This window comes from Seohaeicola zhoushanensis (genome assembly GCF_014656415.1).
In the GTDB taxonomy this organism is placed as follows: Bacteria; Pseudomonadota; Alphaproteobacteria; order Rhodobacterales; family Rhodobacteraceae; genus Seohaeicola_A; species Seohaeicola_A zhoushanensis.
The window spans coordinates 56149-113278 of record NZ_BNCJ01000006.1 but is presented as its reverse complement, the minus strand read 5'-3'; the positions used below and the strand labels follow the sequence as shown (position 1 = coordinate 113278).

The following is a 57130-nucleotide window of genomic DNA, read 5'->3' as shown; positions in this document are numbered from 1 at the left end:
AGGCGCGAAGCCGTTTCCAAACGGCTTCGCAGGCAGCCGCCTGCGCAAGGGCTTTCGAAAGCCCTTGCCAGCCCGCGTACCCAGGACCCCTTGCGCGATGTCGCAGCGGGCCTATTGTGCAACGGTCTTTCCGAGGTGCCGCAGTGCAGAATAACCCGCATGTCACGCTGATCACGCCCAAGGCGCAGATGGATACCGCGACCCACGGCGGCCGCGCCAAATGCCTGCAGCGCCTGGTGCGCCTCGACCTGCCGGTGCCGCTGACCGTGGCGCTTTCCTTCGACGCGGTGCGCAAGATCGCCGAGGGCGAGATGCCCGACGTGGCCGAGATCGTGGGCCAGTTCCCGCCCGACACCCTGCTCTGCGTGCGCCCGTCCTCCGAGGACCCCGACTGGGGCGGCCCCGGCGCGGTGCTCAACATCGGTATGAACGCCGCCCGCCAGCGCGAGCTGAGCCAGAGCCTCGGCAAGGAAGCCGCCGCCGCGATCTATGCCCGCTTCGTGCAGTCCTACGCGGTGCACGTCGCCCGCCTCGACCCGGACGAGTTCGACGATGCCACCCAGGACGGGGCCGGGCTCGAAGCCATGCTGCGCGCCTACGAGGACGAGACCGACGAACCCTTCCCGCAGGACCCGCGCGAACAGCTTTCGGCGGTGCTGCGCTCGATGGCGCGCGCCTGGGACGGCACCTCGGCCCGGCTGCTGCGCCAGGCCAAGGGCGCACCGGCGGATGCCGGGCTGGGCCTCGTCGTGCAGCAGATGATCCCGAGCTTCGGCCAGGGCGAATGCGGCTCGGGCGTGCTGCAGCTGGTCAACGTGGTGACCGGCCTGCCGCAGATCACCGGGCGCTACCTCAGCCAGAGCCAGCACCGCGAGGCGCTGGGGGCAGGGGCGGCGGCGCTCTACCTCGAACGCGACGCCCGCGGCCCCTCGCTCGAAGACGTGGCCCCCGAGGCCTTCGCCCAGCTCAAGGCCCATGCCGCGCTGATGCGCGAGAAGCTGCGCGAGGAGATGCAGGTCGAATTCGTGATCCGCAGCGGCGAGGTGCATATCCTCGACGGCGTCCGCGTGGCGCGCTCCTCCCGCGCGGCGGTGCGCATCGCCGTGCGCCTGGCCGAAGACCAGATCATCACCCCGCAGGAAGCCCTGATGCGGGTCGAGCCGAACCAGCTCACTGAACTCCTGCACCGCCAGGTCGACCCCACCGCGCCGCGCGACGTGCTGGCCACCGGCATCGCCGCCAGCCCCGGCGCCGCCACGGGCCGGATCGTCTTCACCGCCAGCGAGGCCCAGGCCAGCGCCGCCCGGCGCGAGCCCTGCGTGCTGGTGCGCCGCGAGACCTCGCCCGAGGACATCCGCGGGATGCATGCCTCGGTCGCGGTGCTTACCGAGCGCGGCGGCATCACCAGCCACGCCGCGGTGATCGGGCGCGGCATGGGCCTCCCCTGCATCGTCGGCGCCTCGGCGCTGCAATTCGACATTCCCAACCAGCAGATCAAGGCGCCCGACGGGCGCATCCTGCGCGCGGGCGACACCATCACCATCGACGGCACCAAGGGCCAGGTGCTGGCGGGCGCCCCGGCGATGCTCGAAGCGGCGCTCGACGACGCCTTCCAGACGCTGATGGGCTGGGCCGACGCCGAGCGCGACATCGGCATCCGCGCCAATGCCGACACCCCCGAGGACGCCCAGACCGCGCGCAACTTCAACGCCGGCGGCATCGGCCTCTGCCGCACCGAGCACATGTTCTTCGAACCCGCCCGCCTGATCGTCATGCGCGAGATGATCTTCGCAGACAGCCCGGCCGGCCGCGCCGCGGTGCTGGAGCGGCTGCTGCCGATGCAGCGCGACGACTTCGTCCAGCTCTTCCGCATCATGGAGGGCCAGCCGGTCTGCATCCGCCTCTTCGACCCGCCGCTGCACGAGTTCCTGCCGACCTCGCGCTCGGGCCAGCGCGAGCTGGCCGAGGCGCTGGGGATCCCGATCAGCGACGTCACCCGCCGGGTGGCCGAGATGGCCGAATACAACCCCATGCTCGGCCTGCGCGGCGTCCGCCTCGGCGTGACGGTGCCCGAGATCTACGACATGCAGGCCCGCGCCATCTTCGAGGCCACGCTCGAAGCCAGCAAGAACGGCGCCCCGGTGGTGCCCGAGATCATGATCCCGCTGGTCTCGGCCAAGCGCGAGGTCGAACTGGTCAAGGCCCGGGTCGATGCCGTCGCGGCGGCGGTGCGCGGCGAGAAGCGGCGCGACTTCGACTACCGCCTCGGCGTGATGATGGAGACCCCGCGCGCCGCCCTGCGCGCCAATGACATCGCCGCCCATGCCGACTTCATGTCCTTCGGCACCAACGACCTCACGCAGATGACCTACGGCCTCTCGCGCGACGACGCCGGGCGCTTCATGTCGACCTACGTGCAGAAGGGCGTCTTCCGCGAGGATCCCTTCCACGTGCTCGACCAAGAGGGCGTCGGCGAATTGCTCAAGCTCGGGGCCGAGCGCGGACGGGCAGGGCGGCCGGGAATCACCCTGTCGATCTGCGGCGAACATGGCGGCAATCCCGAATCGATCGCCTTCTGCCGAGAGGTCGGATTCGACTACGTTTCCTGCTCTCCCTTCCGGGTTCCGGTGGCCCGGCTGGCCGCAGCACAATTGGCGATTCACCACAAGATGGGCGACCAGAAATCGTCGATTGCGCAGATGTTGTGGAAATGGCGCGGCCGCGCCAGAAAGTGATTCTGCCGAAAAAAAGCGCATTTTCGCCGACGAATCGCCAAAATCTGGACGATTTCGACGAAGTCGGCTATCTGCCTTCGAGCGCGTAGCGCCGATGGGTCCGTCACAGGGCCGTTGCCTGGGGGTTAGTCATGAACCGTTTTCTGATCGCGGCCGCGATGGCTGTGAGCTTTTGTCTGCCGGGAAATGCCTTCGCGGACGCCAAGCTCAAGGACCTGTTTCAGCGCGAACAGACGACCCTGAACAGCCTGCCCGACCGCCATCTGAAGTCGATGCTCTCCGTTTCCAAGCCCCGCGCGCGGGTCCGCCCCGAGGCGATGGCCTATACCCAGAGCTGGCTCGACAGCCAGCCCGAGGCCCAGGGTGACGAGCAATGGCGCTGCCTGGCCGAGGCGCTCTACTTCGAGGCGCGCGGCGAGACGGTGAAGGGCCAGTTCGCGGTGGCCGAGGTGATCATGAACCGCGTCAAGAGCGCCCGCTTCCCGACCACCCCCTGCGCGGTGATCAAGCAGGGTACCGGGCGCCGCTTCCAGTGCCAGTTCACTTATACCTGCGATGGCTACAAGGACGTCATCGCCGAGCCCGATGCCTTCCGCCAGGTCGCCAAGGTGGCGCGCGCCGTTATCGACGGCCTTTCGGGCGGCATCACCAATGGTGCCACTTACTATCACAACACCTCGGTCCGCCCCAGCTGGTCGCGCCGCTTCACCCAGACCGCGCGCATCGGGGTGCATGTCTTCTACAGGAACGGCAATTACGTCACCGCCAGCAACGAGTGACACCCGGGCCGCGCCGCGTCACCCGGATCTGCGCCGCAGCCGCATTCTGATGCCCGCTGCTCCGGATTGACCCGCGGCATCGGCAGCGATCCCGCCCCGAGCGCGCAAAAATCTCAGAACGCATCTCCTCCCGCGCCGCCCCTACCGTTCCAGCGCCGCACCCCCATCTTCTCTTCTTCAAAAATATCTCCAGGGGAGTCGCGCCGCAGGCGCGGCGGGGGCAGCGCCCCCAATCTCCACACCTGCCATCCCGCTCGCCCGTCGGGCAGAGGCACGACCGACATTTCCGTGAACAGCCCGCGCAGGCAGGTGACGCGCCACCGGGCACAGGGTAATTTGCCTCCGCAAAGAGAGGAGCCTCGCCATGCCGCTGACCCGCCGCGCCCTGCTCGGATCGCTTGCCGCAACGACGCTTGTGCCGGCCCTGGCCGGGGCCACCTCGCTGCCGCGCCTGCAGGCGCGGCCCGGTCGCCGCCAGCTCGCCCCGGAGGGTTACCCTGATACCGAGATCTGGGGTTATGACGGCATCGCGCCTGGCCCGGTGATCCGGGTGGCGCAGGGCGCGCGGGTGCAACGCCAGCTGGTCAACGCCCTGCCGCAGGCGACCGCGGTGCATTGGCACGGCATCCGCATCGACAACGCGATGGACGGCGTGCCGCACCTGACCCAGGCGGCGGTCGAGCCGGGCGCCAGCTTCGACTACGATTTCACCGTGCCGGATGCCGGCAGCTACTGGTACCACGCCCACAACCATTCCTCTGAACAGGTCGCGCGCGGGCTGCATGGCCTGCTGATCGTCGACGAGGCCGACGCCCCCGATGTCGACCACGACCTGCCGCTGGCGATCGACGACTGGCGGCTGGAACGCGCCGACGCCTCGATCAGCGGCGGTTTCGACAATATGCACGACCTCTCGCACGAGGGCCGGCTCGGCAACCTTGTGACCGTCAACGGCAGCTTCGACCCTTCGGTGAAGGTCGCGCGCGGCGACCGGCTGCGCCTGCGCCTCGCCAATGTCGCCAATGCGCGGATCTTCGAGATCGGGCTGAACGGGCTGGAAGGCTGGCTGGTGGCGCTCGACGGGATGCCGCTGGAACCGGTGGTGCCGGTCAGCGGCAGCTTCACCCTGGCCCCGGCGCAGCGGGCCGACCTGATCGTCGACGTGACCGGCGAGGCGGCCGACCTGCTCAGCATCGAACCCGGCGGCGGCTATGGCCTCATGCGCTTCGAGGTCGCGCCCGGCACCCGCGCCCGGCGCGGCACGCCCGCGGCCCTGCCGCCGAACCCGCTGCCGGTGATCGCCAATGCCGCCGCCGCGCCGCTGCACACCATGCGCCTGATGGGCGGCATGATGAGCGGCATGGCCGGCGGCCGCCTCGGCAGCACCGAGATGAACGCCCGCGAACTCGCCCAACTCGGCAAGTTCTGGGCGCTGAACGGCCAGGTCGACATGGGCCACGATCCCTTCCTCGACCTCAGCCGGGGCGAGACGCTGCGCATCGCCTTCGTCAACGAAACTGTCTTCCCCCACGGGATGCACACCCACGGCCACCATTTCCGCACCATCGCCGCCGATGGCAGCCTCGGCCCCTGGAGGGATACCGTGCTGGTCCAGCCGCGTGAGACGGTGCAGATCGCCATGGTGGCCGACAACCCCGGCAAGTGGATGCTGCATTGCCACATGCTCGAACATGCGGCTGCCGGCATGATGAGCTGGTTCCGCGTCACCTGACGCATCCGGCTGGCAGGGCGACGCCTCCGGCACATCCGCCTGATGCGATAAAACCTAGACTTCTCGCGTGGAAACTGAGAAGGCCCCGACATGAGTTCTGAAATCCGCCTTGCCTTCGCGCATCCCTCCGAGCGGTCGCTGGCCAGCGCGCCCTCCGGTCCGCTCGACCGCATCTCGCTGCGCGACCATGTGGTCGAGGTCGACATCGGCGCCTTCCAGTCCGAACGCGGCCGCCGCCAGCGCATCTGCTTCAACGTGGTGGTCGAGGTCCAACCGCTCACCGGCCCGATCGACGACGACGTCGACCGCATCCTCTCCTACGACCGCGTGACCGAGGCCATCGCCCACGAACTGTCCGAAGAGCGGCTGAACCTGCTCGAGACTCTGGCCGAACGGGTGGCCGAGCGCATCCTGCTCGAACCCCAGGCCGTCCGCGCCTTTGTCCGCATCGAGAAGCTCGACCGCGGCCCCGGCGCGCTGGGGGTCGAGATCGTCCGCGCCCGCCGCGCCGATGTCGCACCGCATGACGACGACCGCCCGCATCCCCGGCTGGTCTACCTCTCGAACGCCGCCATCGCCGCGCCGCATCTCGCAGGCTGGCTCGACCAGATGGAGGCCGAGGGCCGCCCGCTGATCCTCTGCGTCGGCGCCCATGATCTGCCGGTGCCGCGCACCGGCCACCGCATGACCCAGCGCCGCATCGACCTGCTGGCGATCGAGCAGAACGCCTGGGTGCTCGCCGCGCGCGACCCGCGCTGCGTGGTGGTCGAAACCCGGACCGAGCTCGACTGGGCGATGAAACACGGCCAGATCAGCGTCTGGGCGCCCTCCAAGATCGTGCTCGACGCGGTCGACGGCCCCTCGGCCCAGGCCGCCGACGCGGTGGCGCTGGCAGCCTGGTTCGCCGCGACCTTCGCGGCCGAGGAGATGCTCGTGGTCGGTGCCGAACTCCCCGCCAACCCCGGCGTCCGCTTGCGCGCGGTGCCGGTGGACCAGGAAAGGCTCTGACGGGCCTGCAACGGAGATGACCCAATGACCGACTATTTCCGCCCGCTGCTGCAACATGGCACGGCGCGGCCCGAAGGCGCGCTGACCCTGGCCGGCGGCGCGCTCTGGTTCACCCATGTCGAAGCGATCCGCCGCGACGCGGCCCCCCGCGTGCTGCCCGCCGACCAGGCCGATGCCGCCACGCTTGCCCGCCTCTGCGCCGCCCGCGCGCCGGTGCTGGGGCTCGACATGGCCCAGCCGCAGGTCATGGGCATCGTCAACGTCACCCCCGACAGCTTCTCCGACGGCGGCCGCCACTTCGCCACCGAGGCGGCGGTAGAGGGCGCGCTGGCGATGATGGAGGCCGGCGCTGGCCTGCTCGACATCGGCGGGGAATCGACGCGCCCCGGCTCGGAAACCGTCCCGCCCGAGGAAGAGATCGCCCGCATCCGCCCGGTGATCGAGGGCATCCGCAAGGCCGGCACCGCACCGATCTCGGTCGATACCCGCAAGGCCGAGGTCGCCGAGGCCGCCATCGGGGCAGGGGCCGATCTCATCAACGATGTCAGCGGCTTTGAATATGACTCCGCCCTCGCACCCTATTGCGCCAATGCGGGGCTGCCCGTCTGCCTGATGCACGCCCAAGGCGACCCGGCGACGATGCAGGCGAACCCGCGCTACGACAACGTGCTGCTCGACGTCTACGACTACCTCGCCGCCCGCCTCGACTGGCTCGAGGGGCTGGGGCTGCCGCGCGCGCAGGTCCTGCTCGACCCCGGCATCGGCTTCGGCAAGACTTTGGATCACAACCTGACCCTGCTCAGGAACATCGCCCTGTTCCACGCCCTCGGCGCGCCGATCCTGCTGGGCGTCTCGCGCAAGAAGTTCATCGGCACCATCGGCCAGGAATCGCAGGCCGACCGCCGCGCACCCGGTTCCGTCGCGGTGGGGCTTGCGGCCCTGGCGCAGGGCGTGCAAATCCTGCGGGTGCACGATGTGCCCGAGACGGTCCAGGCCGTCCGGCTCTGGCAAGCGGTGAGGTAGGTCATGACGCGCAAGCTTTTCGGAACCGACGGGGTGCGCGGCACCGCGAATACCTATCCGATGACCGCCGAGATGGCGCTGCGCATCGGTGCTGCGGTAGGCCGCTACTTCCGCCGTGACGCCGGCGGCGTGCACCGCGTGGTGATCGGCAAGGACACAAGGCTCTCGGGCTACATGCTCGAAAGCGCGCTGACCGCCGGGCTGACCTCGACCGGCATGAACGTGCTGCTGCTCGGCCCGGTGCCGACGCCGGCGGTGGGCCTGCTGACCCGCTCCATGCGCGCCGACCTCGGGGTGATGATCTCGGCCAGCCACAACCCGGCGCAGGACAACGGCATCAAGTTCTTCGGCCCCGACGGCTTCAAGCTCTCCGACCAGGCCGAGGCCGAGATCGAGGCGCTGATCGACGCCGGGGTGGAACCGGCCCAGGCCGCCAATATCGGACGCGCCAAGCGGGTCGACGATGCCCGTTTCCGCTATGGCGAGCGGGTGAAATCCTCGCTCCCTCGCGACCTGCGGCTCGACGGGATCAAGGTGGTGGTCGACTGCGCCAACGGCGCCGCCCACCGCGCCGCGCCCGAGGTGCTCTGGGAACTCGGGGCCGAGGTGATCCCGATGGGCGTGGCCCCCGACGGGCACAACATCAACCGCGGCTGCGGCTCGACCGCGCCGCAGGCGGCGGCGGCGATGGTGGTGGCCCATGGCGCCGATGTCGGCATCTGCCTCGATGGCGACGCCGACCGCGTCATCATGATCGACGAGACCGGCGCCGTGGCCGATGGCGACCAGCTCATGGCGCTGCTCGCCAGCCGCTGGGCCGTGGATGACCGCCTCACCGGCGGCGCGCTGGTGGCGACGGTGATGTCGAACCTCGGGCTGGAGCGCCACCTCGCCGGCCTCGGCCTCCGGCTCGAACGCACCGCCGTCGGCGACCGATACGTGGTCGAACGGATGCGCGAGGGCGGCTTCAACCTTGGCGGCGAACAGTCCGGCCATATCGTGATGACCGATTACGCCACCACCGGCGACGGTCTGATGGCGGCGCTGCATTTCCTTGCGGCGATGGTGCAGTCGGGCCAGCCCGCCAGCGCGCTCGCCCGCCAGTTCGAGCCGGTGCCTCAGCTGCTCAAGAACGTGCGCTTTGCCGCCGGCAAGACCCCGCTCGACAGTGGCGCGGTAAAGGCCGCCATCGCCGGGGCCGAGGCCGAGCTGGCCGGCAAGGGCCGCCTGCTGATCCGCAAGTCCGGCACCGAGCCGCTGATCCGCGTCATGGCGGAATGCGAGGATGAAGGCCTGCTGAACCGCACCGTCGACGACATCGTCGCGGCGGTCGAGGCCGCGGCGATCTGAACCTGCCGCGCACCGTGATCCCGCCGCGGCACAGGGGCATTTTCAGGCGTCCCGGGAAGTCACTCCGCCAAAGTGTAGCCTTATCAATGGTTTGGTTGGTGTCCTAGCTGGGACGCCTAGGGACGGGGCACCAGATGGGTGATCCCGACCGCCGCCGCCCGCGCCAGATTCACGTCCAGCGACATCGGAATATACTCCCCCCGCCGCCACAACTGGGCCATGTCGTCATAGTGCCGCGACAGGAAATGCCCTGACTGCCCGGTCGAGATGATGAAGACCGAACTGTCGGGATCGGTGAAGTCATAGACCCCGCGATAGCCCGCGCCATGAACGTTGAAGAACGGGTCCGGATCCTCGCCCGAGGTCCGCCCCCGCAGCAGCGTATTGTCGCCCCCGCTGGTCGACTGGCGGATGTTCACGAAGGTCTTCAGCAGCGGCACGTCGCCCAGCACCGGGTGATCATGCGTCGCCTGATGCGCATCGCCCCAGCGCAGCGATTCCAGCGCGGTGCCATAGCGCTCGCCGATCCAGACCAGCGCATCGTCCAGTGCCAGCCGCGCCATCTCGGTGCAGCTCTCCACCGGCGCGCTCTGGATCACGTCGCACCAGACCCCGGCGCCGTCGACATTCTTGAAGACCCGCTCGATGAAGATCGGCTCCAGATGCTTGAACTCTCCCGCCAGCGGCCCCAGCTCGTCACGGATCAGCCGGTCCTGCAGGGCGCGCATCCAGGCCGCGTAGATCAGCGGCTCGGGCAGGTGCTCGTTCATCTCGCCGTTCCAGTCCGCCAGCAGCGCCAGCGCGATCTGGCGCTGCCGCTCGGGCGTCCCATCCGGCGCGGCCTGGCCGGTGAACCAGAGGTCAGCCCCCACCAGCGGCAGCAGCGTGCGCGCGGTGGGCGAGACCGGGTCGAGCTGTGCCTCGATCAGGCTGTCGCGCGTATGCACCTGCCGCGACTGCATCAGCCGCTGCCAGCGGTTGATCCGCTGGGTATCGCCCCAGGTGAAGGAGATGTGGTTCGGGAAGGGCCGCTCCAGGATCTTGTTGTTGGTATTGCCCAGGATCCCGCCGCGTGGGTTCACGAACTCGGGGTTCGAGGCATAGGGCATCCGCCCCATCCAGCGGTTCTCCGCCCGCCAGCCCTGGCTCGGCATCCGGCCCTGGCTCTGGTGACGCGGGTCGCGCCGGGGCACCGCGCCGATGGTCTTCATCGCGATCCCGGTCGCATCGGCCAGCATCAGGTTCTGCGAGGGCGCGATATAGCCCTCCGCCGCCGCGATCGCCTCTTGCACGGTGGTGGCGCGCATCACCTTCATCGCCGCCGCCAGCGATGTGTCGTTGGGGCTGAGCGCGGTCCAGGCCAGCGCCATCACGTGGCCCGGCGGGGTGACGGCCTCAAGGTCGAACTGGCTGCCCGGCAGCACCGGGCCGTTCTCGGTCCAGCGCAGGGTCAGCGTGACCGGGGTGGCGTCCTTGATCTCGATGATCGAGGGGCGCGAGATGAAGTCCTTGTAGCCCTGCGGAGTCAGGTATTGCTCGGGGTTGTTGGGGTTCAGCTTCTCGACGAAGAGATCCTGGTCGTCGAGGTAGGACGAGGTGATCCCCCAGCCAAGCCGCGCGCTGCGCCCCGAGAGCACCACCGGAATGCCCGGAATGGTGCCGCCGATCACCCCGCCGGTCGCCAGTTCGAGGCGCGCCAGATACCAGACCGACGGCGCGGTAAAGCCCATGTGCGGATCGCTGGCCAGCAGCGTGCCGCCCGAAGCCGACCGGTTCGGCGCGGCGGCCCAGGCATTGGAGGCACCGGCGAGGCCGCGCGGCGGCACCGGCCAGAGCATACCAGGAGGCGCCGAATTCTCGGCATAGCGCGGCAGGCCGGGGAACAGTTGGGCGTATTCGGGCAGGGCGGCGATGCCGGTGCCGGGCGCGTCGGGCAGGATGTCGGCGATGCGCTTGGGATCGGGCAGCATCAGCGAGACGCGCGCGCGCAGCACCTCGTTCTGCAGGTGGCCCGAAAGCTGCAGCGCCATCAGCTTGACCAGCGCGACCGAGTCGCCGGGCTGCCAGGGCGCGACCGGCGCGTTGAACAGGAACATCTCGGGCGCGCCGCGCCCCAGGGCGTTCTCGTTGATCTCGTTCAGCCGCGCGTTCACCCCGGCGGAATAGGCCTCGAGCGCCGCCCGCGTCTCGGGGTCCAGCGCCTCGACCGAGCGCATGGCCAGCCGGTAGATGTCGAGCCGCCGCATCAACGAGTCGACATTCAGCGTGCGGGCGCCGAAGACCTCGGACAGCCGGCCCTGCGCGGTGCGGCGCAGCATGGTCATCTGCCAGAGCCGGTCCTCGGCATGGGCATAGCCCAGCCCGAAATAGACGTCGGCATCGCCCGCGCCGAAGATATGCGGCACGTTGGCATTGTCGCGGACGATCTCGACCGGGGCCGACAGGCCGCGCACCTCGACGGTGGCGTCGTAATCGGGCAGCGACTGGCTGGCGAAATAGTAGACGCCCAGCACCGCGAGAACGACGAGTCCAATCAGACCCGCTGCAATCCTAATCAACCACCGAAACACCAGTGCCATGAACTGTCCTTGCCGCCGTGCGCCGGGCCGTGGAAAATCGGCGAGAGATGATTGGACCCGGGTGGATTGCCTGTTATTTAAATTCCGACATTAAGTGAAGTCGGACATGGGGGAAAGCCGATGGCAAAGCTGGCGTTTCTGGGACTGGGCGTGATGGGGTATCCGATGGCGGGTCACCTCAAGAAGGCCGGTCACGAGGTGACGGTCTACAATCGCTCGGGCGCCAAGGCGCAGAAATGGGCGGCGGAATTCGGCGGAGCCTCGGCGCCGACGCCTCGCGAGGCGGCCAAGGGGGCCGAATTCGTGATGGCCTGCGTCGGCAATGATGACGACCTGCGCTCGGTCTGCCTCGGGGCGGACGGCGCCTTTGCCGGCATGGAGTCCGGCGCGGTCTTCGTCGACCACACCACGGTTTCGGCCAAGGTCACGCGCGAGCTGTACGCCGCGGCGGACGAAAAGCAGATCAGCTTCGTCGATGCGCCGATCTCGGGCGGGCAGGCGGGCGCCGAGAACGGCAAGCTCTCGATCATGTGCGGCGGCGACCAGGGCGCCTATGACCGGGCCGAGCCGGTGATGGCCGCCTATGCCCGCATCTGCCGCCGGATCGGCGAGAGCGGCGCCGGCCAGATGACCAAGATGTGCAACCAGATCGCCATTGCCGGACTGGTCCAGGGCCTCTCCGAAGCACTGCATTTCGCCGAGAAGTCGGGGCTGGACGGGCGCGCGGTGGTGGAGGTGATCAGCCAGGGCGCCGCGGGCAGCTGGCAGATGTCGAACCGCTACGAGACGATGATCGACGATCACTTCGAGCACGGCTTTGCGGTTGACTGGATGCGCAAGGACCTGGGCATCTGCCTCGACACCGCCGACGAGAACGGCGCCAGCCTGCCGGTGACGGCGCTGGTCGACCAGTTCTACAAGGATGTCCAGAAGATGGGCGGCGGGCGCTGGGACACATCCAGCCTGTTCAAGCGGCTGCGCGCGCTGGGGTGACGCGCGCCCGTTGCAAGGTGCCAAGAGTTTTCAAAAACTCTTGGCAAAATTCTTCGAAGAATTTTGCGCCCCGGCGGGGCGCTTACGGGATGATCCGGGTATACTTGATGCCTTCGAGCGTCGCCCCGATCCGCAGGCCGGCACGTCCGAAGACCGCTGCCAGAACCGGCGAGCGCAGCGTGGTGGTATCCGTGGCGATCGAGTCGCCCTTGTCGGAGAAGACATATTCGACGTCGCCACCGGCAACCCAGCCCGAGGAGCGGCGGAAATCGGCCAGCGCCGCCTCGGTCATGAAGAACAGCACGTGGGCATATTGCTGCACGCCGATCTGCAGGCCCGCCGAGGCCTTGGCGGTCGAGTAATAGTCGACCGAGACTCCGTTCACCCGCAGCGCACCACGGCCATAGCCGCCGCCGACCCAGAAGCCCGCTTCGGTCACAAGCGGCATCACCAGCATACCGTTGGCCTTCTGTGCGAGGCCGACCGTGTTGGGATAGGTCGCATACATCTGGTTCAGCGTGGCATCGACACGGGCGTCGATCTTGGCGCCGTTGTTGCTGCCGACGCCGTTGCTGCAGGCCGCGGTTACGGACAGGCCGGCAAGTGCGCTCAGGGCGAATCCGCGGCGCGTCAGCCGCAAGTCGGGATTTTTGCTCATGGGTTTTTCTGCCTGATTGACTGCACGATATGGTCGGTTTGGCCCGACCTTAACACCAGATATACGCAGGACCACCCTTGATGTCACCCATTTTGGCTTATTGTTCGGCGTAAACGCGCCTTTCCGCCGGAAATGGCGGGCTTGGGTATCTTCGCGGGAATATCTGAAGGATGCGAGATACGCCTGCCGGAAGCAGCTGCAATGGCTGTCCGGAAGATGCCCCCGGCGGGCCGGGGGCAGGCGAACGTGGGCTCAGCCGTTCAGCAGCCGGGCGGCGGCGGGGGCGAAATAGGTCAGCACACCGTCGCAGCCCGCGCGCTTGAAGCCGGCCAGGCTTTCCATCATCACCTTCTCGCCGTCGATCCAGCCGTTCTGCGCCGCCGCCTGGATCATCGCGTATTCGCCCGAGACCTGGTAGGCGAAGGTCGGCACGCCGAAGCTGTCCTTCACCCGGCGGACGATGTCGAGATAGGGCATCCCCGGCTTGATCATCACCATGTCGGCGCCCTCGTTCAGGTCGCGCTCGATCAGGCGCAGCGCCTCGTTCGAATTGGCCGGGTCCATCTGGTAGGTCTTCTTGTCGCCCTTCAGCGCGCCGGTCGCGCCAACCGCATCACGGAACGGGCCGTAGAAGGCCGAGGCGTATTTGGCGGCATAGCTCAGGATCATCACGTTGTGGTGCCCGGCAGCCTCAAGTGCCGAGCGGATCGCGCCGATGCGCCCGTCCATCATGTCCGAGGGGCCGATGATGTCGGCCCCGGCCTCGGCCTGGGCTACGGCCATCTTCACCAGCGCTTCGACGGTGCGGTCGTTGACGATCTCGCCATCGACCACGAAACCGTCATGGCCGTTGATGTTGTAGGGGTCGAGCGCCACGTCGGTCATCACCGCCATCTCGGGCACCGCCGCCTTGATCGCGCGGATCGCCCGGTTTGCGACGTTGTCGGGACTCCAGGCCATCGCGCAATCCTCGGTGCGCTGTTCGAGCGGCGTGTAGGGAAAGATGCAGATCGCGGGCACACCCAGCTCATAGGCCTCGCGCGCTGCGACGGCCACCCGGTCGACCGTGCGACGCAGCACGCCGGGCATCGAGGGCACCGGTTCCTCGATGTTCTCGCCCTCGCGCACGAAGACCGGCCAGATCAGGTCGTCGGAGGACAGCAACGTCTCGCGCACCAGTCCGCGGATCGCCGCGGATTGCCGCGCACGGCGCAGGCGGGTCATCGGATAGGGCGCGACGGTCGGTTTCATGGCACGGTCTCCTTGCACATTTCGGAATTGGGTGGCATGGAATGCGAACCCTAACAAGAGCGACATTTGCCGCAAGGGCACCACCGGCGGGACGACGGACAGAGACAAGGGTATCGCATTTGAACTGGTACGCCTCGATTTTCGAGCTGATCGACATGCGGTCCTTTTCCAATCTGTGGTTCTGGATTGCGCTGGCCGTGTTCTGGTCGACGGCGAGCCATTGGGCTTTGGGCGTGCCCTTCGACATGGTCCAGCGCGCGCGCCGTCACAATGGCCAGGCCGAGATCGACCTGCTGGACATCACGCGGGTGAACGTCAACCGGATCCTGTTCATCGCGCGGGTCTCGGGTCCGTGGATCCTGGGCTTTGCCTGCTTCCTGCTGACCACGCTGGCGCTGCTCGGCTTCTGGTATGGCGTCGAGTTCGCCCAGGCCGTGTTCCTGCTGGCCTTCCCGATGTCGCTGGTCGCCTTGCTGAGCCTGTCGACGGCGCAGCAGATCGAAACCGAGGGATCGCAGGGCGAGGTCCTGTGCCGCCGTCTCAGCCGGCACCGGCTCAAGACCCAGCTGATCGGCACTGCGTCGATCTTCGTGACTGCCCTGTGGGGCATGTATCAGAATATCAACATCGGGGTGCTCTGACACCTTCGCGCTAAACCTGGACGGCACGACATGAAGGCAGCCGAACATATCACCGTTGGCGGCGCGCCCGAAGGCTTTGACGCGCGCCTCGTGCTGGACGAGATCGCGCGGACGAACCGCCCGGTCATACATGTTGCGCGCGACGACAAGCGGATGGCGGCGATGCAGGCGGCGCTGGCCTTCTTCGCGCCCGAGATGCCGGTTCTGACCTTCCCCGGCTGGGACTGCCTGCCCTATGACCGTGTCTCGCCACATGCCGATATCTCTGCGGCGCGGATGGCGACGCTGGCGGCGCTGGTCCACCAGGTGCCGCCGCAATTCGTGCTGCTGACCACGCTCAACGCGGCGACCCAGCGCGTGCCCGCGCGCGAGGTGCTGCGCGAGGCCGCCTTCACCGCCCGCGTCGGCCACCGCATCGACGAGGCGGGCCTGCGCAACTTCCTCGTCCGCATGGGCTTCTCGCAAAGCCCGACGGTGATGGAGCCGGGCGACTATGCGGTGCGCGGCGGCATCATCGACATCTATCCGCCGGGCGAGGGCGGGCCGGTGCGGCTCGACCTGTTCGGCGATACGCTGGACGGCGCGCGGCGCTTCGATCCGGTCAGCCAGCGCACCACCGAGAAGCTGAGCGTGGTCGAACTGGCCCCGGTCAGCGAGGTGATCCTCGACGAGGCGGCGATCACCCGGTTCCGCCAGAATTACCGCATCGAATTCGGCGCGGCGGGCACCGACGATCCGCTCTACGAGGCGGTTAGCGCGGGCCGCAAGCACGCCGGCATCGAACACTGGCTGCCCTTCTTCCACGAACGGCTCGAAACGCTTTTCGACTACCTGCCCGGCGCCACTCTGACGATGGACGACCAGTCCACGCCGACGCGGCTGGCGCGTTGGGACAGCATCGCCGACCAATACGAGACGCGGCGCATCGCGCTCACGCAGAAGTCGCGGATGGACTCGGTCTACAAGCCCGCGCCGCCGGGTCTGCTCTATCTCGACGATGCCGCCTGGGAGAAGACGGTTGCCGACCGGCGGGTGATGCAGTTCCACCCGCTGCCGCAGGCCTCGGGGCCGAAGGTGATCGATGCGGGCGGCCGGATCGGGCGCAACTTCGCCCCCGAGCGGCAACAGGAGAGCATCAGCCTTTTCGGCGCGCTGGCCGCGCATATCCGCAAGCGGATGGAGGCCGGGCCGGTGGTCGTCGCCTCCTATTCCGAAGGCGCGCGCGAACGCCTCGCCGGGTTGATCGAGGACGAGGGGCTGGCCGAGACCATCCTCATCGCCAATGGCACCCGCATCGGCAAGCGTGGGCTGCACCTGGCGGTCTGGGGGCTTGAACACGGCTTCGAGACGCCGGGCCTCACCGTCATCGCCGAACAGGACGTGTTGGGCGACAGGCTCATCCGCGCGCCCAAGAAGAAGCGCCAGGCCGAGAACTTCCTGACCGAGGCGCAGTCGCTATCGCCCGGCGACCTGGTGGTCCACGTCGATCACGGCATCGGGCGCTATCATGGGCTCGAGGTCATCACGGCGGCGGGCGCGGCGCATGAATGCCTGCTGCTCGAATATGCCGAGAACGCCCGGCTCTACCTGCCGGTCGAGAACATCGAACTGCTCAGCAAGTATGGCCACGAAGAGGGCCTGCTCGACAAGCTGGGCGGCGGCGCATGGCAGGCCAAGAAGGCCCGCCTCAAGGAACGCATCCGCGAGATGGCCGACCGGCTGATCCGCGTGGCCGCCGAACGTGCCCTGCGCACGGCCCCGGTGCTGGAGCCCGAACATCACGCCTGGGAGGCCTTCAGCGCCCGCTTCCCCTATGAGGAAACCGACGACCAGCTCAGGGCCATCGGCGACGTGCTGGGCGACCTCGGGCAGGGCTCGCCGATGGACCGGCTGGTCTGCGGCGACGTCGGCTTCGGCAAGACCGAGGTGGCGATCCGCGCCGCCTTCGTTGCCGCCATGTCCGGCGTGCAGGTCGCAGTGATCGCGCCGACCACGCTGCTCGCCCGCCAGCACTATGCCAGCTTTGCCGAACGCTTCCGCGGCTTCCCGGTGCAGGTGCGCCAGCTGTCGCGCTTCGTTTCCGCCAAGGAGGCGCAGACCACCCGCGACCTGATGGCCAAGGGGCAGGTCGATATCGTCGTCGGCACCCATGCGCTGCTGGCCAAGGGCATCCAGTTCAAGAACTTGGGCCTGCTCATCATCGACGAGGAACAGCACTTCGGTGTCGCCCACAAAGAGCGGCTGAAGGCGCTGCGCACCGATGTCCACGTGCTGACCCTGACCGCGACGCCGATCCCGCGCACGCTGCAACTCTCGCTGTCGGGAGTGCGCGACCTGTCGATCATCGGCACCCCGCCGGTCGACCGTCTGGCGATCCGCACCTATGTCAGCGAATTCGATGCCGTGACCGTGCGCGAGGCGCTGCTGCGCGAACACTACCGCGGCGGGCAGAGCTTCTACGTGGTGCCGCGCATCTCGGACCTGCCCGAGATCGAGACCTTCCTCAAGGAACAGGTGCCGGAAGTGACCTACGTCGTCGCGCACGGCCAGATGGCGCCGGGCGAACTGGATGACCGCATGAACGCCTTCTACGACGGCAAGTTCGACGTGCTTCTGGCGACCACCATCGTTGAGTCGGGCCTTGATATCCCGACCGCCAACACGATGATTATCCACCGCGCCGATATGTATGGCCTGGCGCAGCTCTACCAGATCCGCGGTCGCGTCGGCCGGTCCAAGACCCGTGCCTATGCCTATCTCACCACCAAGCCGCGCGCCAAGCTGACGCCGGCGGCGGAAAAGCGGCTGCGGGTGCTGGGCTCGCTCGACACGCTGGGCGCGGGCTTCACGCTGGCCAGCCAGGATCTTGACATTCGCGGCGCCGGCAACCTGCTGGGCGAGGAGCAGTCGGGCCAGATGCGCGACGTGGGTTACGAACTCTACCAGTCGATGCTGGAAGAGGCGATCGCCAAGATCCGCTCCGGCGCGATGGAGGGGCTGTCCGAGGTCGACGACCACTGGGCACCGCAGATCAACCTCGGCGTCTCGGTGCTGATCCCCGAGGACTACGTGCCCGACCTCGATGTGCGCCTCGGCCTCTATCGCCGCCTCTCGTCGCTGACCACCAAGGTCGAGCTGGAGGGCTTTGCCGCCGAGCTGATCGACCGTTTCGGCAAGCTGCCTCGCGAGGTGAACACGCTGCTGCTGGTCGTCCGCATCAAGGCGATGTGCAAGCGCGCCGGGATCGCCAAGCTCGACGGCGGGCCGAAGGGCGCGACGATCCAGTTCCACCAGGACAAGTTCGCCTCGCCCCAGGGGCTAGTGGAGTTCATCCAGGACCAGCGCGGCATGGCCAAGATCAAGGACAACAAGATCATCATCCGGCGCGACTGGAACACCGAGGCCGACAAGATCAAGGGCGCCTTCGCGATTGCCCGCGACCTGGCCGAAAAGGCGGGCGCCAAGGCCAAGGCCGCCAAACCGGCGGCCACGCGGGCCTAGGCCGGCAGGGCGAATTCCTTCATCGCCGCCTGCGCGCAGAAGCAGGAGGCTCCAACCCGCGCATCGGCGCGGGCCATGGCGAGATCGAGGCGCAGCTTGATCTGGGCGCGTTCCGCGGTCTCGCCGCGCGCTTCAAGACAGTCGTGCAAGCCCTTGAGGCTCCACACATTGTCCGGGTGGACGGTGGCGCGCGACAGCTGCCCGCCCAGGCCCAGATCCTCGCGATACGCGGCTTCGGCCTCGGCCACGCGGCCCTGTTCGAAGAGCAGCGCCCCCAGCGCATGGCGCGCGGGCTGCATCCAGCCCCAGGGCTCGTCATAGGGAAGCGCATCCTCAAGCGCGACCGAGCGGCGCAGATGCGCGAAGGCCGCGTCATAGGCACCCTTGCGATACTCGATCTCGCCGCGCACCATTTCCTTCGCGATTTCAAGCAGATCGACGACCTTGTTGTTGTGCAGCAGGCGGGTTTCCGGCACCTCGGCGGCGGCCTGCAGGAACAGCTGTTCCTCGGCCTCGGCCTGTTTCACCCGCCCCAGCGCGGCATTACCGATGGCGCGGGCGTAATAGGTCATTGCGGTCCAGCAGCGATAGAGCTCGCGGTCGGCGGGGGGCTGCAGCCGGATCGCCTCGTGCCATTTGCCAAAGCGCACCAGCACGTGCGGCTCCATCCCCATGAAGCTTTCGAAGTAATCCGCCATCGGCGGGCTCTCGATGCGCAGCATCGCCTCGGGCACGGTTTCGGCCATACCCCGGATCGCCCGCATGGCCGGCTCGAACTGGCCCAGGAACAGCGCGCCGTAGATGACGAAGTGGTAATTGTGCTGGCGATACCCGGTGTAGATGTTGAAGGCGCCTTCGCGGGCGTAATACTTCAGGTCAGCCTCGATCGCGCGTTCGTTCCAGAAGACGACATCGTGGTAATTGCCGCAGAGCACGTCGATATGGGTTGGCATATGCACAAGGTGCCCGGCGTCCGGCACCAGGGTGCGCAGCACGTCGGCGGCCTTGAGCGCCTTTTCGGGAAAGGGCGACATCTCCATCAGGTGGACATAGAGGTGCAGCAGCCCCGGATGCGCCATCCCGCCGGGCCGCGCCATCGCCGCTTCCAGCACGGCGCGCGCCTCTTCGGTAAAGGCACCTTCCTCCGGACAGGCGCGGGCCAGGTCCCACATCTTCCAGGGTGTCAGCGTCAGCAGCGACTCGGCGAAGACCGCGCAGACGTCGAGATTGTCGGAATAGACGGCGTGCACCCGGCGCATCTCATCGGCAAAAGCGCGGTCCCAGGCGGCCATGTCGTCGGCCAGGTCGCGCTGCGGATAGCGCGCGGGCAGGGCGCGGATCAGCGCCGCCTCGATCGGGGTGGCGCTGTCGATCCGGGCCAGCGCCGCCTGCGTGGCGTCCCAGGCCCCGGCCAGCGACTTGGTGCGGCCAGCGACGTCATACAACTCCCAGGGCATGTTGTAGTTCGGACCCGTCGCATAGGCGATGCCCCAATGCGGCATGGCCGCCGCCGGGTCGGCCTCGGCCGCGCGGCGATAACAGGCAATCGCCTCTTCGTGGTTGAACCCGTAGGTCCAGTTCAGCCCGCGGTCGAACCAGAGCTGGGCCGCTTCCGAAGCGGTGGTGATCGGCCAGCCGTATCGCCCCAGGTCATAGCCGTAGTCGTCGCTCATCCGTCACACCCCTGCTTGTCGTCCCGACATGAGACACCCAAGCCGGGGAGAGGTCAAACGCCGTTTCGCCGCTCGACCGCGCCGAGGTAGAGCATCAGCAGGAAGCCGGCGAGCGACAGCAACAGGATCCCGCCCGAAAGCGGCTGGATGGTGCCGTTGAAGGCCAGCCCGATAGGGGCCGCCAGCACCGAGGCCAGCACGGTGGTGATCGCGCCAAAAGCCGAGGCGGCGGTGCCGGCGATATGGCCAAGCGGCTCCATCGCGATGGCGTTCAGGTTGCCGAGCGCGGTGCCCGCCATGAAGAAGACGCTCGCCTGCCAGGCCACGAAGATGGCAAAGGCGGCCGTCCCGCCCGGGTGCATCAGCGTGGAAAACAGCACCAGCCCCGAGAAGATCACCTGCGAGGCCAGGGTCCATGTTACCATCCGCCGCATCCCCAGGCGCACCACCAGCGCGGCGTTCAGCAGGCTGGCACTGCTGCTCACGCCCGCGACGGCGGCGAACCAGTAGGGAAACTCGTCGCTGCGCCCGAAGATCTGGTCATAGGAGGGCTGGACCGAGGTGATCATCGACAGCATGACAGCCAGGCAGAAGGTCTGGACGATGACCGAGATCCGCACCGAAGGGTGGCTGGCCATCTCGCGGATCGCCGCCAGGATCAGGTCGATCCGCAGCGGGCGGCGCGCCTCGCGCGGCAGCGGCTCGGGCAGGCGCAGGCTCATCCAGGTCATCGAGATGGCCGAGAAGGCGACGAAGGCCAGGAAGATGCCGCGCCAGCCCGAGATGGCGATGATCCCGGTGCCGATCAGCGGCGCGACGGCGGGGAAGATCACGAAGATCATCATGGCAATCGACATCATCCGCGCCATGATCCGGCCCGAGTAGAGATCGCGCATGATGGCAAGCCCGACCACGCGCGGGGCGGCAGCGCCAAGGCCCTGTACGACGCGGGCGGCGAGGACGAGTTCGAGCGACTCGGCGAAGATCGCCACCACCGAGGCTGTCACGTAGATCGCCGCGCCGGCCAGGATCACCGGCTTGCGCCCCAGGGCGTCGGACAGCGGCCCGACGAACAGCGTGCCGATTCCAAGCCCGAGGAAGAAGGTTGTGATCAGCAGCTGGGCGCGGTTCGGCTCGTCCGGGCTGAGTTCGGCGCCGATGACGGGCAAGGCCGGCAGCATCGAATCGATGGAAAAGGCAATGGTTGCGAACATCATCGCGATGAGGGCGATGAATTCGGTCTGGTTCATCCGGGGCATTGAAATGGCTTCCTTGGCGCTGATAGCGCCTTAACACCGGAAATCGGCCGGGGCCAGACCGGGTGGTTTAGTTAACAAGGTAAACTCGCCGTGAGGCGAAATTCCGGGCAGCCTCAGTGCTGGGTGCCGTTGTCCAGCTGTGCCGCGATCTCTCCGATGACCCGCGCCCAGAGCTCGGGCGGCTGTGCGCCGGGCACCGCGTGCTTGCCGTCGACGATGAAGGTCGGCACCGAGTTGACGCCCATCTGGCGCGCCTCGGTGTCGCGGCGGATGATGTCCTCGCGGTCCGCGTCGGAGGCCAGCAGGCGCAGCACCACCGAGGCATCCATGCCAACCGAGTCGGCGATATCGGCCAGCGTGTCGGCATCGCCGATATCGCGGCCCTCGGTGAAATAGGCGGCGAAAAGCGCGTCGACCACAGGCAGCTGCTTGCCCTCGATCCCGGCCCAGTGGATCAGCCGATGGGCATCCAGCGTGTTGGGCGTGCGCTGCATCGCCTCGAAGTTGATCTCTAGCCCGGCGGCCTTCGCGTGTTCCACCACCGGCGCATAGGCACGCACCGCGGCCTCCTTGCCGCCGAACTTGGCCTCGAGATAGGTGCGGCGGTCCATGCCCCCGCGCGGCATCTCGGGGTTGAGCTGGAACGGGTGGAACTGGATCACGAAGGGGTTCACCGGCGCTTCCGAGAGGGCGCGGTCGAGATTGGTCTTGCCGATATAGCACCAGGGGCAGATCGGGTCGGAGAGAATGTCGAGTCGCACGCTCATTGGGTCACCTCCGGGAAATGGGCGCGCAGGGCGCGGCGCAGCAGCTTGCCGTTGGGGTTGGTTGGCAGCTCGGTCAGATGGATGAAGGCGCGCGGCTGCTTGTAGCGGGCCAGGTTCGCCTCGGCGAAGGCCTTCAGCTCCGCCTCGTCCAGCGGCTGGGGCGCGGTGTAGAAGGCGGCGATCACCCGGGCGTCGGCCTTGACCTCGACCTCGGCGACGCCGACCTGGGTGATGCCGGGGAAGGTGGCCAGAACGGTCTCGACCTCGATCGGCGAAACCCGGTAGCCGCCGGCGTTCATCATGTCGTCGGACCGGCCGAGATAGGTGATCTGGCCATCGACCGCCATGGCGCCCTGGTCGCCAGTCAGGAACCAGTCGCCGGACATCCGCGCCGCCGTCTCCTCGGGGGCGTTCAGGTAGCCGAGCATCAGGCCCGGGTCGGAACGATGCACCGCGATGGTGCCTTCCTCGCCCTGCGGCACCGGCCCGTCAGTGCCCAGGATCGCCACCCGGCGGCCCTTCTGCGGCTGGCCAAGCGCATCGCCCCGCGCCGGGTGCGCCGGGCTGGACGAGATGAAGGTCGAGCATTCGGACATGCCGAAGGCCTCGTACAACCCCTTCCCGGTGGCCGCCTCCCAGGCTTCGTGCAACTCGCGCGAGAGCTTCTCGCCTGCGGTCAGCCCGTGGCGCAGATCGGGCAGGTCGAGTTTGCCGTCGCGCTTGAGGATCTTGCGGTAAACGCCCGGAGCAGCTGCAAAAATCGTCGCATGGCTCCGCTTCAGCAGTGCCGGAAGGCGGGCCGGATCGGTGCCCGGCTCCGGGATCAGCGCGGTGGCGCCGGCGGTCCAGGGGTCCATCAGCCCGGTGCCGAGCGTATAGGTCCAGTTGAAGGCGCCCGCGTGCAGCAGGCGGTCGTTGGCAGTCAGCCCGTACCAGCCGTCGAACATCATCTGCCGCGCCCAGATCGCCCGGTGCGCATGGCCGACGGCGCGGGCCTTGCCCGAGGTGCCCGAGGTATAGACGATATAGCCCAGCCGGTCGGGGTTGCCCATGTCGAAGGGCGCCGGCGGCAGCGCGCGCATGGCGCGCAATTCTTCAAGCGTGATCTCCTTCGCCCCCGGCGCCGAGGCGACCTCGGGGTCGCGCAGCACCGCGGCGGGCGAGAGGTCGGCGATCATCGTCGCCGTCTCGCGCTCGGTCAGCTGCGAGGAGGTCGGCACCGGCACGATGCCGGCGGCCAACGCGCCGAGATAGGCGATCGGGAAGTCGACCGTATTGCCCAGCCGCATCAGCACGATCTGGCCCGGAGCAATGCCGGCTTCGTAAAGCCCGGTGGCGGTGCCGCGCACGGCGGCCAGCATCTCGGCATAGGTCCAGTCCTCGGACCCCGTGGCCGAGAGCACCGACAGCGCCACCTTGTCAGGCGTCGCCCGGGCACGGCCAAGCACATGGGCGGCCATGTTGAACGGTTTCGGGCAGGGAGGCGGCGGGCCTTGGTCAAAGATCGAGAGCATGGCACTGGCTAGCCTGACGCGGTGGACGTTGCAAGGCCAAGGCCGGGTGCCTATAGAAGCGCAATGAACTCGCGCGATCCCAAATCCCTGATCCGCATCGCCCGCGAATCCGGCGAAACCACCGAGGTGGAACCGCTGGACCTCGGCGCGCGCGTGCGCCAGCTGCGCAAGGACCGCGACTGGACGCTGGAGCAGGCGGCGAAACAGGCGGGGCTCGCGCGCTCGACCCTCTCGAAGATCGAGAACGGGCAGATGTCGCCGACCTACGACGCGCTGAAGAAGCTGGCGACGGGATTGCAGATCTCGGTGCCGCAGCTCTTCACCCAGCCGCAGCGCGCGCAGGCCAATGGCCGCATGTCGGTGACCCGCGCCGAGGACGGCCAGCCACACGCGACCACGACCTATGAACACAGCCTGCTGGCCGAGGGTCTGACCAAGAAGAAGATGCTGCCCTATCGTGCCCGCGTCCGCGCCCGCGCGATGGAGGAGTTCGACGGCTGGGTGCGCCACGATGGCGAGGAATTCCTCTACGTGCTGACCGGCGTGATCCGGCTATACACCGAGTTCTACGAGCCGGTCGAAATGCGACGCGGCGACAGCGCCTATTACGACGCGGCGATGGGCCATAACGTCGTGTCGATCAGCCCCGAGGACGCGACCATCCTCTGGGTGACCTCGCTGGTCTGATCCGCCTATTGCAGGCTGTGCGCCCGCTGCGGCGGCACCAGCTCGCTGGCCAGCGTTTCGATATAGAGGAAATCCTCGATCTCCTCGCGCGCCTCATTCAGCGAGAGATTGTGCGAGTGGGCGAGATAGGCCTCGAAGGTCTTGCGATCGTGGCGCGCCCGGTTCATCGCACGGGTCTCGAGATAAGGGAAACGCGCCCGCATCAGCGGCGACCAGACTTCCCACTCCCTGGTGATGTCAGACCATTGCATTCTGACACGTCCCTGTTGTCCATCCCCTGAAGGTAGCATGACGCCAAGTTGCCCCGTTTGTCAAAAACTGAGACCCGTGGTCACTGGCAATAAGTTGCCGATGCGTCAACCGGGGTCGGGCGGCTCAATCGGGCTGATACCACCAGACTTCGGGCAGGAAACCGGGGCGGTCGCCGTAGATCGGCGTATGCTCGGGATAGCGGAAGGCGCGGCGGTGGGCGATCCGGTCGATGGTGTCGTACCAGAAGGGGATGACATAGCGCCCGGCCGTCAGCACCCGGTCGAGCGCGCGCACGGCGGCGGTGTAATCCTCTCGCGTGGTGGCGGCGAGCATGGCGTCGATCATCGCCTCGGCGGCAGGGGAGTCCATGCCCATCAGGTTGCGGGTGCCCGGCGTGGCAACGCCCTGGCTGCCCCAGTACAGCCGCTGCTCGTTGCCGGGCGACAGCGACATGTCGCGCCGGTAGGTGGTGATGTCGAAATCGTACTCGCTCTCGCGCGCGACGAACTGGGCATTGTCCACCCGGTCGATGCGCAGCGCGATCCCCAGCCGATCAAGGGCGCGGAGGTAGATGTCGGCGACGGACTCACTGCGCGGATCGCCCTGCCGCAGCAGGATGCTCAGCGCCATCGGCTGGCCGTCGCGGTTTAGGCGGCGCCCCTGGTAGACCTTCAGCCCGGCCTGTTCCAGCAAGTCCGACGCCGCCTTGAGGTTGCCCCGGTTGCGCAGCGTGCCGTCGCCCACGGGCAGCTCATAGCCATCGAGCGCGCCCGGTGGCAGGCTGTCGGCGAAGGGTTCCAGCAGCGCGCGCACCTTGCCGGTGGCGGGACCGGGACGCATCCCCAACTCGGAGTTGTCGAAATACGAGGTGATGCGCGGCTGGCTGCCGCCGGTCACCGTCTCGTTGACGAATTCGAAGTTGAAGGCCAGCAGCAGCGCCTCGCGCACCCGCCAGTCATCCAGCGGCGCACGGCGGGTGTTCAGCACGAAGCCGGTCATGCCGGTGGGCCGCCCGCTGAGGATCTCGGACTTGACCACCTCGCCCCGGCTCACGGCGGGAAAGTCGTAGAGCGTCGCCCAGCGTTCGGCATTGTCCTCGCGCACGGCCGAGATATCGCCGGCCTTGAAGGCTTCGAACAGCACTGTGCTGTCGGCGAAGAACTCCAGCTGGATCTCGTCGAAGTTCATGGTGCCCCGGCGCAGTGGCAGGTCTCTGGCCCAATAGTCCGGGTTGCGGCGCAGCAGCACCCGGCGGCCGGCCTCGTAGGAGGCGACCGTGTAAGCCCCGGTGCCCGCGGGGATTTCGTCGAGCGGCGCGCCGGCAAAATCGCGCCCCTCCCACTGCGCCTTCTTCAGGATCGGGCGCAGTCCCGCGATCAGCGGCAACTCGCGGTCATCGGTGTTGAAGCTGATGCGCAGGCTGCGCGGCCCGGTCTGCTCGATCGAGGCGATCTTCGGAGGGAGCGAGCGATAGCGCATGTGCCCGACCTCGCCCAAAGTCTCGAACGACCAGATCACATCCTCGACCGTGACCGGGCTGCCGTCCGAGAATCGGGCCTCCTCGCGCAGGGTGAATTCGACCCAGGACCGGTCCGGCGGGGTCTCGACCGATTCGGCCAGAAGGCCGTAGAGTGTGAAGGGTTCGTCCAGCGACTGGCTCAGCAGGCTCTCGTAGCCAAGGAAGCGCCACTGCCACGGTGGTGTGCCTTTTATGACGAAGGGGTTCAGCGAGTCGAAGCCGCCGGTATTGCCAAAGACAATCCGGCCCCCCTTGGGGGCATCAGGGTTGGCATAGGGCAGGGACACAAAATCCGGTGGCAGCGCCGGATCGCCATACATAGCTATGCCATGACTCGATTCTGCACCGGCGGCAGAAGCGCCTAAAAACAGTGCAACCGTAGCGAGAACGGCGCTGGAACGCCGGAAAATCTCTGCGCGCATTTTGGCAACAATCCCGCTCTGCCCTTATATTATTGGGGGGCAACCTAACGAGGGATTCACGTCTTTTCAAACTTTTAGCTTGGACAGAGGGCGGGAAAGGCTTATAAAGGTCTTACTGCTCGATAGGTTTCTTGCCTGTATGAAACCTGCCTCAATAACTTAACGCCCGCCTTGCGCGGGCGTTTTTTTGTCCGCCGTGCAGCCGGCCAAAATCCGCGTGATCGGGCGCGAAGCCCCAAGTTTTCCCGTTTATCTCGCACCTGCAGGATGGCACTCTGGCGCACGAGCCAACCAAGGGGGATGCCGTGACTCTGCAAGGAAAAACCGCCGTCGTGACCGGGTCGAACTCGGGAATCGGTCTGGGAATCGCCAGGGCGCTGGCCGGGGCGGGCGCGCATGTCGTGCTCAACTCCTTTACCGACCGTGACGAGGATCACGCGCTGGCCGCCGATATGGCCAAGGAATTCGGCACCGAGGTGCGCTACATCGCGGCCGACATGAGCAAGGGTGACGATTGCCGGGCACTGATCGCAAAGGCCGGGGCCTGCGACATCCTGGTGAACAACGCCGGGATCCAGCACGTCGCGCCGATCGACGAGTTTCCGGTCGACAAGTGGAACGCGATCATCGCGATCAACCTCACCTCGGCCTTCCACACCACCGCCGTCGCGCTGCCGATGATGCGCAAGGCAGGCTGGGGGCGGGTGGTCAACATCGCCTCGGCCCACGGGCTGACCGCCTCGCCATTCAAGTCGGCCTATATCGCCGCAAAGCATGGGGTTGTCGGCCTCTCGAAGACCACTGCGCTGGAAACCGCCGGGCAGGGGATCACCTGCAACGCCATCTGTCCGGGCTACGTGCTGACCCCGCTGGTCGAGGCGCAGATCCCCGACCAGATGAAGACCCACAACATGGGCCGCGAGGAGGTCATCAAGAAGGTGATGCTGGAACGCCAGCCCAGCCGCGAGTTCGCCACCGTCGAACAGCTGGGCGGCACCACGGTGTTCCTCTGCTCGGACGCGGCGGCGCAGATCACCGGCACCACGATCAGCGTGGATGGCGGCTGGACCGCGATGTAGGTGCCGCGCGCCCTCGGCACCGCGCCCGACGACAGCAGCGTGGCGCAGGTCACGCTGCGCGGAGGTGGCCTGCGCGCGCAGGTGATGACCTGGGGCGCCTCGGTGCAGGGGCTCTGGCTTGACGGCATCGGTCATTCGCTGCTGCGCGGCAGCCCCGACCTGCGCGCCTATTTTGCCGACCTGCTCTATTTTGGCGCGGTGGTCGGGCCGGTGGCGAACCGCATCGCCAATGCCCGCTTCACGCTGGACGGGCGGACCTTCTCTCTGGACGCCAACGAAGGCGGCAAGACCATCCTGCACGGCGGCGTCCACGGCACCGGCCAGCGCAATTGGGCCATCGCCGACCTCGGGCCCGCGCATTGCCGGCTGGAGATCACCCAGCCCGGCGGGCTGCACGGCTTTCCGGGGCCGCTGGAGATCGCCGTGACCTACACACTGGAAGAGCAGAGCGCGCTGCTGGTCGAAATCGAGGGCCACAGCGCCGTGCCCGCCCTCTTCGCGCCGGCCTTTCACGGCTACTGGACGCTCGACGGCGCGGCGGACCTGCGCGGGCACCGCCTTCAGGTCGATGCCGAAAGCTATCTCCCGGTCGATGCCGACATGATCCCGCTAGGTCCGCCCGCGCCGGTCGCCGGGACGATGTTCGATTTCCGCAAAGCTAGCGCCATCGACCAGAGCATCGACCACAACCTCTGTCTGTCATCGGAGCGGGTACCAATCCGCCCCGTCGCCTGGCTGGAAGCCGGCAAGCTGCGGCTGGAGCTTGCCACCACCGAGCCGGGATTGCAGGTCTATGCCTCGGGCGGCACCTCGTCGGGCCATTGGCCGGGGCACGAGGGGCGCCCCTTCGGCCCCTATGCCGGGCTGGCGCTGGAACCGCAGCTCTGGCCTGACGCGGCGAACCGCGCCGACTATCCGTCGCCGCGGATCGACCCCGGCCAGCGGATCACGCAAAGCTCGCGCTTCACCCTACAGCGCCTCTGAGCAAAAGGCTCAGTCGCAGTCATCCTCGAAATAGGCCGCGTTCTCTGCCCGCAGGCCCGGCAGCACAACGTGGATATTGCCCAGGTGGTCGCGCAGACAGGCTTCGGCTGCGTCCGGGCTGCCGGCCTCGATCGCCTCGACCAGCGCGACGTGTTCGCTCAGCACCCGGCGGCGGTGGCTGACCGAGAGGGTCAGGAACCGCGCGCGGTCCATATGCGCCTTGTGCTCCAGGATCAGCTCCCAGACATGGGTATGCCCGGCGATCCGGCAGAGCAGCAAATGGAAGGCCTCGTCCTGCACGTGAAAGGCGCGCCGATCTGGATCGTCCAGCGCCGCCACCTGCCGGGCCAGCGCCTCGTGCAGTTCGGCGATGTCCTCCTTGGTGCGCCGCGCGGCGGCAAGGCGGATGCATTCCACCTCCAGCGCCGTGCGCACGAAAGCAGCCTCGCGCACGGCCCGTTCCGAGATCTTCGAGATCAGCGTCGCCCGTTGCGGCCGGATCGACAACAGCCCCAGCTTCGATAACCGGAAAAACGCATCGCGCACCGGCTGGCGCGAGACGTTCAGCTGCTTGGCGACCTCGGCCTCCGAGACCTTCGAGCCGGGCGGCAGCTGCAACGAGACCACGGCCGAATAGAGGGCGTCAAACACCTGGTCCGTCGCGGTCTGCGACGGCGGCAACGAAAGCGGAGTGAATTCCAGATCCTGCATGTCAGCGCCGGTGTGTCACAAGTCCTGTGCCCTTTGCTACAGGATTTTGCACTTTGACACAACTGTCAGACTAGCATATTAGTCTGGTCAATTGCTGACTCGAAGGTCGCCCGTGCCCCTTACAGATCCAGATCGCCTGTTCCCCGTCGAACCCTCGCTGCGCGCTTTGGCCCGCAGCCTGTATGACGACGTGAAGAACCTCCCCATCGTCAGCCCGCACGGGCATTGCGACCCGCGCTGGTTCGCCGAAAACGAACGCTTCCCGAACCCTGCCGAGCTTTTCGTGATCCCCGACCACTATGTCTTCCGGATGCTGGTGAGCCAGGGGGTGCCGATGACCTCTCTCGGCGTGCCGCGCGTCGATGGCGGCCCGGTCGAGAGTGACCCGCGCACCATCTGGCGGCTGTTTGCCGAGCGGTTCCATCTGTTTAGGGGGACGCCCTCGGCGCTCTGGCTCGACCATTCCTTCGAACATGTCTTTGGCATCGACGAACCGCTGAACGCGGCGACCGCCGACCTGTATTACGACCATATCGACGCCTGCCTCGGCCGCGACGACTTCCGACCGCGCGCCCTGTTCGAGCGCTTCGGGATCGAGGTGCTGGCCACCACCGAAGGCGCGCTGGACGATCTGCGCTGGCACCGGATGATCGCCGAAAGCGGCTGGTCGGGCAGGGTGCTGACCACCTATCGCCCCGACGCGGTGGTCGATCCCGAGTTCGAGGGCTTTGCCGCCAACGTCACCCGCCTGGGCGAACTGACCGGCGAGGACACCACCACCTGGGACGGCTATCTCGACGCGCACCGCGCCCGGCGCGACTATTTCCGCAGCTTCGGCGCCACGGCCACCGATCACGGCCACCCCTCGGCACAGACCGCGAACCTCTCGCCGCAAGAGGCCGGAGCGCTGCTCGGCAAGGTGCTCTCGGGCGATTTCACCCCGGCCGAGGCCGAGACCTTCCGCGGCCAGATGCTGACCGAGATGGCGCGGATGAGCCTGGAAGACGGGATGACGATGCAGATCCATCCCGGCTCGCGGCGCAACCACCATGCCGGCGTCTTTGCCCGCCACGGGCGCGACAAGGGCTTCGATATTCCGGGCCCGACCGATTACGTCGGCGCGCTCAAGCCGATGCTCGACGCGGTGGGGATGGAGCCGGAGCTGACCATCATCCTCTTCACCCTGGACGAAACCGCCTATGGCCGCGAACTCGCGCCGCTGGCGGGGGCCTACCCGGCGCTGCGCCTTGGCCCGCCCTGGTGGTTCTTCGACAGCTACGAGGGGATCAAGCGGTTCCGCGAGGCCACGACCGAGACCTGCGGCTTCTACAACACCGCCGGTTTCAACGACGACACCCGTGCCTTCTGCTCGATCCCCGCGCGCCACGACGTCGCGCGGAGGTCGGACTGCGCCTATCTCGCGACGCTGGTCGGCACCGGACGACTGAGGGAGGACGCGGCCCGCGAGGTCGCGGCGGATTTGACCTACGGCCTGGCAAAACAGGCATATCGGCTCGGCTAGAGCCACATCAACAAGGGAGGAGAAGACTATGAAAAGACGGCATATCCTGGCGGCACTGCTCGCCTCTGTCTCGCTGGCCGGCGCGGCCCAGGCCTGCGAGCGCACGCTGCGTTCGTCCGACACGCACCCCGACGGCTATCCGACCGTCGAAGCGGTCAAGGCGATGGGCAAGATCCTGGAAGAGAAGACCGGCGGCAAGCTCTGCATCGAGGTCTTCCACTCGGCCCAGCTCGGCCAGGAGAAGGACACCATCGAACAGACCCAGTTCGGCGTGATCGACATGAACCGCGTCAGCCTCGGGCCCTTCAACAACATGATCCCCGAGACGCAGATCCCCTCGCTGCCCTATATCTTCCGCTCGACCGAGCACATGCACAAGGTCATGGATGGCCCGATCGGCGAAGAGATCCTGGCCGCCTTCTCGGATCACGACCTGGTCGGCCTGGCCTTCTACGACGCCGGCTCGCGCAGCTTCTACAACAGCCAGAAGCCGATCAATTCGATGGCCGATCTCTCGGGCATGAAGTTCCGCGTGATGCAGTCCGATCTCTTCGTCGACATGGTCGGCGCGCTGGGGGCCAACGCCACCCCGATGCCCTATGGCGAGGTCTATTCCTCGATCCAGACCGGCGTGATCGACGGGGCCGAGAACAACTACCCCAGCTATGAATCCTCGGGCCACTTCGAGGTCGCCAAGTATCTGACGCTGGACCAGCACCTGATCGTGCCGGAAATCCTCGCCATGTCGAAGAAGACCTATGACTCGCTGAGCGCCGACGAACAGGCGGCGGTGCGGGCGGCGGCCAAGGAGTCTGTGCTCGTGATGCGCGACCTCTGGGCGGCCCGCGAGAAGGCCTCCGAGGACAAGGTCCGCGCGGCGGGCGTCGAGGTCATCACCGACATCGACAAGACCCCGTTCATCGAGGCGATGGTGCCGGTCTACCAGAAATACGTGACCTCGGACAAACTCAAGTCGCTGGTCGAGCGGATCCAGGCCACCAAGTGACCTGACCCTGCCTGCCGGTCCCCGCAGCGGCGGGGGCCGGACCCTGCTACGGAGGCACCCCTCGTGCGAAAGACTATGGAAACCGCCGCGATCGCCACGGGGCGGCTGGCCAATATCGCCCTCTGGGTGGCCGGCGCGGGCCTCGTGGCGATGACGGTGATGATCGCGGCGCAGGTGTTCTGGCGCTACGTGCTGAACAATTCGATCGTCTGGTCCGAACCGGCGAGCGTGATGGTGATGGGCTGGTTCATCTTCCTCGGCGCCGCCGTCGGCATTCGCGAGGGCTATCACCTGTCCTTCGACGTCCTGCTCTACGTCGTGCCCGACGCGGTCAAGAAGCTGTTCCATACGCTTTCCGACATCATGGTCGCGGCCTTCGGCGGCGGCATGGTCTTCTACGGCTGGCAACTGGCCGAGCGCGCGGCCCACGTGCAGCTGCCCTCGCTCGGCATTTCCGGGGCCTTCGACTTCGCCCCCATTGTCGGTGGCGGCGTGCTGGTGGTGCTGTTCTCACTCGAACGGATCCTGCGGCGGCTGGCGGGGCTTCACACCTCCCGCTTTGGCGATACCGAAACGGCGGAGGCATAGGATGGAGCTCTGGGTTCTCTTCGGAAGCTTCGTCTTCCTGCTGCTGATCGGCACGCCGGTTGCCTTCTGCCTCGGCATCTCGTCCTTCGCGACGATCCTCTACCTCGGCCTGCCGCCGGTGGTGGTGTTCCAGCGGCTGAATTCCGGCGTCTCGGTCTTCGCGCTTATGGCGATCCCCTTCTTCATCTACGCCGGCGACCTGATGGTGCGCGGCGATATCGCGCGGCGCCTGGTGGCGCTGGCGGGCGCGATGGTCGGCCATCTGCGCGGTGGCCTCGGGCAGGTCAACATCATGGCCTCGGTCATGTTCGGTGGCGTCTCGGGCTCGGCGGCGGCCGATGCCTCGGCGGTCGGCGGGCTGATGGTGCCGCAGATGAAGGCACGCGGATACGGCGTTGATTATGCGGTGAATATCACGGTTGTCGGCTCGATCATCGCGCTGATGATCCCGCCCAGCCACAACATGATCATCTACTCGATCTCGGCGGGCGGCAAGATCTCGATCGCCGACCTCTTCACCGCCGGCATCATCCCCGGCCTCGTGCTGGCGCTCTCGCTGATGGTCGCGGCCTATATCGTCGCCCGCCGGCGCGGTTATCCGACCGAGCGTTTCCCCGGCTTCGGCGCGCTGGGGTCGATCTTCCTCAATGCGGTGCCAGGCCTGATCCTGGTGGCGCTGATCTTCGGCGGTGTGCGCTCCGGCATCTTCACCGCCTCGGAGTCCTCGAACATCGCGGTGGTCTATGCGCTACTGGTGACGATCCTCGTCTATCGCACGCTCGACTGGCGCGAGTTCGTCGAGGCGACCAAGGCGGCGGTGCGCACCACCTCGATGGTTCTCATGGTGATCGGCTGCGCGGCCTCCTTCGGCTGGCTGCTGGCCTACCTGCGGGTGCCGGCGATGATGGTCGCGGCGCTGCAGCAGCTTTCCGACAACCCGATCCTGATCCTGCTTCTCATCAACGTGGTGCTGCTGATCCTCGGGACCTTCATGGACATGTCGCCGCTGATCGTCATCACCACGCCGATCTTCCTTCCGGTGGTGCAGGCCTTCGGCGTCGACCCGGTGCATTTCGGGGTGATCCTGATCCTGAACCTCGGCATCGGCCTCTGCACGCCGCCGGTGGGCGCGGTGCTCTTCGTGGGCTGCGCGGTGGGGCGTATCCCGATCCAGCAGGCGGTGCGCTCGATCTGGCCGTTCTACTTCGCCGCCTTCGTGACGCTGATGCTGGTCACCTACGTGCCCGCGCTGTCGCTCTGGCTGCCCTCGCTCTTCCATTGATGTCAGGAGGTTACGCGATGATCCGAACCTATCCGCCGGCCTATCCCGATCCCGGCATCACCCGGCAGGTGCTCTCCGAGAACCCCGACCTCATGGTGGTCTCCTTCCGTTTCGAGAAGGGCGCCCTGGGCAAGCTGCATTCGCATCCGCACATCCAGTCGACCTATGTCATGGCCGGGCGCTTCCGCTTCTTCCTTGACGGCAAGGAGGTCGAGATCGGCCCCGGCGACAGTCTCGTCGTGCCCTCGAACGCCGAACATGGCTGCGAATGCCTCGAGCCGGGCGAGCTGATCGACACCTTCACCCCGCGCCGCGACGATTTTCTCTGAAGGACCCAATGATGACCCAGACCGAAACCCGCTATGCCATCGACCCGGCCTCGGCCAGGTCGCTCGACACGCAGGGCCTGCGCGACCACTTCCACGTCGGCGGGCTCTTCGCGCCGGGCGAGATCCGGCTGGTCTATTCGCATTACGACCGGCTGATCCTCGGCAGCGCGGTTCCGGCGGGCGGGGCGCTTGTGCTGGACCACGTCGCCGAAGCCGGTACGCCCTCGATCCTCGCGCGGCGCGAGATGGGGGTGCTGAACATCGGCCCGGCGGGCGAGGTGACGGTCGGCGGCGAAACCCACCGGATCGGCACCGGCGAGATCCTCTACATCGGCATGGGTTCTGGCCCGGTGACTTTTGCCGGCGAGGGTCGCTACTACATCCTTTCGGCCCCCGCGCATCGCATATGCCCGACCCGGCTGGTCACCGCCGACATTGCGCGCCGCGTCGAGATGGGCGCCAAGGCCACCGCCAACGAGCGGGTCATCATGCAGTTCCTGCACCCCGAGGTGGTCGAGACCTGCCAACTGGTGATGGGCTATACCCGCTTCCAGGAAGGCTCGGTCTGGAACACCATGCCGGCGCATACCCATGACCGGCGCATGGAGGCCTATCTCTATTTCGACCTCGCCGAAGGTTCGCGCGTCTTCCACCTGATGGGCGAGCCGACCGAGACCCGCCATATCGTCATGGGCAACGAAGAGGCGGTGATCTCGCCGCCCTGGTCGATCCATGCCGGGGCAGGAACCGGGGCCTATACCTTCTGCTGGGCCATGGCGGGCGACAACGTCGACTTCACCGACATGGACATGGTGGCGATGGAGACGCTGCGGTGAGCGCTTTCCGCCTCGACGGCAAGCGCGCGCTGGTGACCGGCGCGAATACCGGCATCGGCCAGGCCATCGCGGTCGGGCTGGCCGAGGCGGGCGCGCATGTGCTGGCGGCGGGGCGGTCGTCCTGCGCCGAGACGGTGGCGCGGATCCAAGGCGCGGGCGGCAGCGGCGAGGCGGTGACGCTCGACCTCGCCGATCCCGGCGCGGCAGCCGCGCGGCTGGCGGAGTTCGGCGTGCTCGATATCCTGGTGAACAACGCGGGCATCATCCGGCGCGCGGATTCGGTCGACTATACCGAGGCCGACTGGGACGCGGTGATGGACGTGAACCTCAAGGCCGTCTTCCTGATGTGCCAGGCCTTCGCCCGCGCCGCGCTGGCGCGCGGGCAGGGCGGGCGGATCGTCAACATCGCCTCGCTGCTCAGCTTCCAGGGCGGCATCCGGGTGCCGGCCTATACCGCGTCGAAACACGGGGTCGCGGGGCTGACCAAGCTGCTGGCCAACGAATGGGCGGCCAAGGGCATCAACGTGAACGCCGTCGCGCCGGGCTATATCGCCACCAACAACACCGAGGCGCTCCGCGCCGACCCGCTGCGCTCGGCCGAGATCCTCGGGCGCATCCCGGCGGGGCGCTGGGGCGACCCGGCCGATATCGCCGGGGCGGTGACCTTCCTCTGCGCCCCGGCGGCCAATTACGTCACCGGCGCGGTGCTGAACGTCGATGGAGGCTGGCTTGCCCGATAGGCTCACCCGCCGCACGGCCCCGGCCAGAACCGGCATCGTCCACCTTGGCCCCGGCGCCTTCTTCCGCGCCTTCCAGGCGATCTACACCGCCGAGGCGATGGCGGCCCAGGGCGGTGACTGGGGCATCCTGGCCGTCAGCCTCAAGAGCCCCACGGCACGCGACCAGCTGGAGTCCCAGGGCGGCGCCTTCACGGCGGTGGAACTGGGGCCCGAGGGCAAGAGCGCGCGCGTGATCGAGTCGATCACGGGCGTGCTGGTTGCGCCCGAAAACCCCGAGGCTGTGATCGCGGCGATGGCCGATCCGGGGGTGAGGATCGTCTCGCTGACCATCACCGAAAAGGGCTATTGCCACGAACCGGCAACGGGGCGGCTCAACCGGGATCACCCCGAGATCCGCCATGACCTGAAAAACCCGGACCGCCCGCAATCGGCGCCGGGCTTCATCGTGGCGGCGCTGGCGCGGCGTCGGGCGGATGGGGTAAAGCCCTTCACCGTGCTGACCTGCGACAACCTCCCCTCGAACGGCCGGCTGGCGCGCGGCATCATGCTCGACTTCGCCCGCGCGCGCGACCACGACCTCGCCGACTGGATCGCGGCAGAAGTCCCGTTCCCGGCCACCATGGTCGACCGCATCACCCCCGCCACCACGCCCGCGGATATCGAGGCGCTGGCCGCCTCTGAAGGCTATCTCGACCCGGCCTGCGTGATGCACGAACCCTTCCGGCAATGGGTGATCGAGGATGATTTCGCCGATGGCCGCCCGGCCTGGGAGGTCGCCGGCGCGCAATTCGTGCGCAACGTCGAGGCGCATGAGGCGATGAAGTTGCGCTGTCTCAATGGCACCCATTCGACGCTGGCCTATCTCGGCTATCTCTCGGGCTACGAAACCATCGCCGAAACGGTGGCCGACCCGGCCTTTGCCGCGCTCTGCAACCGGCTCTGGCGCGAGGAGATCTTGCCCACGGTCCCGCGGCCCGAAGGCGAGGACCTGCCGGCCTATTGCGCCGCGCTGCTCGACCGCTACCGCAACCCCGGCATCCGGCACCGCACCTGGCAGATCGCCATGGACGGCAGCCAGAAACTGCCGCAGCGCATCCTCGGCACCGTGCGTGATGCGCTGGCGGCGGGCAGGGTGCCATCCGGCCTCTGCCTCGCCGTGGCGGGATGGATGCGCTATGTCGGCGGCCTCGACGAGGCGGGCCAGGCGATCGACGTGCGCGACCCGCTGGCAGCCCAACTCAGGGCGGCCTCGGACAGCGCGCAGACACCGGCGGGCAAGGTCGCGGCGCTGCTGGGCGTGGCGCAGGTCTTCGACCCGGCCCTCGCGGGTGATGCACGGTTCCGCACTGCCGTCACCGAGGCCTACGACGCCTTGGCCGGGCAGGGCGCCCGCGCCACGGTGGCGGCCTGGACCAGCGCAGGCTGATCCCCCGCAATTCCGGATTTGGTATACCGATTTCTGATGCAGAGTCCGCCGGACTGTGTATCACTCGTGCCGAACCGGAGACGGACCGCAAGATTGCAAGGAGGAGATTGCGATGGACCTGCCGAAGAACGCCTTCAAGGCTGCGCTCAGGGAGGGCCGGCGGCAGATCGGCTACTGGAGCTCGATTGCCGACAGCTGCGTGGTCGAGATGCTGGCGGGCTGCGGCTATGACTGGTTGCTGATCGACACCGAGCACACGCCGACCTCCATCGGCCAGACCGTGCCGCTGATGCAGGCCGCCGTGCCCTATCCGGTCAGCACCATCGTGCGCCCCGGCTGGAACGACACGGTCGAGATCAAGCGCCTGCTGGACGCTGGGGCGCAGTCGCTGCTGGTGCCCTACGTGCAGAACGCCGAGGAGGCCGAGAAGGCGGTCGCCGCCGTGCGCTATCCGCCGCACGGGGTACGCGGCGTCGCCGGGGCGACCAGGGCGAGCCGCTTCGGCATGGTCCAGGACTACGGCAAGCGCGCCAGCGAGGAGATCTGCCTGCTGGTCCAGGCCGAAACGGTCGAGGCCCTGGCCGAGATCGAGGAGATCGCCGCGGTGGACGGGGTCGACGGCATCTTCATCGGCCCGGCCGACCTCGCCGCCTCGATGGGCTACCCGGGCGAGGCCTCGCACCCAGAGGTGCGCAAGGCGGTGGTCGACGCCACCAAGCGCATTCGCGCCGCCGGCAAACCGCCGGGCTTCCTGTCGCTCGACATGTCCTTCTGCCGCGAGGTGGCCGACGCCGGCTGCTTGTTCCTGGCAGTCGGGGTCGATGCCATCTCGCTGCGTCAGGCCGCGGCGGCGCGTCGGGACGAGTGGCGCTGACCCCAGGGGCGCGCCGGGCGTCACCGGCGCATTGGAGTATTTGGAAAGAGAAGAAGCACCAGGGCGGTCTTCTCTTTCCCCGCCGGTTCAGCGTCCCTTGAACAGCCCGCCGAGGATGCCGCGCACGATGCGACGCCCGGTGGTGCCCTTCAGCTCCTTGATGACCGCCTCGGTCATCGCCGAGCCGAAGGTGTCGGGTGCCTTGGGCGCGCGCGAGGTCGAGCGGGTGACCCGGCCGCCCGAGTAGCGGCGCGCCGAGTTGTATTCGCGCGCGCTGGTCTCCTGTTCCTCGGCGACCTCCTCGGCCCGCGCAGCCTCCTGCGCCGCCTGTTGGGCGCGTTTCTGCAGGATCTCGTAGGCCGAGACTCGGTCGAGCGTATGGTCGTATTTTCCGGCCAGTGCCGAGGTGTTCATCAGAGCCTTGCGCTCGGAGACCTCGATCGGGCCGAGCTGCGAGGCGGGCGGGCGGATCAGCGTGCGCTCGACCATGCCGGGGATGCCCTTGCGTTCGAGCAGCGAGGTCACCGCCTCGCCGGTGCCGACCTCGCGGATCGCCTGTTCGGTCGAGAAGCGCGGGTTGTCGCGGTAGGTCTCGGCGGCGAGGCGCAGGTCCTTGCGGTCCTTCGCGGTGAAGGCGCGCAGGGCGTGCTGCACCCGGTTGCCGAGCTGGCCCAGGATGTCCTCGGGAACGTCGGCGGGGTTCTGGGTGCAGAAGTAGACGCCGACGCCCTTGGAACGGATCAGCCGCGCCACCTGCTCGACCTTGTCGACCAGCGCCTTGGGGGCACCGTCGAACAGCAGGTGCGCCTCGTCGAAGAAGAACACCAGCTTGGGCTTCTCCGGGTCGCCGACCTCGGGCAGTTCCTCGAAGAGCTCGGACAGCAGCCAGAGCAGGAAGGTGGAATAGAGCCGCGGCGCCGCCATAAGCTTGTCGGCGGCGAGAATGTTGATGATGCCGCGCCCCTCCGTATCGGTGCGCATCAGGTCGGACAGCGCCAGCGCCGGTTCGCCGAAGAAGGCCGCGCCGCCCTGGTTCTCGAGCACCAGCAAGCGCCGCTGGATCGCCCCGACCGAGGCGACCGCCACATTGCCGAAGCGAAGCGACAGTTTCTCGCGGTTCTCGCCGATCCAGACCAGCAGCGCCTGCAGGTCCTTGAGGTCGAGCAGCGGCAGCCCTTCCTCGTCGGCGACCCGGAAGGCGACGTTGAGAATGCCCTCCTGCGCCTCGCTCAACTCGAGCAGCCGCGAGAGCAGAAGCGGCCCCATCTCGGCCACGGTGGTGCGCACCGGGTGGCCCTGTTCGCCGAAGAGATCCCAGAAAGTGACCGGGAAGGCCGCATAGGCATAGTCGTCATAACCGATCTTCGCGGCACGGCTGGTGAAGGGCTCGTGCAGCTTGGAATCGGGGGAACCGGCCTTGGCCAGGCCCGAGAGATCGCCCTTCACGTCGGCCATGAAGACCGGCACGCCGGCGGCGCTGAACCCTTCGGCCAGGATCTGCAGCGTCACCGTCTTGCCGGTGCCGGTTGCACCCGCGATCAGCCCGTGCCGGTTGGCATAGCCCAGCAGAAGCTGTTGTTTTTCCGAATAGTCGGGGCCGCCGCCGCCAACGAAGAGCGTGCCGTCCATGCCGCCTCTGTCCTTGCCCTGAAATTGCCGTCGCAGCAGCATACTAATTTAATCTTTGGCTGCGATAGTGCTTTCTGTCCGCTGCACGGGTCTCCCGGTCGCGGCGGGCTTTCCTCCCTGTCAGACTGGCCGTACCTTCGGGTGCGGCCTTTTTTTCACGACTGCCGCTTCTTCCCGCAAGCATCCCGAAAGTAACGAATATATTTGGCGATGGCTGTTGACCTCCGGATTTCCTTTTCGTAGCCTGATTCCAATTACTAAGTCGGCCAGTCCGACGGGGAGAGACTATTCGAGGGGACCTTCGCGGGTCCCCTTGTTTCTTGCGCGATGATGTCAGGACCGTGGCGCGCATATAGGCGAATTTCCCCGCAACCGGTCGGTATAAGGCCTGACTTGGCCGGCCGCCTGTGCTAGAGCGACCGCAAAACAACGCAGCATACAGGATCTCCATGTTCAGAACGATTTCGACACTGTCCGCCGTTGCCCTGCTGTCGCTGGCCACCTCGGCCGTTGCGCAGACGGCCTCGGGCACAACCGAAGAGGTCAAGCCGGAGACCACTTCCGAGGCGCCTGCCGCCACTGATGGCGAGAGCCAGCTCGACCTCGGCCGCGAAGTCACCGAGGGCCCGCAGCTGGGCGAACGCTATTCCAAGGAAAAGTTCGACGACTGGGACCTGGCCTGCATCAAGACCGAGAGCGAGAAGGATCCCTGCTCGCTGCTGCAGGTGCTCTATTCGGCCGACAAGACGCCGATGGCCGAGTTCTCGCTGTTCCGGATCGAGAACGGCTCGCAGGCCGTCGCCGGTGCCACCATCGTGGTGCCGCTGGAAACTCTGCTGCCGGCGCAGCTGACCATCTCGATCGATGGCGCCCCCGGCAAGCGCTACAACTATTCCTTCTGCAACCCGATCGGCTGCATCGCCCAGATCGGCCTGACCGAGGCCGATATCGCGGCCTTCAAGAAGGGCAAGGTCGCCACGCTCTCGCTGCGCCCGGCGCCGGCACCCGACCAGGTCGTAACGCTCGAAATGTCGCTGAAGGGCTTCACCTCGGGCTACAATGTCGTGGACGTCGTCCAGAAGTAAGACGGCCATACTGTCACGCATAAGGCCCGGACACAGTGTCCGGGCCTTTTCGTTTGCGCTCAGATCCGGCGCAGGGCGATCACCGCGTTGAGCCCGCCGAAGGCAAAGGCATTGCTCAGCGCCACCTCGACCCTGGCCTCGCGCGCGGTATTGGGAACCACGTCCAGCGCGCATTCCGGGTCTGGTTCCTCATAGCCGATGGTCGGCGCGATCACCCCGTCGCGCAGCGCCATGATGCAGGCCAGCAGTTCGACCGCGCCGGTGCCGCCGATCAGGTGGCCATGCATCGACTTGGTCGAGGAGATCATCAGCTTGTCGGCCTGCGGCCCGAAGACATCGGCCACCGCCGCGCATTCGGTCTTGTCGTTGGCCGCCGTGCCGGTGCCATGGGCATTGATGTATCCGACCTCGCTGCGGTCGATCCGCGCATCGGCCAGCGCACCGGCCATCGCCCGCGCCGCGCCCTGTTTCGAGGGCATCACGATATCGGCGGCATCCGAGGACATGGCATAGCCGATCACCTCGCAGAGGATCTCGGCGCCGCGCGCGCGGGCGTGCTCGTATTCCTCGAAGACGAAGACGCCCGCGCCTTCGCCCTGCACCATGCCGTTGCGGTTCAGCGAGAAGGGGCGGCAGGCGTCCTTGGACATCACCCGCAGCCCTTCCCAGGCCTTCACCCCGCCAAAGCAGAGCATCGACTCCGACCCGCCAGTCACCATCGCCGGGGCCATGCCCGAGCGCACCATTGCAAAGGCCTGGGCCATCGCGTGGTTGGACGAGGCACAGGCGGTCGAGACGGTGAAGGACGGCCCCTTGAGGTTGTATTCCATCGAGACGTGGCTGGCCGCCGCGTTGTTCATCAGCTTCGGCACCACGAAGGGATGGACCCGGTTCTTGCCCTCTTCATAGACCGCCCGGTAATTGTCGTCCCAGGTCGAGACGCCGCCGCCGGCAGTACCCAGCACCACGCCCGAGCGCGCCGCCAGGTCGCCCTGGAACTCCAGCCCCGACTGGGTGATCGCCTCCTGCGCTGCCGCCAGGGTGAACTGGGTGAAGCGGTCGTACAACGTCATCTGCTGGCGGTTGAAGCGACCCTCGGCCTCGAAATCGCGGACCTGGCCGCCGATGCGGATTGCCAGCCGGTCGACGTCGCGAAACTCCAGCGGGCCGATGCCGCAGCGGCCTTCACGCATGGCCTCGAAGGTCTCGGGCACCGAATGGCCGAGTGCGTTGATCGTACCGGCGCCGGTAATGACCACCCGTTTCATCAGCGTGGTCCCTTCTCAGACCTTCTGGGCAACCAGGCTTTCGATGCCCTTCACGATGGCCGCGACACTGGAGATGTCGAAATCGCTCGCCGTCGGCTCATTGGCATTGAAGGGGATCGAGATGTCGAATTCCTCTTCGATGGCGAAGATGCTTTCGACCAGTCCCAGGCTGGTAATCCCGAGATCGTCCAGCGAACTCTCCAGCGTTACGTCGGCGGGGTCGAGCACCGCCTGTTCGGCAATGATCGCGATGACACGGTCCTGGATGCTCACTTCGGCCTCCGTCCTTTGTTGCCTGCCGGCTGCTTACTCGGTCGGCTCGTCTTTGAAAACTGCCTTTTTCAGCGCCGAGATGTCGCGGGCCAGGCGCGGCAACCTTCGGATCGCCTTGTAAGCCTCTGTAAAGGCGTCCATCTTTACCGCCGGATAACCCATCATCACGCGCCCCTCCGGGACGTTCGAGAGGATCTTGGTGCCCCCCGCCGCGATCACCCGGTCGCCGACGATCAGGTTGTCGCCAACCCCGGTCTGGCCGCCCAGGACGACGTTGTTGCCGATCTCCGACGACCCGGCCACCCCGGCCTGGGCGCAAAGCAGGCAGTCGGTCCCGACGCGCACGTTGTGGCCGACCTGGACCAGGCTGTCGATCTTGGTGCCCGAGCCGATGAAGGTGTCGCGGATGGTGCCGTTGTCGACGGTACTGTTGGCGCCGATCTCGACATCGTCGCCGATGGTGACCGAGCCCAGCGAATGGATGCGCAGCCAGGCCTGGGCCTTGGTCTCGCCCTGGTCGCCAAGCGTCGCGCGGGCCATCTCGACACCCGAGACCTCGGGGGTGACGAAGGAGAACCCGTCGCCGCCGATGCGCACGCCCGGCTGCGCGATGAAGCGCGCGCCGATGGTGGCGCGGGCGCCGATGCTGACCAACTCGCGCAGGAAGGCACCGGGGCCAAGGGCCACATCGGCCCCGATCACGCAATGCGGGCCGATCACCGACCCCGCACCAATCCGCGCACGCGCGCCGATCACCGCCAGCGGGCCGATGGAAACGCCATCACCGATCTCGGCCGTCGGGTCGATCACCGCCGAAGCATGGATGCCCGGCGCGAAATGCTGGCCGGGGTCAAGCAGGGCGGTCACGCCCGCCATCGCCAGCCGCCCGCGCGGCGCGAGGATCGCGGCGCGCAGCCCCAGCGCCTGCCAGTCGGCCCCCGGCGCCAGCAGCGCGGCCCGCGCGCGGCCCTTTGGAATATCTGCCTGGAACTTCGGCGCCATCGCCATGGCGAGATCGTCCGGCCCGGCATCCGCCGGCTCGGAAGCCCGGCTGATGGTCAGGCCGAGATCGCCAACCGCCTCGGCGCCGATGGCTGCGGCGATGGCCTTGATGCTATGGGTCATGGGTGCGGCCCCTTGCTTGCGCTCTGGGCCGCAGACTTAGCCCTGAACCGAGGGCAGCGCCACCCCGGCGCGTTGCAGCGCGTCCCAGATCTTGCCGTCACGGCCATAGACGTCGCGGCGGAACTCGGCCTTGCCGCGGGCGTCGACCTGCGCGGTGCGATAGATCAGGTGCACCGGAACGTGCTCCACCAGGTCGATCTTGGTCTCGCGGCCCGAGCGCAGGGCGGCCTGGAACACGCCTTGCGGATCATCCGTCTGCGCCGAGAGCAACGCATAGGCAAAGTCGAACGGATCGGCCAGGCGGATGCAGCCATGCGAGTAGGCGCGCACCTCGCGGGCGAAGAGGTTCTTCGCCGGGGTGTCATGCAGGTAGATGTTGTTCGAGTTCGGGAACATGAACTTCACCTTGCCAAGCGCATTCGCATCGCCCGGCGCCTGGCGCATGTCGAAGGGGAAGTTGCGCGTGCTGAACTGGGTGAAGTCCATCGTCTCGCGGTCGACCCGGCGGCCGCGGCTGTCGGTGATGATCAGGTGCCGCGCCGCGTTCGGGTTGGCCTGCAGCTGCGGCAGGTATTCCTTGACGATGATCGAGCGCGGCACGTGCCAGCTCGGGTTCACGATCATGTGCTCCATCTCGTCCGAGAACTCCGGGCTGCGCCGGTCGCCCTGGTTCATGCCGATGACCGAGCGGGTCTGGAAGGTCACCCGGCCGTCGTCGATGATCTTGGCGGTGAAATCGGTCTGGTTCACCAGGATGTGCCGCTTGCCGCGCGGGATGTTCATCCAGCGCTCGCGCTCAAGCGCGACGATGATCGACTTCAGCCGGTCGTCGGCCGAGATGTTGATCTCTTCCACGGTGCCGGGGCCGGCGACGCCATCCTCGTTCAGACCATGCGCGTGCTGGAAGGTGCGGATGCCTTCTTCCAGGGCGGCATCGTAATCGCGCGACACGCTGCGTTCCATATAGCCCATTGCGATCAGCCGGTTGCGCAGGGCCACCACGGCCTCGCCGCTCTCGCCGGGTTTCAGTGCCTTGGCAGGCACCGTCGGACCCCAGCCGCCAGCGGCGATCAGGCGCTCGTAGCGGATCTTCTCCTTCATCAGCTCGCGATATTCCGGGTTATGCGGCGCGAGGCTGGCGAGATAGGCGGTGGGCGCGTTGGTCGCGAGCCCCTTGAGCAGGTCGACCCCGTCACGGCGCGGCACTTCGCGCAGGATCCCGGCGTCGATCTTGCCCGGCGTCAGGATGCCCGAGCTGATGTCATGGGCGTAATGCACGAAGGCCAGCGACAGGGCCACTTCGACCATGCCCAGGTCACGGGTGGTACGGGCCGCCTGCATCTTGGCCATCAGCCCGGCCGCATCATAGCGAGAGGCCGGCAGCCCATGCACCGTGACATCGGCCAGCGCCGCCATCAGCGCGGCGCGGCGCGCGGTGAACTCGGGGCCTTCGCCGGTCCAGAGCGGCGCGTAATTCGTCTGGCGATAGAAGGCTGCAACCTCGTCATCCTGCGACGCGACCTCGGCAACCGCCTGTTTATACGCGGTCACCTGTGCCTTTGCCGGCGTGGCAGGCAGCCCCGAGGTCAGTGCCATCAGTGCAATCGCGGCACAGGCCTGGGTGGTGGTCCAACGCATTTTTGCGAACATAGCTTGAGCGCCCTCTTAATCCGGTATGCGGTCTATACCACATGTCTTTCCCCCAGAAAGTCAGGAAATCCATACGGAAAGTCCATTCACAGTTATGCTAGAACGCGCCTTTCCCGGTCTTTGTTGCGGCGCGGCCCGGACTGTGCCGATCTTTCGGCCACACTGTGGCAGATTTGTTCACATGCGCAAGAATTTGCCGAAATTTGGCCCTGTGTAAAAGTCGACCGAATCCGTTGTTGGCGAAGGAATCCTGCCGTGCCATAAAGCCGGTGCATCTGGGGAGATGACGGAACTGGCGCGTAACATCGCGCTTGGGCAGGACTACAGCGTACGGGACAGCGCAGCACATGACAGACAAACAGCTACCGGGATTCTCCCGGCGTGCCCTGTTGGGCGTTTTCGCGGCGACCGCGGTATCGGCGGCACCGACCTTCTCCAAAGCAGCAGGCTTTCTCCGCGGTGGCGGGGACGTTCGCAAGATCCGGATGTATTCCGGGCGCACCGGCGAACGGATCGACATGGTCTACTGGGTGGACGGCGACTACATCAAGGAATCGCTGACCGAGATCACCCACTTCATGCGCGACTGGCGCACCGACAAGACCAAGACCATAGACCCCCGCACAGTTGACATCATGGCCGCAGCCCACAACCTGCTCGATGTCAACGAACCCTACATGCTCCTTTCCGGCTATCGCTGCCCCGAGACCAACGCCATGCTGCGTTCGCGCTCGCGCGGTGTGGCCAAGAACTCGCTTCACATGCAGGGCCAGGCGGCCGATCTGCGGCTGGCGTCGCGCTCGGTGAGCCAGGTCTTCAAGGCGGCCCACGCCTGCAACGCCGGCGGTGTCGGCAAATATTCCCGTTCGAATTTCGTCCACATGGATTGCGGCGTCGTCCGCACCTGGGGCGCCTGAACCACCCCGCGCCGCTGTCCCGCGGCGCGCTCCCCTTGCAGGGCCCGGCATCAGCCGGGCCTTTTTCGTTTCAGGCGGTCAGCAGGTTCAGCAGGGCGGCCTTCTTCACCGCATGGGCCGTGGTCTGCGCATCCAGCGAATCCCGCGCCATCCGCAGGTGCTTTTCCACCGTCGCGATCGACAGCCCCAGGATGGTGGCGATGTCCTGCGTGGTCTTGCCTTGCGAATACCACTCCAGCGCCTCGCGCTGGCGGGTGGTGAGCGGGCGCAGCAGGCCGGTGCGGGGCAGGGTGCCCACCCGCAGGTGCATCAGGTTGCACAGCGTCTCGACATCCGCGCCGACCTCGGCCCAGAGCGCATCGGCCTCGGCCTGGGACATCGGCGCCGAGGGGCTGAATCCGATCACCCCCTTCATGCCCGGCACCACGTCGTTCAGGCTGCCGACAAAGCCCACCATGAAGCCGAACTGCGCGTTCAACTGCGCGATGCGCATCTGCTGCGCCGTCGGTGCCCGCCCGTGCTGGCGGATCGCTTCGGCCCAGCTGGTGAAGCCGCGGTTGTGCTCGGCCCACTCATAGGTCGGCGAGTGCAGGTAGAGCTCTTCGCCGAGGTAGATATCGGCATAGGCTGCCGGCCCGCGATGCAGGATCAACGCATCGCGCAGATCGCCGATAATGCCGCGCACCGGGAACCGGGTCGCGCCATACATGATGTTGTCGAAACCGTAGGCGGTAAGGGCGTCGGCAAAGATATCCCAGACTGCGGGGATGGTGGCGGCGCCGATAATGTCGGCGATGACGCGGTTGAGCGCGGGCCTTGCCTGCACGTCGATCATGAAAATACCCGGATCTATCTACCGGGCCAAGACTGCCGGCAAAGCCGGCCGCGCGCAAGCGCCGCCGGCCTTGCCCTTTTCACTTCTCGGGTATCAGGCCCCTCGGGCTGAACCTCAGCACCAGCAGCAGCACCAGCCCCATGGTAAAGAGCCGCATATGGGCGGCGCTCGCCATCAGGTGGTCCTTCAGCCAATAGCCCTCGGGGAAGCCCGAGGTGACGAACTGCATCAGCGCGATGCCCCAGGGTTCGACCTGCACCCAGAGATACCAGATCAGGAATCCGCCCAGAACCGCGCCGAAGTTGTTGCCCGATCCGCCGACGATCACCATCACCCAGATCAGGAAGGTGAACCGCAGCGGCTGGTAGGTGCCCGGCGTCAGCTGGCTATCGACCGTGGTCATCATCGCTCCGGCCAGCCCGCAGATGGCCGAGCCCAGCACGAAGATCTGCAGATGCCGCCGGGTGACGTCCTTGCCCATGGCCTCGGCCGCGACCTCGTTGTCGCGTATGGCGCGCACCATGCGGCCCCAGGGGCTCTTCAGCGCCATCTGCGCCATCCACAGAAGAAGCAGCAGCACCACGAGGAACATGAAGAAGTAGAGCAGCTTGACATAGATGGTCGACCCTTCCACCGGATCGAACCCCCAGGATGCCGCCCGCGCGACAAAGGACGGATCGGCCTGCAGGTCGATCTCGTAGGGCACCGGGCGCGGAATGCCGACGACGTTCTTCACGCCCCGGCTCAGCCAATCCTCGTTCTTCAGCACGGCAATGATGATCTCGGCGATGCCCAGCGTCGCGATGGCCAGGTAGTCCGACCGCAGCCCCAGCGCCGTCTTGCCGATCAGCCAGGCCGCACCCGCCGCCAGCACCCCGCCAAAGATCCAGGCCAGGATCATGATGAGGCCGAAGTCCTTGTAGTTCTCGCCGCCCGGATTGATCCCGCCCAGGTTGCCCTGCAGCGCCGGGTTCACAGCCTCGACCGCCAGCACCGCCGGGTCGAGTACCGCGCGGAAGATGAAGAACCCCGCGACCAGCACGACAGTGACGACGAGGTTGCGCACCATGCCCCTGGGCATCCGCTTCATCACCAGCACCGCGCCGATGATCGTCGCCGCGCCCAGCGCCAGACCGGCGAGGATGCCAAGCCCCCCGGCCGACCAGGCTTCCTTCACCGGCGGCAAACCGACCAGAACCGCCGCCAGACCGCCCAGCGCCACGAATCCCATGATCCCGACGTTGAACAGCCCGGCAAAGCCCCATTGCAGGTTCACCCCGATGGCCATGATCGCCGAGATCATGCCCATGTTCATGATGACCAGCGCCGAATTCCAGCCCTGCTGCACGCCCACCAGCGCGATCAGCGCGGCGACGATGGCGAACAGGCCGATGTTCTTGACGGTGTCGTTCATACCGATTTCCCCTTGAACAGGCCGGTGGGCTTGAACAGCAGCACGATGAGCAGGATCGCGAAGGAGACCGCGAACTTGTAGTCCGTGCTGATCAGCTGGACGAGGCCCTCGGGCTCCCATCCGCCGGGTGCGAGATAGCCCAGCACCTTCTTCCAGGCATAGGTCACCGCCACCTCCGAGAAGGCGATGACAAAGCCCCCCGCGATGGCGCCGAGCGGATTGCCAAGGCCGCCGACGATGGCCGCAGCAAAGATCGGCAGCAGCAGCTGGAAGTAGGTGAAGGGCTTGAAGGTCTTGTCCAGGCCGTAAAGCACCCCCGCCACGGTGCAGAGCGCCGCAACGATCAGCCAGGTGATCATCACCACCCGCTCGGGGTTGATGCCCGAGAGCAGCGCCAGGTCCTCGTTGTCGGAATAGGCCCGCATCGACTTGCCGGTGCGCGTCTTGTTGAGGAACCAGAACAGCAGCGCCACCGAGACGATGGTGGCGATGAAGGTGATCCCCTGCGAGGTGCGGATCGACAGCCCTTCCTCCAGGCCCGTCCAGGCCTTGAAGTCGCGCGCCGAGATGATGAAGCGTTCGCCATCGGCGAACTGCTGGTCATCGACCCCGATGATGAAGCGCACGATACCGTTCATGATGAACATGACGCCAAGGCTCACGATCACCATGATCACCGGTTTGGCCTTCTGTTCCCGGTAAAAGCGATAGACCACCCGGTCGGTCGCCAGCAGGAGCGCCATGGTGCCCAAGATCCCGAAGGGCAGGGCGAGCAGGGCGGTCGGCAGCACGCCAAGGTGGATGCCGTGGCCCTGCATCCACCAGGTCACCAGGATCGTCACCATCGCGCCAAAGGCCATCGTATCGCCATGGGCGAAGTTGGAAAACCGCAGGATGCCGTAGATCAGCGTCACCCCCAGCGCGCCAAGCGCCAGCTGGCTGCCATAGGCGATACCGGGGATCAGCACGTAGTTCGACACCGCGATGAGGGCGTTCAATGGGTCCATTCAGCTGACCTCCAGAGTGCATTGGCCGCTATGGGTCTGGGCCGAGGGAGTCATGAAGTCGCCATGCAGCGACAGGAAGGCGGTGCCATTCTTGAAGATCGACAGCAGCCCGGCCGCCCCGGCGTCGGGGTCGATGTCGCTCGACACGAAATGCCGCGCGGCCTCCGAACTGTCGAACTCGGTGAAAGTGCCGATGGTCTCGTCCTTCAGCATCAGCACCCAGCCGGTCGCGCCCGGCACGAGGGTTGCGTTGAAAGGTGCGTCGGCGCCGCAATCGAAGGTGCCGCAGCCTTCCTTGAACGAGCAGGTGAATTGCTCGGCGGCGGCCGCGATGCCGGGCACAAGCGCCAGCAGGGCCGCGATTATGTGCAGACGCATCCTCATCCCCCCAGGAAGCTCCGCCGCACATCGTCGTCGGCCAGCAGCTCCTTGCCCGAGCCGGTATGGGCGTTCCGGCCCTGCACCAGCACATAGCCCTTGTCGGCGATCTCCAGCGCCTGGCGCGCGTTCTGCTCCACCATCAGGATCGGGATGCCGGTGCGGGAGACCTCGATGATCCGGTCGAAGAGTTCGTCCATCACGATGGGGCTGACCCCGGCGGTCGGTTCGTCCAGCATCAGCACCTTGGGCTTGGTCATCAGTGCGCGGCCCACGGCGACCTGCTGGCGCTGGCCGCCCGAAAGCTCGCCCGCCGGCTGGCGCCGCTTGTCCTTGAGGATCGGGAACAGGTCATAGACCTGCGCCATGGTGTCCCGGAAATCGTCCTTGCGGATGAAGGCGCCCATCTCCAGGTTCTCCTCGACCGTCATCGAGGTGAAGATGTTCGAGGTCTGCGGCACAAAGCCCATGCCCTTGACCACCCGGTCCTGCGGCGACAGCTCGGTGATGTCCTCGCCGTCCAGCCGCACATGGCCGCCGTGCAGGTTCAGCATCCCGAAGATCGCCTTCATAGCGGTCGACTTGCCCGCGCCGTTCGGCCCGACGATCACCGCGATCTCGCCCTTGTCCACCGCGATGGTGCATTCGGTCAGGATGTCCGGCCCCTTGCCATAGCCGCCGGTCATCGCCTCGCCGATGAGGAAGGGGCCGCCCGGCGCGGCGCGGCTCTGTCCGCTCCTGCGGTGTTCGATCTCGCCGCTGCCCTTCGGGTTGGCGATCGTGAAGTCCTTGTTGCCGCGATCGTCCTGATACGGGTTGCCGCTCATCTCCGCGTCCCCTTTTCCTTTTGCCCCAAATATCCTCGGGGGAGCGCGAGGGGGCGGACAGCCCCCTCGCTCGGGTCGGATGCGCGCCAGCGCATTCGAAACACTCTCATGTGCCCACCTTGTCGCGATGCTTGAGGCCGGTGCCGAGATAGGCCTCGATCACGTGCTCGTTGGCCTTGATCTCGGCCAGCGTGCCCTCGGCCAGCACCTTGCCTTCGGCCATGCAGATGACCGGGTCGCAAAGCCGCTCGATGAAATCCATGTCATGCTCGATGACCACGAAGGTATAGCCGCGCTCCTTGTTCAGCCGCAGGATCGCGTCGCCGATGGTGTTGAGCAGCGTCCGGTTCACCCCCGCGCCGACCTCGTCGAGGAAGACGATCTTGGCGTCGACCATCATGGTGCGCCCGAGTTCCAGCAGCTTCTTCTGCCCGCCCGAGATCTCGCCCGCCTTCTGGTCGGCCAGGTGCGAGATGGTCAGGAAATCCAGCACCGCGTCCGCCTTGGCGCGCAGCGCGCGTTCCTCCTCGGCGATCCGCTTGCGGCCGAACCAGGTGTTCCACAGCTTTTCGCCCGACTGGTTGCCCGGCACCATCATCAGGTTCTCGCGGCAACTCATCGAGCTGAACTCATGCGCGATCTGGAAGGTGCGCAGCAGCCCCTTGTGGAACAGGTCATGCGGCGGCAGGCCTGTTATGTCCTCGCCCGCCATCGTGACCTTGCCGGATGTGGGTTGAAGAACCCCGGCGATCACGTTGAAAAGCGTGGTCTTTCCGGCCCCGTTCGGACCGATCAGCCCGGTGATGGACCCCTCGGCAATCGACAAAGTCGCGCCGTCGACGGCATGGAAGCCGCCAAAGTGCTTGTGCACCTCGTGGACGTCGATCATCGCGTCCCCCCTGTCATGCCACCCTCTTTCGGGCGGTCCTTATAGTTGTTTTGTGCGGGGTCCCCGAAGCATGGCTTCGGAGACCCCAGGTCAGATAGCCCGCGGCTCAGCGCATCCGGACGGTTTCGTTCTTGCCGTCCTTGACCTCGATCTCGCGATAGGTGCCGGCGCTTTCGCCCGGTCCGATCAGTTCGACTGCCGAAGCGCCGACATAGTCGATGTCGCCACCGGCCTTGAGGATCTCCAGCGCCTTGCCCAGTTCACCCGGCAGGATCTTCTCGCCCGGAGCGTTGGCCACTTCCATGATCTTGGCGCCGTAGACCGCCGGATCGGTGGAATTGGCGGCCTGCATGGCCAGCATGAACAGCGCCGCGGCGTCGTAGGACTCGGGCGTATAGGGCGAGGTGGCGTCGAAATCGTTGGCCGCCTTCATCAGTTCGACAAACTTGTCCACGCCGTCGCCGGCCGAACCCGCGATCTGGCCGAACGAACCGTCAAGGTCGGGGCCGATGGTCTTGGGCAGGTTCTCACCGATCATGCCGCCCGGCAGACCGAAGGTTTCCCATGCACCCGCGTCCAGCGCCGCCTTGATGATGCCCGCGCCGCCCTGGTCGAGGTAGCCCGCCACGACCAGCAGGTCGCCGCCCGCCGCCGCCAGCGCGCCGACTTCGGCCGAGTAGTCGGCCTTGCCGTCCTCGTGGCTCGCATAGATCGTGACCTTGCCGCCCGCCGCTTCGAAGTTGGTCTTGATCGCGTCGGCCAGGCCCTTGCCATAGTCGTTGTTGGTATAGGTCAGCGCGATCGACTTGATGCCGCGGTCCATCAGGATATCGGTCATCACCTGGCCTTCACGGGCATCCGACGGCGCGGTGCGGAAGAACAGGTCCTTGTCTTCGACGGTCGACAGGCCCGGCGAGGTGGCCGAGGGCGAGATCATCACCATCCCGTTCGGAATCGCCACGTTCTGCAGCACGGCCCCGGTCACGCCCGAGCAGTCACCGCCGATGATTCCGTTCACGCCTTCAGCGATCATCTTCTCGGCGTTCGAGGTGGCCAGGCCGTTGTCGATACAGCCGGTGTCCGCGCGCATCGAGGTCACCTTGGCGCCGTCCAGCAGCAGGCCGCTGTCGGTGACTTCCTTCATCGCCAGCTCGGCGCCGGCAGCCATCGGACCGGTCAGCGATTCAATCGGTCCGGTGAAGCCGAACAGGACGCCCAGCTTGACTTCCTTGCCATGTGCGGCGGCGAAGGCCGAACCGGTCATCAGCGCAGTCGCCGCGGTGGCCATAAGCAGCTTTTTCATGAGTTTACTCCCTGGTTGGAACATAAATGTTCAGAGCCGAGCCTAGGCAAGCTTGTTTCAAAAGGAAAGAGGGCTCGATATCCGGCTGACGCTGGATCAACCGGACGTGTCCGGGGCTTGCCCCGCAGGCGCCTGGGCCTAGTTGAGGCGCCTGAAGGAGAACACCATGCGCCTGGCCGGAATACTGTCGTTGATCCTCTGTGTCGTCCTGCCCGGGGCGCTCCGGGCCGAGGGGGCGCTGGCCGAACGGGTGCAGCTTTCGCAGATGGCCAGCGGGCTGAACGAACCCTGGGGACTCGACGTCCTGCCAAGCGGCGATTTCCTGGTGACCGAACGCGGCGGCACGCTCTGGTATTTCGCCGGCGGCAAGGCCCGCAAGGTCGTCGGCGTGCCAGAGGTGGTGGCGCGCGGGCAGGGCGGCCTGCTCGACGTGACGCTGGCCCGCGATTTCGCCGAAAGCCGCGCGCTCTTCCTCTCCTACGTCCACCCCCAACGGGGCGGGGCCAGCACCGCGGTCGCCGTGGCGCGCCTCTCGGAGGACGGCCGCAGTCTCACCGAGCTGCGGCGCATCTTCACCGCCAGGCCGGTCACATCCTCGACCCGCCATTTCGGCAGCCGCGTGGTCGAGGCCACCGACGGCACACTCTTCGTCACCCTGGGCGAGCGCGGCGACGCGGCCAGCGCGCAGGACCTCGGCTCGCACAATGGTTCGGTGGTGCGCATCAACCGCAACGGCTCTGTGCCCAAGGACAACCCCTTCATCGGCCGTGCCGGCGCGCTGCCGGAAATCTGGTCCTACGGCCACCGCAACATCCAGGGCGCGGCGCTCGATCTCGAAGGCCGGCTCGTCACCGTCGAACATGGCGCCAAGGGCGGTGACGAGGTGAACCGCTCGATCCGGGGCGCGAACTATGGCTGGCCGGTGATCTCCTACGGCGTCGACTATTCCGGCGCGAGAATCGGCGAGGGCACCCGCAAGGAGGGGATGGAACAGCCCGCGCTCTACTGGGATCCCTCGATCGCGCCGTCCGGTCTGGTGGTCTACTCCGGCAAGCTCTGGCCCGAGTGGAAGGGCAACACCTTCGTCGGCGCGCTCAAGTTCGACTACATCGCCCGGATCTCGGGCGACCCGATGCGCGAGGTCGACCAGCTGCGCGGACCTGAAACCGACCGCGTGCGCGACGTGATCGAGGCGCCAGACGGAAGCCTCTGGTTCCTGTCGGTCGGGCAGGGCGCAGTCTACCGGATGACGCCCCGCTAGGGCCTCAGATCGACAGCCGCGCCGCGTGGGTGCCGCGCTCGCGATAGGGCGTGGTGTCGTAATGCGCGCGGTAGCACTTCGAGAAGTGGCTCGGCGAGGCAAAGCCGCAGGCCAGTGCCACGTTGATCACGCTCATGTCGGTCTGCATCAGCAGGTTGCGCGCCTTCTGCAGCCGCAGCTCCATGTAATAGCGCTTGGGCGAGCGGTTCAGGTAGCGGCGGAACAGCCGTTCCAGCTGCCGCGTCGACATGCCGACATCCTTGGCCAGCGTCGCCGGGCTGATCGGATCCTCGATATTGGTCTCCATCATCTGGATGACCTGGCTCAGCTTGGGGTGGCGCACCCCGATGCGCGTCGGAACCGACAGGCGCTGGGTGTCCTGGTCGGTGCGGATAGAGGAATAGATCAGCTGGTCGGCCACCAGGTTCGCAAGGTCCTCGCCCTGGTGATCCGCAATCAGCTTGAGCATCAGGTCGATGGACGAGGTACCGCCCGCCGTGGTCATCCGGTTGCCATCGACCACGAAGACCGATTTGGTGAGGTTCACCTCCTCGAACTCCTCGGCAAAGCTGTCGGCGTTCTCCCAGTGGATGGTCGCCCGCTTGCTGTCGAGCAGCCCGGCCTTGGCCAGCGTGAAGGCCGCGGTGCAGAGCCCGCCCATCACCAGCCCCTTGCGCGCCTCGCGGCGCAGCCAGTTCAGCAGGCGCTTGGAACTCGCATCCTGGATGTCGATGCCGCCGCAGACGAGGATCGTGTCCTCGCGGGTGTAATCGCCCAGCTCGCCGTCGACCTGGAACACCACGCCGGCCGAGCAGCGCACCGGCTGCCCGTCCTCGCTGACGAGCCGCCAGGTATAGAGCTGTTCCTCGGCCATGCGATTGGCAATCCGCAGGCTTTCCAGCGCGGCGGCGAAGCTCAGCAGGGTGAAATTGTCGAGCAGGGCAAAGATGAACTGGCGCGTCTTGGTGACGGGCTCGGCCTTCCTGGCAACCTGGCGTTGCTCTTTCATATCGCGGAACCTCCGGCGCCGCGCGCTTTCTCATGAAGCGTCGCGTATGCCAGCATTCCCAAAGCGGCGTAGCGACGTCAAGTGGTCGCATTTCGGATATGGCCACTTGCCCGGCGGTTTCGTATAATGCGGTGTGGACTTAAGCGGAGAGAGGTCACGGCCATGGGCGACTGGCAGAAGACGAACTGGCGGAACAAGCCGCGGGTGCAGATGCCGGATTATCCCGATGCTGCAGCCCTCGGAGCGGTCGAAGCGCAGCTGGCGAAATACCCGCCGCTGGTCTTCGCCGGTGAGGCGCGCAAGCTGAAGAAGGCGCTCGGCGCCGCGGCAGAGGGCAAGGCCTTCGTGCTGCAGGGCGGTGACTGCGCCGAGAGCTTTGCCGAATTCTCGGCCGACAACATCCGCGACACCTTCAAGGTGATGCTGCAGATGGCGATGGTACTGACCTATGGCGCCAAGGTGCCGGTGGTGAAGATCGGCCGCATGGCCGGCCAGTTCGCCAAGCCGCGCACGGCCCCGACCGAGGTGATTGGAGGCGTCGAGCTGCCCTCCTATCGTGGCGACATCATCAACGATCTCGACTTCACCCCCGAGGCGCGGATCCCGAACCCGGCGAAGATGTTGCAGGCCTATACCCAGGCCGCGGCCACGCTGAACCTGCTGCGCGCCTTCTCGACCGGGGGTTATGCCGACATTCACCGCGTCCACTCCTGGACGCTGGGCTTCACCGATGGCGAGGATGCCGAGAAATATCGCGAGCTGGCGAACCGGATCCAGGATTCGCTCGACTTCATGGCCGCCGCGGGGCTGACCGGCGAGACCAACCACGAGCTGCACACGGTGGATTACTACACCTCGCACGAGGCGCTGCTGCTGGAATACGAGGAGGCGCTCTGCCGCATCGACTCGACCACCGGGCTGCCGGTTGCGGGCTCGGGCCACATGATCTGGATCGGCGACCGCACGCGGCAACCGGACGGCGCCCATGTCGAGTTCTGCCGCGGCGTGCAGAACCCGATCGGGCTGAAGTGCGGGCCCTCGACCACGCCGGACGACCTCAAGAAGCTGATGGCCAAGCTGAACCCGAACAACGAGGCCGGGCGGCTGACGCTGATCGCGCGCTTCGGGGCGGGCAAGGTGGGCGATCATCTGCCCAAGCTGGTCCGCACGGTGCGCGAGGAAGGCGCCAAGGTGCTCTGGACCTGCGACCCGATGCACGGGAACACGGTCAAGGCGGCCTCGGGCTACAAGACCCGGCTCTTCGACTCGATCCTGCGCGAGGTGCAGGAGTTCTTCGCGGTGCACAAGGCCGAGGGAACCGTGCCGGGCGGCGTGCATTTCGAGATGACCGGCAAGGACGTGACCGAATGCACCGGCGGCGTGCGGGCGATCACCGACGAGGACCTGGGCGACCGCTACCACACCGCCTGCGACCCGCGCCTGAACGCCAGCCAGTCGCTGGAACTGGCCTTCCTGGTCGCCGAGGAACTGTCGAACCTGCGCGCCGACCGGGTGGCGCGCGCGGCCGTCTGAGGCGCTGAAAACGGCCCTTGGGAAGCGTCCCGGCCCGGACGCTCCCCAAGGTGCTGATTTCATTGGTGAAAATTTGAGTGACTTTCCGGGATGCCCCGATGGCGCCCCTGGTCGAGGTCGACGCTCGGGCGGGCAGGGAGTCTTCGGGGGCGCTGCCCCCGCCGCGCGGGGCGCGCGGCCCCCCCGGAGGTATTTGGAAAGAAGAGAAATCAGGGGCGCGCGCCTGCTGGTTCTTCTCTTCTCAAATACTCCCCCGCGCCGGCGCCGTGCGCGCGCGGCCCGAGGGTCAGACCGCCCGCAGTTCTTCTCGGAAGCGGCGCATGTTGTCCTGGTAGTGCAGCGTGCCCGAGATCATCCGCTGCAGCGCCTTCTCGTCGACCTGGCGCACCACCTTGCCCGGCGATCCCATCACCAGCGAGTTGTCGGGGATCTCCTTGTTCTCGGTCACCAAAGCCCCCGCGCCGATCAGGCAGTTCTTGCCGATACGGGCGCCGTTCAGGATCGTCGCGCCCATGCCCACCAGCGTGTTGTCGCCGATGGTGCAACCGTGCAGCATCACCTTGTGGCCGATGGTGCAATTCTCGCCGATGGTCAGCGGAAAGCCCTTGTCGATGTGCATGACGCAGTTCTCCTGAACGTTCGACCCCTTGCCGATCAGGATGATCTCGTGGTCGGCGCGGATGGTGCAGCCGAACCAGACCGACGAGCCCGCTTCCATCACCACCTGGCCGATCAGGTTGGCATCCGGCGCCACCCAGGTGTCGGGGTGGATCTGAGGCACGAGATTTCCCAGCGCGTAGATGGTCATGACAGCTCCTCGAATTCGGTCTGGAGCGCGCGGACATGGTCCGTCAGCCCCGGTTGCTGAAGGCGGCGCAGGCGCGTCGCGGTGACGATGGTCTTGAGCTTTTCCTCGGTGGCGTCGAGATCGTCGTTGACCAGCACGAAATCGTAGCCGTCCCAGTGGCTGATCTCGTCCCAGCTCTTCTGCATCCGCCGCGCGATGG

Annotated in this window: 51 protein-coding genes (2 of these 51 running past the window's edge); 26 read left to right on the top strand and 25 right to left on the bottom strand. The window is 66.9% G+C overall.

Annotation, left to right across the window (positions count from 1 at the left end):
* The 7 genes from glyS to glmM form a co-directional block, all read left to right on the top strand.
* Positions 1-2 carry a 2-nt sliver of a glycine--tRNA ligase subunit beta gene (gene glyS, locus IE266_RS12890; RefSeq protein ID WP_189680507.1) on the top strand. It extends 2218 nt beyond the left edge of the window, so just 2 of its 2220 coding nucleotides fall inside the window; the start codon falls outside the window, past its left edge; only part of the stop codon is in view: it crosses the left edge, with 2 bases visible at positions 1-2.
* 186 nt (positions 3-188) lie between these two features.
* Positions 189-2735 (top strand): putative PEP-binding protein, encoded by a 2547-nt coding sequence (locus IE266_RS12885; protein ID WP_189680582.1) that lies wholly within the window; start codon positions 189-191, stop codon positions 2733-2735.
* Between the two features lie 131 nt (positions 2736-2866).
* Positions 2867-3514, top strand: a complete 648-nt coding sequence (locus IE266_RS12880) for a cell wall hydrolase (RefSeq protein ID WP_189680506.1) — start codon at positions 2867-2869, stop codon at positions 3512-3514.
* Positions 3515-3878: 364 nt separating this feature from the next.
* Entirely contained in the window at positions 3879-5246 is a 1368-nt protein-coding gene (locus tag IE266_RS12875; protein ID WP_189680505.1) for a multicopper oxidase family protein, read from the top strand.
* Between the two features lie 90 nt (positions 5247-5336).
* On the top strand, positions 5337-6254 hold the full coding sequence (locus tag IE266_RS12870) for a dihydroneopterin aldolase (RefSeq protein WP_189680504.1): 918 nt from the start codon (positions 5337-5339) through the stop codon (positions 6252-6254).
* Between the two features lie 24 nt (positions 6255-6278).
* Entirely contained in the window at positions 6279-7277 is a 999-nt protein-coding gene (folP, locus tag IE266_RS12865; protein ID WP_189680503.1) for a dihydropteroate synthase, read from the top strand.
* Positions 7278-7280: 3 nt separating this feature from the next.
* On the top strand, positions 7281-8627 hold the full coding sequence (gene glmM / locus IE266_RS12860) for a phosphoglucosamine mutase (RefSeq protein ID WP_189680502.1): 1347 nt from the start codon (positions 7281-7283) through the stop codon (positions 8625-8627).
* A 116-nt stretch (positions 8628-8743) separates the two neighbouring features.
* Here the strand turns inward: glmM and IE266_RS12855 are convergent, their stop codons facing one another.
* On the bottom strand, positions 8744-11206 hold the full coding sequence (locus IE266_RS12855) for a penicillin acylase family protein (protein WP_189680501.1): 2463 nt from the start codon (positions 11204-11206) through the stop codon (positions 8744-8746).
* A gap of 120 nt (positions 11207-11326) precedes the next feature.
* Here IE266_RS12855 and IE266_RS12850 point away from each other — a divergent pair, with 120 nt between their 5' ends.
* Entirely contained in the window at positions 11327-12199 is an 873-nt protein-coding gene (locus IE266_RS12850; protein ID WP_189680500.1) for an NAD(P)-dependent oxidoreductase, read from the top strand.
* A gap of 82 nt (positions 12200-12281) precedes the next feature.
* On the opposite strand, the gene IE266_RS12845 is transcribed toward IE266_RS12850, so the two are convergent.
* Together IE266_RS12845 and hemB are read right to left on the bottom strand one after the other, a co-directional pair.
* Positions 12282-12857, bottom strand: coding sequence for a lipid-binding SYLF domain-containing protein (locus IE266_RS12845; RefSeq protein WP_189680499.1), 576 nt, complete (start codon positions 12855-12857; stop codon positions 12282-12284).
* A 252-nt stretch (positions 12858-13109) separates the two neighbouring features.
* On the bottom strand, positions 13110-14108 hold the full coding sequence (gene hemB, locus IE266_RS12840; protein WP_189680498.1) for a porphobilinogen synthase: 999 nt from the start codon (positions 14106-14108) through the stop codon (positions 13110-13112).
* 119 nt (positions 14109-14227) lie between these two features.
* On the opposite strand from hemB, the gene IE266_RS12835 reads away from it, so the two are divergent.
* Together IE266_RS12835 and mfd are read left to right on the top strand one after the other, a co-directional pair.
* Complete coding sequence (locus IE266_RS12835) at positions 14228-14749, top strand: component of SufBCD complex (RefSeq protein WP_189680497.1); 522 nt, start codon at positions 14228-14230, stop codon at positions 14747-14749.
* A 30-nt stretch (positions 14750-14779) separates the two neighbouring features.
* Positions 14780-18250: a transcription-repair coupling factor gene (gene mfd, locus IE266_RS12830; RefSeq protein WP_189680496.1), complete on the top strand. Its 3471-nt coding sequence runs from the start codon at positions 14780-14782 to the stop codon at positions 18248-18250.
* Here mfd and IE266_RS12825 read toward each other — a convergent pair.
* The 4 genes from IE266_RS12825 to IE266_RS12810 all read right to left on the bottom strand — a co-directional run bounded on the left by IE266_RS12825 (position 18247) and on the right by IE266_RS12810 (position 23463).
* Positions 18247-19923 (bottom strand): tetratricopeptide repeat protein, encoded by a 1677-nt coding sequence (locus IE266_RS12825; RefSeq protein WP_189680495.1) that lies wholly within the window; start codon positions 19921-19923, stop codon positions 18247-18249. The two genes, mfd and IE266_RS12825, sit on opposite strands and share 4 nt — an antisense overlap.
* Positions 19924-19976: 53 nt before the next feature.
* Positions 19977-21173: a multidrug effflux MFS transporter gene (locus tag IE266_RS12820; RefSeq protein WP_189680581.1), complete on the bottom strand. Its 1197-nt coding sequence runs from the start codon at positions 21171-21173 to the stop codon at positions 19977-19979.
* Between the two features lie 122 nt (positions 21174-21295).
* A complete protein-coding gene (locus IE266_RS12815) occupies positions 21296-21949 on the bottom strand; it encodes a DsbA family oxidoreductase (RefSeq protein WP_189680494.1) in 654 nt (217 codons plus the stop codon).
* Positions 21946-23463 (bottom strand): class I adenylate-forming enzyme family protein, encoded by a 1518-nt coding sequence (locus IE266_RS12810; RefSeq protein WP_189680493.1) that lies wholly within the window; start codon positions 23461-23463, stop codon positions 21946-21948. The genes IE266_RS12815 and IE266_RS12810 overlap by 4 nt, the downstream gene beginning before the upstream one ends.
* 63 nt (positions 23464-23526) lie before the next feature.
* On the opposite strand from IE266_RS12810, the gene IE266_RS12805 reads away from it, so the two are divergent.
* Positions 23527-24150, top strand: coding sequence for a helix-turn-helix domain-containing protein (locus IE266_RS12805; RefSeq protein WP_189680492.1), 624 nt, complete (start codon positions 23527-23529; stop codon positions 24148-24150).
* 5 nt (positions 24151-24155) lie between these two features.
* Here IE266_RS12805 and IE266_RS12800 read toward each other — a convergent pair whose 3' ends face one another.
* Together IE266_RS12800 and IE266_RS12795 are read right to left on the bottom strand one after the other, a co-directional pair.
* Positions 24156-24401 carry a hypothetical protein gene (locus tag IE266_RS12800; protein WP_189680491.1) on the bottom strand — a complete coding sequence of 82 codons (246 nt, stop codon included), beginning with the start codon at positions 24399-24401 and terminating at the stop codon, positions 24156-24158.
* 124 nt (positions 24402-24525) lie between these two features.
* Positions 24526-26343: an extracellular solute-binding protein gene (locus IE266_RS12795; RefSeq protein ID WP_373310573.1), complete on the bottom strand. Its 1818-nt coding sequence runs from the start codon at positions 26341-26343 to the stop codon at positions 24526-24528.
* Between the two features lie 305 nt (positions 26344-26648).
* Here IE266_RS12795 and IE266_RS12790 point away from each other — a divergent pair, with 305 nt between their 5' ends.
* Positions 26649-27422, top strand: coding sequence for a 3-hydroxybutyrate dehydrogenase (locus tag IE266_RS12790; protein ID WP_189680489.1), 774 nt, complete (start codon positions 26649-26651; stop codon positions 27420-27422).
* Positions 27423-28406 (top strand): aldose epimerase family protein, encoded by a 984-nt coding sequence (locus IE266_RS12785; protein WP_229864087.1) that lies wholly within the window; start codon positions 27423-27425, stop codon positions 28404-28406.
* Positions 28407-28415: 9 nt separating this feature from the next.
* On the opposite strand, the gene IE266_RS12780 is transcribed toward IE266_RS12785, so the two are convergent.
* Entirely contained in the window at positions 28416-29117 is a 702-nt protein-coding gene (locus IE266_RS12780) for a GntR family transcriptional regulator (protein ID WP_189680488.1), read from the bottom strand.
* Positions 29118-29229: 112 nt separating this feature from the next.
* Between IE266_RS12780 and uxaC the strand changes: the two genes are divergently transcribed.
* From uxaC to IE266_RS12735, 9 genes are all read left to right on the top strand, one after another.
* Positions 29230-30639: a glucuronate isomerase gene (gene uxaC, locus IE266_RS12775; RefSeq protein WP_189680487.1), complete on the top strand. Its 1410-nt coding sequence runs from the start codon at positions 29230-29232 to the stop codon at positions 30637-30639.
* Positions 30640-30667: 28 nt separating this feature from the next.
* Positions 30668-31645 (top strand): TRAP transporter substrate-binding protein, encoded by a 978-nt coding sequence (locus IE266_RS12770; RefSeq protein ID WP_189680486.1) that lies wholly within the window; start codon positions 30668-30670, stop codon positions 31643-31645.
* Positions 31646-31708: 63 nt separating this feature from the next.
* The gene (locus IE266_RS12765) at positions 31709-32233 is read left to right on the top strand and encodes a TRAP transporter small permease (protein WP_229864085.1); all 525 of its coding nucleotides are present in this window, start codon (positions 31709-31711) and stop codon (positions 32231-32233) included.
* 1 nt (position 32234) lies between these two features.
* The gene (locus IE266_RS12760) at positions 32235-33515 is read left to right on the top strand and encodes a TRAP transporter large permease (RefSeq protein WP_189680485.1); all 1281 of its coding nucleotides are present in this window, start codon (positions 32235-32237) and stop codon (positions 33513-33515) included.
* A 17-nt stretch (positions 33516-33532) separates the two neighbouring features.
* Positions 33533-33844 carry a cupin domain-containing protein gene (locus IE266_RS12755; protein ID WP_189680484.1) on the top strand — a complete coding sequence of 104 codons (312 nt, stop codon included), beginning with the start codon at positions 33533-33535 and terminating at the stop codon, positions 33842-33844.
* Positions 33845-33855: 11 nt separating this feature from the next.
* Complete coding sequence (gene kduI / locus IE266_RS12750; protein WP_189680483.1) at positions 33856-34680, top strand: 5-dehydro-4-deoxy-D-glucuronate isomerase; 825 nt, start codon at positions 33856-33858, stop codon at positions 34678-34680.
* Complete coding sequence (kduD, locus tag IE266_RS12745) at positions 34677-35420, top strand: 2-dehydro-3-deoxy-D-gluconate 5-dehydrogenase KduD (RefSeq protein WP_189680482.1); 744 nt, start codon at positions 34677-34679, stop codon at positions 35418-35420. Before kduI ends, kduD begins: the two co-directional genes overlap by 4 nt.
* Positions 35398-36846, top strand: coding sequence for a mannitol dehydrogenase family protein (locus IE266_RS12740; protein WP_189680481.1), 1449 nt, complete (start codon positions 35398-35400; stop codon positions 36844-36846). The genes kduD and IE266_RS12740 overlap by 23 nt, the downstream gene beginning before the upstream one ends.
* Positions 36847-36958: 112 nt before the next feature.
* Positions 36959-37720 (top strand): HpcH/HpaI aldolase family protein, encoded by a 762-nt coding sequence (locus IE266_RS12735; RefSeq protein ID WP_189680480.1) that lies wholly within the window; start codon positions 36959-36961, stop codon positions 37718-37720.
* Positions 37721-37807: 87 nt separating this feature from the next.
* Here IE266_RS12735 and IE266_RS12730 read toward each other — a convergent pair whose 3' ends face one another.
* Positions 37808-39349, bottom strand: a complete 1542-nt coding sequence (locus IE266_RS12730; RefSeq protein ID WP_189680479.1) for a helicase HerA-like domain-containing protein — start codon at positions 39347-39349, stop codon at positions 37808-37810.
* Between the two features lie 449 nt (positions 39350-39798).
* On the opposite strand from IE266_RS12730, the gene IE266_RS12725 reads away from it, so the two are divergent.
* Complete coding sequence (locus tag IE266_RS12725) at positions 39799-40434, top strand: invasion associated locus B family protein (RefSeq protein WP_189680478.1); 636 nt, start codon at positions 39799-39801, stop codon at positions 40432-40434.
* A 59-nt stretch (positions 40435-40493) separates the two neighbouring features.
* On the opposite strand, the gene IE266_RS12720 is transcribed toward IE266_RS12725, so the two are convergent.
* From IE266_RS12720 to IE266_RS12705, 4 genes are read right to left on the bottom strand one after another with little or no spacing between them, the layout of a single operon-like run.
* Positions 40494-41702 carry a beta-ketoacyl-[acyl-carrier-protein] synthase family protein gene (locus IE266_RS12720; RefSeq protein ID WP_189680477.1) on the bottom strand — a complete coding sequence of 403 codons (1209 nt, stop codon included), beginning with the start codon at positions 41700-41702 and terminating at the stop codon, positions 40494-40496.
* A gap of 15 nt (positions 41703-41717) precedes the next feature.
* Complete coding sequence (locus IE266_RS12715) at positions 41718-41975, bottom strand: acyl carrier protein (RefSeq protein WP_189680476.1); 258 nt, start codon at positions 41973-41975, stop codon at positions 41718-41720.
* Positions 41976-42008: 33 nt separating this feature from the next.
* Positions 42009-43100, bottom strand: coding sequence for a UDP-3-O-(3-hydroxymyristoyl)glucosamine N-acyltransferase (gene lpxD, locus IE266_RS12710; RefSeq protein WP_189680475.1), 1092 nt, complete (start codon positions 43098-43100; stop codon positions 42009-42011).
* Between the two features lie 36 nt (positions 43101-43136).
* Positions 43137-44738 (bottom strand): L,D-transpeptidase family protein, encoded by a 1602-nt coding sequence (locus IE266_RS12705; protein WP_229864083.1) that lies wholly within the window; start codon positions 44736-44738, stop codon positions 43137-43139.
* Between the two features lie 359 nt (positions 44739-45097).
* On the opposite strand from IE266_RS12705, the gene mepK reads away from it, so the two are divergent.
* Positions 45098-45667, top strand: coding sequence for a peptidoglycan L,D-endopeptidase MepK (gene mepK / locus IE266_RS12700; RefSeq protein ID WP_189680473.1), 570 nt, complete (start codon positions 45098-45100; stop codon positions 45665-45667).
* 70 nt (positions 45668-45737) lie between these two features.
* Here the strand turns inward: mepK and IE266_RS12695 are convergent, their stop codons facing one another.
* The 7 genes from IE266_RS12695 to IE266_RS12665 form a co-directional block, all read right to left on the bottom strand.
* Positions 45738-46502: a helix-turn-helix transcriptional regulator gene (locus IE266_RS12695; RefSeq protein ID WP_189680472.1), complete on the bottom strand. Its 765-nt coding sequence runs from the start codon at positions 46500-46502 to the stop codon at positions 45738-45740.
* Positions 46503-46581: 79 nt separating this feature from the next.
* Positions 46582-47916: a branched-chain amino acid ABC transporter permease gene (locus tag IE266_RS12690; RefSeq protein ID WP_189680471.1), complete on the bottom strand. Its 1335-nt coding sequence runs from the start codon at positions 47914-47916 to the stop codon at positions 46582-46584.
* Positions 47913-48923, bottom strand: coding sequence for a branched-chain amino acid ABC transporter permease (locus IE266_RS12685; RefSeq protein WP_189680470.1), 1011 nt, complete (start codon positions 48921-48923; stop codon positions 47913-47915). The genes IE266_RS12690 and IE266_RS12685 overlap by 4 nt, the downstream gene beginning before the upstream one ends.
* Positions 48924-49301: a hypothetical protein gene (locus IE266_RS12680; RefSeq protein WP_189680469.1), complete on the bottom strand. Its 378-nt coding sequence runs from the start codon at positions 49299-49301 to the stop codon at positions 48924-48926. It abuts the gene before it with no gap.
* A gap of 2 nt (positions 49302-49303) precedes the next feature.
* Entirely contained in the window at positions 49304-50128 is an 825-nt protein-coding gene (locus IE266_RS12675; protein ID WP_189680468.1) for an ABC transporter ATP-binding protein, read from the bottom strand.
* A gap of 106 nt (positions 50129-50234) precedes the next feature.
* Positions 50235-51017, bottom strand: coding sequence for an ABC transporter ATP-binding protein (locus tag IE266_RS12670; protein ID WP_189680467.1), 783 nt, complete (start codon positions 51015-51017; stop codon positions 50235-50237).
* A 106-nt stretch (positions 51018-51123) separates the two neighbouring features.
* Positions 51124-52320 carry an ABC transporter substrate-binding protein gene (locus IE266_RS12665; protein WP_189680466.1) on the bottom strand — a complete coding sequence of 399 codons (1197 nt, stop codon included), beginning with the start codon at positions 52318-52320 and terminating at the stop codon, positions 51124-51126.
* 166 nt (positions 52321-52486) lie between these two features.
* On the opposite strand from IE266_RS12665, the gene IE266_RS12660 reads away from it, so the two are divergent.
* Positions 52487-53581 carry a PQQ-dependent sugar dehydrogenase gene (locus IE266_RS12660; RefSeq protein ID WP_189680465.1) on the top strand — a complete coding sequence of 365 codons (1095 nt, stop codon included), beginning with the start codon at positions 52487-52489 and terminating at the stop codon, positions 53579-53581.
* Positions 53582-53585: 4 nt separating this feature from the next.
* On the opposite strand, the gene IE266_RS12655 is transcribed toward IE266_RS12660, so the two are convergent.
* Positions 53586-54590 (bottom strand): GlxA family transcriptional regulator, encoded by a 1005-nt coding sequence (locus IE266_RS12655; RefSeq protein ID WP_189680464.1) that lies wholly within the window; start codon positions 54588-54590, stop codon positions 53586-53588.
* Between the two features lie 162 nt (positions 54591-54752).
* On the opposite strand from IE266_RS12655, the gene IE266_RS12650 reads away from it, so the two are divergent.
* Positions 54753-56123: a class II 3-deoxy-7-phosphoheptulonate synthase gene (locus tag IE266_RS12650; RefSeq protein ID WP_189680463.1), complete on the top strand. Its 1371-nt coding sequence runs from the start codon at positions 54753-54755 to the stop codon at positions 56121-56123.
* Positions 56124-56409: 286 nt separating this feature from the next.
* Here IE266_RS12650 and IE266_RS12645 read toward each other — a convergent pair whose 3' ends face one another.
* Together IE266_RS12645 and gmk are read right to left on the bottom strand one after the other, a co-directional pair.
* Positions 56410-56931, bottom strand: a complete 522-nt coding sequence (locus tag IE266_RS12645) for a gamma carbonic anhydrase family protein (protein ID WP_189680462.1) — start codon at positions 56929-56931, stop codon at positions 56410-56412.
* A protein-coding gene (gene gmk / locus IE266_RS12640; RefSeq protein ID WP_189680461.1) for a guanylate kinase crosses the window boundary here: on the bottom strand, positions 56928-57130 show its final stretch. 439 nt of this gene lie beyond the right edge of the window; 203 of the gene's 642 nt are visible here — the last part of the coding sequence; the start codon falls outside the window, past its right edge; it ends in the stop codon at positions 56928-56930. Before gmk ends, IE266_RS12645 begins: the two co-directional genes overlap by 4 nt.

Excerpts from the sequence above, each read along its gene's own strand:
- IE266_RS12885 (WP_189680582.1), top strand. The coding sequence starts at position 189 with ATGGATACCGCGACCCACGGCGGCCGCGCCAAATGCCTGCAGCGCCTG.
- IE266_RS12880 (WP_189680506.1), top strand. The coding sequence starts at position 2,867 with ATGAACCGTTTTCTGATCGCGGCCGCGATGGCTGTGAGCTTTTGTCTG.
- IE266_RS12875 (WP_189680505.1), top strand. The coding sequence starts at position 3,879 with ATGCCGCTGACCCGCCGCGCCCTGCTCGGATCGCTTGCCGCAACGACG.
- IE266_RS12870 (WP_189680504.1), top strand. The coding sequence starts at position 5,337 with ATGAGTTCTGAAATCCGCCTTGCCTTCGCGCATCCCTCCGAGCGGTCG.
- folP (WP_189680503.1), top strand. The coding sequence starts at position 6,279 with ATGACCGACTATTTCCGCCCGCTGCTGCAACATGGCACGGCGCGGCCC.
- glmM (WP_189680502.1), top strand. The coding sequence starts at position 7,281 with ATGACGCGCAAGCTTTTCGGAACCGACGGGGTGCGCGGCACCGCGAAT.
- IE266_RS12855 (WP_189680501.1), bottom strand. The coding sequence starts at position 11,206 with ATGGCACTGGTGTTTCGGTGGTTGATTAGGATTGCAGCGGGTCTGATT.
- IE266_RS12850 (WP_189680500.1), top strand. The coding sequence starts at position 11,327 with ATGGCAAAGCTGGCGTTTCTGGGACTGGGCGTGATGGGGTATCCGATG.
- IE266_RS12845 (WP_189680499.1), bottom strand. The coding sequence starts at position 12,857 with ATGAGCAAAAATCCCGACTTGCGGCTGACGCGCCGCGGATTCGCCCTG.
- hemB (WP_189680498.1), bottom strand. The coding sequence starts at position 14,108 with ATGAAACCGACCGTCGCGCCCTATCCGATGACCCGCCTGCGCCGTGCG.
- mfd (WP_189680496.1), top strand. The coding sequence starts at position 14,780 with ATGAAGGCAGCCGAACATATCACCGTTGGCGGCGCGCCCGAAGGCTTT.
- IE266_RS12825 (WP_189680495.1), bottom strand. The coding sequence starts at position 19,923 with ATGAGCGACGACTACGGCTATGACCTGGGGCGATACGGCTGGCCGATC.
- IE266_RS12820 (WP_189680581.1), bottom strand. The coding sequence starts at position 21,173 with ATGAACCAGACCGAATTCATCGCCCTCATCGCGATGATGTTCGCAACC.
- IE266_RS12815 (WP_189680494.1), bottom strand. The coding sequence starts at position 21,949 with ATGAGCGTGCGACTCGACATTCTCTCCGACCCGATCTGCCCCTGGTGC.
- IE266_RS12810 (WP_189680493.1), bottom strand. The coding sequence starts at position 23,463 with ATGCTCTCGATCTTTGACCAAGGCCCGCCGCCTCCCTGCCCGAAACCG.
- IE266_RS12805 (WP_189680492.1), top strand. The coding sequence starts at position 23,527 with ATGAACTCGCGCGATCCCAAATCCCTGATCCGCATCGCCCGCGAATCC.
- IE266_RS12800 (WP_189680491.1), bottom strand. The coding sequence starts at position 24,401 with ATGCAATGGTCTGACATCACCAGGGAGTGGGAAGTCTGGTCGCCGCTG.
- IE266_RS12795 (WP_373310573.1), bottom strand. The coding sequence starts at position 26,343 with ATGCGCGCAGAGATTTTCCGGCGTTCCAGCGCCGTTCTCGCTACGGTT.
- IE266_RS12780 (WP_189680488.1), bottom strand. The coding sequence starts at position 29,117 with ATGCAGGATCTGGAATTCACTCCGCTTTCGTTGCCGCCGTCGCAGACC.
- IE266_RS12770 (WP_189680486.1), top strand. The coding sequence starts at position 30,668 with ATGAAAAGACGGCATATCCTGGCGGCACTGCTCGCCTCTGTCTCGCTG.
- IE266_RS12760 (WP_189680485.1), top strand. The coding sequence starts at position 32,235 with ATGGAGCTCTGGGTTCTCTTCGGAAGCTTCGTCTTCCTGCTGCTGATC.
- IE266_RS12755 (WP_189680484.1), top strand. The coding sequence starts at position 33,533 with ATGATCCGAACCTATCCGCCGGCCTATCCCGATCCCGGCATCACCCGG.
- kduI (WP_189680483.1), top strand. The coding sequence starts at position 33,856 with ATGACCCAGACCGAAACCCGCTATGCCATCGACCCGGCCTCGGCCAGG.
- IE266_RS12740 (WP_189680481.1), top strand. The coding sequence starts at position 35,398 with ATGGAGGCTGGCTTGCCCGATAGGCTCACCCGCCGCACGGCCCCGGCC.
- IE266_RS12735 (WP_189680480.1), top strand. The coding sequence starts at position 36,959 with ATGGACCTGCCGAAGAACGCCTTCAAGGCTGCGCTCAGGGAGGGCCGG.
- IE266_RS12730 (WP_189680479.1), bottom strand. The coding sequence starts at position 39,349 with ATGGACGGCACGCTCTTCGTTGGCGGCGGCGGCCCCGACTATTCGGAA.
- IE266_RS12725 (WP_189680478.1), top strand. The coding sequence starts at position 39,799 with ATGTTCAGAACGATTTCGACACTGTCCGCCGTTGCCCTGCTGTCGCTG.
- IE266_RS12720 (WP_189680477.1), bottom strand. The coding sequence starts at position 41,702 with ATGAAACGGGTGGTCATTACCGGCGCCGGTACGATCAACGCACTCGGC.
- lpxD (WP_189680475.1), bottom strand. The coding sequence starts at position 43,100 with ATGACCCATAGCATCAAGGCCATCGCCGCAGCCATCGGCGCCGAGGCG.
- IE266_RS12705 (WP_229864083.1), bottom strand. The coding sequence starts at position 44,738 with ATGCGTTGGACCACCACCCAGGCCTGTGCCGCGATTGCACTGATGGCA.
- mepK (WP_189680473.1), top strand. The coding sequence starts at position 45,098 with ATGACAGACAAACAGCTACCGGGATTCTCCCGGCGTGCCCTGTTGGGC.
- IE266_RS12695 (WP_189680472.1), bottom strand. The coding sequence starts at position 46,502 with ATGATCGACGTGCAGGCAAGGCCCGCGCTCAACCGCGTCATCGCCGAC.
- IE266_RS12690 (WP_189680471.1), bottom strand. The coding sequence starts at position 47,916 with ATGAACGACACCGTCAAGAACATCGGCCTGTTCGCCATCGTCGCCGCG.
- IE266_RS12685 (WP_189680470.1), bottom strand. The coding sequence starts at position 48,923 with ATGGACCCATTGAACGCCCTCATCGCGGTGTCGAACTACGTGCTGATC.
- IE266_RS12680 (WP_189680469.1), bottom strand. The coding sequence starts at position 49,301 with ATGCGTCTGCACATAATCGCGGCCCTGCTGGCGCTTGTGCCCGGCATC.
- IE266_RS12675 (WP_189680468.1), bottom strand. The coding sequence starts at position 50,128 with ATGAGCGGCAACCCGTATCAGGACGATCGCGGCAACAAGGACTTCACG.
- IE266_RS12670 (WP_189680467.1), bottom strand. The coding sequence starts at position 51,017 with ATGATCGACGTCCACGAGGTGCACAAGCACTTTGGCGGCTTCCATGCC.
- IE266_RS12665 (WP_189680466.1), bottom strand. The coding sequence starts at position 52,320 with ATGAAAAAGCTGCTTATGGCCACCGCGGCGACTGCGCTGATGACCGGT.
- IE266_RS12660 (WP_189680465.1), top strand. The coding sequence starts at position 52,487 with ATGCGCCTGGCCGGAATACTGTCGTTGATCCTCTGTGTCGTCCTGCCC.
- IE266_RS12655 (WP_189680464.1), bottom strand. The coding sequence starts at position 54,590 with ATGAAAGAGCAACGCCAGGTTGCCAGGAAGGCCGAGCCCGTCACCAAG.
- IE266_RS12650 (WP_189680463.1), top strand. The coding sequence starts at position 54,753 with ATGGGCGACTGGCAGAAGACGAACTGGCGGAACAAGCCGCGGGTGCAG.
- IE266_RS12645 (WP_189680462.1), bottom strand. The coding sequence starts at position 56,931 with ATGACCATCTACGCGCTGGGAAATCTCGTGCCTCAGATCCACCCCGAC.